The 57,671-nt window shown below is 40.6% G+C and carries 46 protein-coding genes, 1 tRNA gene and 1 pseudogene; 26 read left to right on the top strand and 22 right to left on the bottom strand.

Annotated features, from left to right (window positions below; all coding sequences use genetic code 11):
- The first annotated feature begins 92 nt into the window (after positions 1–92).
- Positions 93–2,549 (top strand): TonB-dependent hemoglobin/transferrin/lactoferrin family receptor, encoded by a 2,457-nt coding sequence (locus A3G3_RS0103380; protein ID WP_040631200.1) that lies wholly within the window; start codon positions 93–95, stop codon positions 2,547–2,549.
- Positions 2,550–2,628: 79 nt separating this feature from the next.
- Here A3G3_RS0103380 and recF read toward each other — a convergent pair whose 3' ends face one another.
- From recF to dnaA, 3 genes are read right to left on the bottom strand one after another with little or no spacing between them, the layout of a single operon-like run.
- Positions 2,629–3,810, bottom strand: coding sequence for a DNA replication/repair protein RecF (gene recF, locus A3G3_RS0103375; protein ID WP_019519138.1), 1,182 nt, complete (start codon positions 3,808–3,810; stop codon positions 2,629–2,631).
- Between the two features lie 15 nt (positions 3,811–3,825).
- On the bottom strand, positions 3,826–4,998 hold the full coding sequence (gene dnaN, locus A3G3_RS0103370) for a DNA polymerase III subunit beta (RefSeq protein ID WP_026212825.1): 1,173 nt from the start codon (positions 4,996–4,998) through the stop codon (positions 3,826–3,828).
- A 35-nt stretch (positions 4,999–5,033) separates the two neighbouring features.
- The gene (gene dnaA, locus A3G3_RS0103365; protein WP_019519136.1) at positions 5,034–6,431 is read right to left on the bottom strand and encodes a chromosomal replication initiator protein DnaA; all 1,398 of its coding nucleotides are present in this window, start codon (positions 6,429–6,431) and stop codon (positions 5,034–5,036) included.
- Between the two features lie 635 nt (positions 6,432–7,066).
- Here dnaA and rpmH point away from each other — a divergent pair.
- The 8 genes from rpmH to A3G3_RS0103315 all read left to right on the top strand — a co-directional run bounded on the left by rpmH (position 7,067) and on the right by A3G3_RS0103315 (position 14,691).
- Positions 7,067–7,201: a 50S ribosomal protein L34 gene (gene rpmH / locus A3G3_RS0103355; protein WP_009767032.1), complete on the top strand. Its 135-nt coding sequence runs from the start codon at positions 7,067–7,069 to the stop codon at positions 7,199–7,201.
- A gap of 204 nt (positions 7,202–7,405) precedes the next feature.
- Positions 7,406–7,843, top strand: a complete 438-nt coding sequence (gene rnpA / locus A3G3_RS0103350) for a ribonuclease P protein component (protein ID WP_156802083.1) — start codon at positions 7,406–7,408, stop codon at positions 7,841–7,843.
- On the top strand, positions 7,824–8,135 hold the full coding sequence (gene yidD, locus A3G3_RS0103345) for a membrane protein insertion efficiency factor YidD (RefSeq protein WP_019519133.1): 312 nt from the start codon (positions 7,824–7,826) through the stop codon (positions 8,133–8,135). The genes rnpA and yidD overlap by 20 nt, the downstream gene beginning before the upstream one ends.
- 242 nt (positions 8,136–8,377) lie before the next feature.
- Positions 8,378–10,081, top strand: a complete 1,704-nt coding sequence (gene yidC / locus A3G3_RS0103340; RefSeq protein ID WP_019519132.1) for a membrane protein insertase YidC — start codon at positions 8,378–8,380, stop codon at positions 10,079–10,081.
- A 98-nt stretch (positions 10,082–10,179) separates the two neighbouring features.
- Positions 10,180–11,559, top strand: coding sequence for a tRNA uridine-5-carboxymethylaminomethyl(34) synthesis GTPase MnmE (gene mnmE, locus A3G3_RS0103335; RefSeq protein ID WP_019519131.1), 1,380 nt, complete (start codon positions 10,180–10,182; stop codon positions 11,557–11,559).
- A gap of 22 nt (positions 11,560–11,581) precedes the next feature.
- Positions 11,582–12,052 (top strand): transcriptional regulator NrdR, encoded by a 471-nt coding sequence (gene nrdR, locus A3G3_RS0103330; RefSeq protein WP_019519130.1) that lies wholly within the window; start codon positions 11,582–11,584, stop codon positions 12,050–12,052.
- Between the two features lie 10 nt (positions 12,053–12,062).
- Positions 12,063–13,142 (top strand): bifunctional diaminohydroxyphosphoribosylaminopyrimidine deaminase/5-amino-6-(5-phosphoribosylamino)uracil reductase RibD, encoded by a 1,080-nt coding sequence (gene ribD / locus A3G3_RS0103325; protein ID WP_019519129.1) that lies wholly within the window; start codon positions 12,063–12,065, stop codon positions 13,140–13,142.
- A gap of 538 nt (positions 13,143–13,680) precedes the next feature.
- Positions 13,681–14,691, top strand: a complete 1,011-nt coding sequence (locus tag A3G3_RS0103315; protein WP_019519127.1) for an adenosine kinase — start codon at positions 13,681–13,683, stop codon at positions 14,689–14,691.
- Between the two features lie 318 nt (positions 14,692–15,009).
- Here A3G3_RS0103315 and mpl read toward each other — a convergent pair whose 3' ends face one another.
- Complete coding sequence (gene mpl, locus A3G3_RS0103310) at positions 15,010–16,434, bottom strand: UDP-N-acetylmuramate:L-alanyl-gamma-D-glutamyl-meso-diaminopimelate ligase (protein ID WP_019519126.1); 1,425 nt, start codon at positions 16,432–16,434, stop codon at positions 15,010–15,012.
- 300 nt (positions 16,435–16,734) lie between these two features.
- Between mpl and A3G3_RS0103305 the strand changes: the two genes are divergently transcribed.
- Positions 16,735–17,361, top strand: coding sequence for a superoxide dismutase (locus A3G3_RS0103305; RefSeq protein ID WP_019519125.1), 627 nt, complete (start codon positions 16,735–16,737; stop codon positions 17,359–17,361).
- Positions 17,362–17,783: 422 nt separating this feature from the next.
- On the opposite strand, the gene A3G3_RS13095 is transcribed toward A3G3_RS0103305, so the two are convergent.
- Together A3G3_RS13095 and A3G3_RS0103295 are read right to left on the bottom strand one after the other, a co-directional pair.
- Positions 17,784–18,854 carry a YtxH domain-containing protein gene (locus tag A3G3_RS13095; RefSeq protein ID WP_019519123.1) on the bottom strand — a complete coding sequence of 357 codons (1,071 nt, stop codon included), beginning with the start codon at positions 18,852–18,854 and terminating at the stop codon, positions 17,784–17,786.
- A 178-nt stretch (positions 18,855–19,032) separates the two neighbouring features.
- On the bottom strand, positions 19,033–19,233 hold the full coding sequence (locus tag A3G3_RS0103295) for a hypothetical protein (protein ID WP_019519122.1): 201 nt from the start codon (positions 19,231–19,233) through the stop codon (positions 19,033–19,035).
- A gap of 283 nt (positions 19,234–19,516) precedes the next feature.
- Between A3G3_RS0103295 and glyQ the strand changes: the two genes are divergently transcribed.
- The 5 genes from glyQ to A3G3_RS0103270 all read left to right on the top strand — a co-directional run bounded on the left by glyQ (position 19,517) and on the right by A3G3_RS0103270 (position 24,307).
- Positions 19,517–20,446, top strand: a complete 930-nt coding sequence (glyQ, locus tag A3G3_RS0103290) for a glycine--tRNA ligase subunit alpha (protein WP_026212823.1) — start codon at positions 19,517–19,519, stop codon at positions 20,444–20,446.
- Positions 20,447–20,452: 6 nt separating this feature from the next.
- Positions 20,453–21,337 (top strand): DUF4145 domain-containing protein, encoded by an 885-nt coding sequence (locus tag A3G3_RS0103285; protein WP_019519120.1) that lies wholly within the window; start codon positions 20,453–20,455, stop codon positions 21,335–21,337.
- 128 nt (positions 21,338–21,465) lie between these two features.
- A complete protein-coding gene (locus A3G3_RS0103280) occupies positions 21,466–21,681 on the top strand; it encodes a hypothetical protein (RefSeq protein ID WP_019519119.1) in 216 nt (71 codons plus the stop codon).
- Positions 21,678–23,771 (top strand): glycine--tRNA ligase subunit beta, encoded by a 2,094-nt coding sequence (gene glyS / locus A3G3_RS0103275; RefSeq protein ID WP_019519118.1) that lies wholly within the window; start codon positions 21,678–21,680, stop codon positions 23,769–23,771. The genes A3G3_RS0103280 and glyS overlap by 4 nt, the downstream gene beginning before the upstream one ends.
- Before the next feature lie 47 nt (positions 23,772–23,818).
- Positions 23,819–24,307 carry a YajQ family cyclic di-GMP-binding protein gene (locus A3G3_RS0103270; RefSeq protein WP_019519117.1) on the top strand — a complete coding sequence of 163 codons (489 nt, stop codon included), beginning with the start codon at positions 23,819–23,821 and terminating at the stop codon, positions 24,305–24,307.
- Between the two features lie 96 nt (positions 24,308–24,403).
- Here the strand turns inward: A3G3_RS0103270 and dapB are convergent, their stop codons facing one another.
- From dapB to grpE, 4 genes are all read right to left on the bottom strand, one after another.
- A complete protein-coding gene (gene dapB / locus A3G3_RS0103265) occupies positions 24,404–25,210 on the bottom strand; it encodes a 4-hydroxy-tetrahydrodipicolinate reductase (RefSeq protein ID WP_019519116.1) in 807 nt (268 codons plus the stop codon).
- A 98-nt stretch (positions 25,211–25,308) separates the two neighbouring features.
- Complete coding sequence (dnaJ, locus tag A3G3_RS0103260) at positions 25,309–26,463, bottom strand: molecular chaperone DnaJ (protein ID WP_019519115.1); 1,155 nt, start codon at positions 26,461–26,463, stop codon at positions 25,309–25,311.
- 187 nt (positions 26,464–26,650) lie between these two features.
- On the bottom strand, positions 26,651–28,606 hold the full coding sequence (dnaK, locus tag A3G3_RS0103255; RefSeq protein ID WP_026212822.1) for a molecular chaperone DnaK: 1,956 nt from the start codon (positions 28,604–28,606) through the stop codon (positions 26,651–26,653).
- A 188-nt stretch (positions 28,607–28,794) separates the two neighbouring features.
- On the bottom strand, positions 28,795–29,361 hold the full coding sequence (gene grpE / locus A3G3_RS0103250) for a nucleotide exchange factor GrpE (protein ID WP_019519113.1): 567 nt from the start codon (positions 29,359–29,361) through the stop codon (positions 28,795–28,797).
- Positions 29,362–29,604: 243 nt separating this feature from the next.
- Here grpE and A3G3_RS0103245 point away from each other — a divergent pair, with 243 nt between their 5' ends.
- From A3G3_RS0103245 to A3G3_RS0103225, 5 genes are all read left to right on the top strand, one after another.
- On the top strand, positions 29,605–30,510 hold the full coding sequence (locus A3G3_RS0103245) for an ABC transporter substrate-binding protein (protein ID WP_019519112.1): 906 nt from the start codon (positions 29,605–29,607) through the stop codon (positions 30,508–30,510).
- Between the two features lie 11 nt (positions 30,511–30,521).
- The gene (locus tag A3G3_RS0103240) at positions 30,522–30,992 is read left to right on the top strand and encodes a YcgN family cysteine cluster protein (RefSeq protein WP_026212821.1); all 471 of its coding nucleotides are present in this window, start codon (positions 30,522–30,524) and stop codon (positions 30,990–30,992) included.
- Between the two features lie 110 nt (positions 30,993–31,102).
- Positions 31,103–32,008, top strand: coding sequence for a transporter associated domain-containing protein (locus A3G3_RS0103235; RefSeq protein ID WP_019519110.1), 906 nt, complete (start codon positions 31,103–31,105; stop codon positions 32,006–32,008).
- A 39-nt stretch (positions 32,009–32,047) separates the two neighbouring features.
- Complete coding sequence (gene lnt, locus A3G3_RS0103230; protein ID WP_019519109.1) at positions 32,048–33,640, top strand: apolipoprotein N-acyltransferase; 1,593 nt, start codon at positions 32,048–32,050, stop codon at positions 33,638–33,640.
- Between the two features lie 137 nt (positions 33,641–33,777).
- The gene (locus A3G3_RS0103225; protein WP_019519108.1) at positions 33,778–34,182 is read left to right on the top strand and encodes a hypothetical protein; all 405 of its coding nucleotides are present in this window, start codon (positions 33,778–33,780) and stop codon (positions 34,180–34,182) included.
- A 249-nt stretch (positions 34,183–34,431) separates the two neighbouring features.
- Here the strand turns inward: A3G3_RS0103225 and A3G3_RS13090 are convergent.
- From A3G3_RS13090 to A3G3_RS0103210, 3 genes and pseudogenes are all read right to left on the bottom strand, one after another.
- Positions 34,432–35,502 (bottom strand): annotated as a pseudogene (locus A3G3_RS13090) (aldehyde dehydrogenase family protein); the annotation flags it as partial.
- A 105-nt stretch (positions 35,503–35,607) separates the two neighbouring features.
- Positions 35,608–36,501 (bottom strand): class II glutamine amidotransferase, encoded by an 894-nt coding sequence (locus A3G3_RS0103215; RefSeq protein WP_019519106.1) that lies wholly within the window; start codon positions 36,499–36,501, stop codon positions 35,608–35,610.
- 59 nt (positions 36,502–36,560) lie between these two features.
- Positions 36,561–37,070 (bottom strand): hypothetical protein, encoded by a 510-nt coding sequence (locus A3G3_RS0103210; protein WP_019519105.1) that lies wholly within the window; start codon positions 37,068–37,070, stop codon positions 36,561–36,563.
- Between the two features lie 146 nt (positions 37,071–37,216).
- On the opposite strand from A3G3_RS0103210, the gene A3G3_RS0103205 reads away from it, so the two are divergent.
- Positions 37,217–37,687 (top strand): GNAT family N-acetyltransferase, encoded by a 471-nt coding sequence (locus tag A3G3_RS0103205; RefSeq protein ID WP_019519104.1) that lies wholly within the window; start codon positions 37,217–37,219, stop codon positions 37,685–37,687.
- Between the two features lie 133 nt (positions 37,688–37,820).
- Positions 37,821–37,896 (top strand) — tRNA-Phe (locus tag A3G3_RS0103200).
- A gap of 97 nt (positions 37,897–37,993) precedes the next feature.
- Here the strand turns inward: A3G3_RS0103200 and A3G3_RS0103195 are convergent.
- From A3G3_RS0103195 to def, 4 genes are all read right to left on the bottom strand, one after another.
- A complete protein-coding gene (locus tag A3G3_RS0103195; protein ID WP_026212819.1) occupies positions 37,994–41,215 on the bottom strand; it encodes an ATP-binding protein in 3,222 nt (1,073 codons plus the stop codon).
- Between the two features lie 63 nt (positions 41,216–41,278).
- Positions 41,279–42,043, bottom strand: a complete 765-nt coding sequence (locus tag A3G3_RS0103190; RefSeq protein ID WP_019519102.1) for a YciK family oxidoreductase — start codon at positions 42,041–42,043, stop codon at positions 41,279–41,281.
- A gap of 72 nt (positions 42,044–42,115) precedes the next feature.
- Positions 42,116–42,727, bottom strand: a complete 612-nt coding sequence (gene hisB, locus A3G3_RS0103185) for an imidazoleglycerol-phosphate dehydratase HisB (protein WP_019519101.1) — start codon at positions 42,725–42,727, stop codon at positions 42,116–42,118.
- A gap of 9 nt (positions 42,728–42,736) precedes the next feature.
- Complete coding sequence (gene def, locus A3G3_RS0103180; RefSeq protein WP_019519100.1) at positions 42,737–43,270, bottom strand: peptide deformylase; 534 nt, start codon at positions 43,268–43,270, stop codon at positions 42,737–42,739.
- 296 nt (positions 43,271–43,566) lie between these two features.
- Here def and A3G3_RS0103170 point away from each other — a divergent pair, with 296 nt between their 5' ends.
- From A3G3_RS0103170 to A3G3_RS0103160, 3 genes are all read left to right on the top strand, one after another.
- Positions 43,567–44,649 carry a LysM peptidoglycan-binding domain-containing protein gene (locus A3G3_RS0103170; protein ID WP_019519098.1) on the top strand — a complete coding sequence of 361 codons (1,083 nt, stop codon included), beginning with the start codon at positions 43,567–43,569 and terminating at the stop codon, positions 44,647–44,649.
- Between the two features lie 437 nt (positions 44,650–45,086).
- Positions 45,087–46,649: a glutamine-hydrolyzing GMP synthase gene (guaA, locus tag A3G3_RS0103165; RefSeq protein ID WP_019519097.1), complete on the top strand. Its 1,563-nt coding sequence runs from the start codon at positions 45,087–45,089 to the stop codon at positions 46,647–46,649.
- A 196-nt stretch (positions 46,650–46,845) separates the two neighbouring features.
- Positions 46,846–47,499 carry a hypothetical protein gene (locus A3G3_RS0103160; protein WP_019519096.1) on the top strand — a complete coding sequence of 218 codons (654 nt, stop codon included), beginning with the start codon at positions 46,846–46,848 and terminating at the stop codon, positions 47,497–47,499.
- A 50-nt stretch (positions 47,500–47,549) separates the two neighbouring features.
- Here A3G3_RS0103160 and A3G3_RS0103155 read toward each other — a convergent pair whose 3' ends face one another.
- The 4 genes from A3G3_RS0103155 to gyrB form a co-directional block, all read right to left on the bottom strand.
- On the bottom strand, positions 47,550–48,038 hold the full coding sequence (locus tag A3G3_RS0103155) for an SH3 domain-containing protein (protein WP_019519095.1): 489 nt from the start codon (positions 48,036–48,038) through the stop codon (positions 47,550–47,552).
- Between the two features lie 44 nt (positions 48,039–48,082).
- Positions 48,083–48,625 carry a manganese efflux pump MntP gene (locus tag A3G3_RS0103150; protein WP_019519094.1) on the bottom strand — a complete coding sequence of 181 codons (543 nt, stop codon included), beginning with the start codon at positions 48,623–48,625 and terminating at the stop codon, positions 48,083–48,085.
- A gap of 117 nt (positions 48,626–48,742) precedes the next feature.
- Positions 48,743–49,000 (bottom strand): DUF2061 domain-containing protein, encoded by a 258-nt coding sequence (locus tag A3G3_RS0103145; protein WP_019519093.1) that lies wholly within the window; start codon positions 48,998–49,000, stop codon positions 48,743–48,745.
- Positions 49,001–49,163: 163 nt separating this feature from the next.
- On the bottom strand, positions 49,164–51,617 hold the full coding sequence (gene gyrB, locus A3G3_RS0103140) for a DNA topoisomerase (ATP-hydrolyzing) subunit B (RefSeq protein WP_019519092.1): 2,454 nt from the start codon (positions 51,615–51,617) through the stop codon (positions 49,164–49,166).
- 487 nt (positions 51,618–52,104) lie between these two features.
- Between gyrB and A3G3_RS0103125 the strand changes: the two genes are divergently transcribed.
- Positions 52,105–54,132: a BCCT family transporter gene (locus A3G3_RS0103125; protein ID WP_019519090.1), complete on the top strand. Its 2,028-nt coding sequence runs from the start codon at positions 52,105–52,107 to the stop codon at positions 54,130–54,132.
- A 156-nt stretch (positions 54,133–54,288) separates the two neighbouring features.
- On the opposite strand, the gene A3G3_RS0103120 is transcribed toward A3G3_RS0103125, so the two are convergent.
- The gene (locus A3G3_RS0103120) at positions 54,289–57,240 is read right to left on the bottom strand and encodes an insulinase family protein (RefSeq protein ID WP_019519089.1); all 2,952 of its coding nucleotides are present in this window, start codon (positions 57,238–57,240) and stop codon (positions 54,289–54,291) included.
- Positions 57,241–57,671: the final 431 nt, after the last annotated feature.

Raw genomic sequence — 57,671 nt, 5'->3', positions numbered from 1 at the left:
CGTCCAGTTTTTTCAAATTTTGTTTGATGACAATTTACCCAAAAAGTTTTAACAGCTAGGCTTAGCCCAGTTTAAATTTTGAGATTGGACGCATGAATAACGATAACATACCCAGATTTTCTTATAAAGCCTTGAGCATGGCGGTTGGTTTTGCCATGCTTGGACAAAGTCAAATTGCCCTTGCCAACGATGAGCCAGAGGCGACCTTAGACACCATTGTGATTGAAGCTACCAGTGGCGACAACGATATCCCCACAATCAGTGCAAAACCATTGACCGATAAAACCACCGCCAAAAAAATCACCGAAGAGCTTATCATGGATAACCGTGATTTGGTGCGTTATAATCCTGAAGTCAGCGTTGGCGAAGTTGGGCGTTACGGTTCAAAAGGGTTTAACATTCAAGGTATGGAAGGCAATCGTGTCGCTATGCTGATTGACGGCGTGCGAGTGCCTGAAGTGGAAACCAATGAATTTTTTACCCCGTATGGGTATATGAACGAATCTCGGTTTATGGCAGATGTGGAAACCTTGCAGTCGGTAACCATTAACAAAGGGGCGGATTCTTTAAACAGCGGTAGCGGTGCGATTGGTGGTGCGGTGATGTTTAAAAGCCGTGAGCCTGATGATTTAATCAAAAATGGACAAAGCGTTGGCGGTTATGTCAAAGGCGGCTATACCAGTAAAAATCAAGAATGGCTAAAAGCCTTTGGCGTGGCTGGACGTAGCGAAAAATGGCGTGCATTGATAAATTATGCTCACCGTGAAGGACATGAACTCAAAAACCATGATATGCGAAATTTTGACAGCAGTCGGTTAAAATTTGACCATGTTTTCCCAGCAGATGAGTTTGGCGAAGTGTATAGCACAGGCGAAGGCAAAGAAAGCAGTTATCTGTACCCAGACCCAACCCATTATACCCAAGATACCACGTTGGCAAAACTGTATTATCAGCCAACTGATGAACATAAGTTTGGTATGCATGGCAGTTTTCAATATATGATTAACCAAAATGTGCCCGTCAGCAAAATCAATCACACAGGCAAAGCCTATGGTTTTGATGAAAATGAACGCAGGGCATATGGGGTCAATTATGAATATATGCCAAGCAGCAGTACTTGGTTAAACAACCTAAAATTTGACTATACCAATCAACGCATTGTAACCGTTGGCGATACCTTTGTACATACCTTTTCTAATAACTGGACGAGACGCTATCGCCCCAACTATTTTGACACCAAACAATTTAGTTTACAAGGCGAAACTGTGAACATCATGCCACCTGATAACAAGACATGGCTTGGTGAACATAGCATCAACTTTGGGGTAGAATATGCCAACCAATATTACGATCCCTATACCATTTATGAAGATAAAAACATACGCTATGAAGACCCTGCTATCATGTCTTTGCCTGTGAAAACCGATATTTATTCGCTCTTTTTAAAAGACAATCTTTATCTAAATGACAAATTTCAGCTCAATGCAGGCGTGCGTTATGATAATTATAAGCGTCAAGTGACAAATATCCGAAAGCCTTATTTAGACGCAATCGGTCGCCCAGAAAAAACATCAGCCATTGCACAGGCATATAAAAATGGCACATTAACCGCCCCACAAACCAATCACGCAGTTACATGGCAAACGGCTTTAAGCTATCAACCAAAAGCGGATTTGCAACTGGATTATCAAATTGGCACAGGATTTTTGATGCCGTTGGCAATGCAAGCTTACGCAGGTTTTGCCCAAAACTCGGTTGAACAAATGCCAAACCCTAACCTAAAACCAGAAAAATCATTAAACCAACAAATCAGCGTACAAAAATCGTGGGACGAAGGTTTTGCTAAGCTCACCGCTTATTATAACAAATACGATAACTTTATTGATTCTGAAGAATATTTCAGGGGTGATAATGTACCCGTCGGCGGTCAATGTGGCATCTCGCCAAATCTGATTTCAAGCAGTCAATGCTTTTTGTACATCAATCGGGACAGTGCCACCAGTAAAGGTGTAGCATTAACAGGTAGCTACCGCCTGCCTTATCAAAGCTATGGTAACTTTGATGTGCTTGGACAGCTTGCCTATCAACAAGGCGAAGCCAGCGATGGCTCAAGTTTGTTTGCCATTCAGCCATTAAACGGACTGATTGGACTGCGTTATCAGCCACACAACGAACGTTTTGAAATCAATGCCGTTGCCAATTACTTTGGCAAAAAGAATGCCAACGAAACCAAACGCTGGCGAATGAATAACGGCATAAACCGAGAGCTAGATGTTTTGCGTATCGGCAACACAGCACGGCTTACCACCGATGACTTTATGAAAAATACCTGGGTATTTGACCTATATGGTAATATCAAGCTCAAAGATGACCTAAGCCTACAGGCAGGCGTGTATAATATTACTGATGAAAAATACCTGCCATGGGATAACGTCAGAACATTGGCATTAACAGGGGTAAATACCATGGTGGACAGCCAAGCCAAAGGCTTAAACCGTTATACCGCACCGGGGCGGAATTTTGCTGTATCGCTCAATTATGCGTTTTAAACAGTTTACTTTAAGATAAATGTTAACAAAAAAAGTAAATCAACGGATTTGCTTTTTTATTTTTACTAGGTTAAAAGACTTAACTTCTAGCCAATTTATCTACATTATCCACGATAATCTTACCTTGTTCCACGTGGAACACTTTGACATTCTTTTGCCAAATTTCTTGTAAAATCGGTACAATAGTTTCATCCAAACTACTGATAAATAACTGCGAATTTACCTGTTTTAAACCCATTAACAAAGTGTGTAACGCCCGTTCATCAAGCTCTGCACCAATATCGTCTAATAGCACCAACGGTACTTTTCCCACGTCTTGCAACAATGGTAATTGTGATAAACGTAACGCCATCATCAACAATTTTTTTTCGCCACGAGATAGTATATCAGTCGCAGGTAAGGTCTGTTTGTGACTTTGTCCGCCATCATCATGCACCAAATCAAGTAGCACCATCATATCAGAACGATGACAACCAAGCCGTGTATAGCCCAACTCTTTGTCAGATTGCCAACGCTGTGCCAACACATCGGCAAAGGACTGATTGACGTCAAACCCTGCTGAATAGCGTAGTCGCAATTTGTCGGCATACATCGGCAAAAACGCTTGGATTTGGGAATCAAAATGCGGTTGCCACGCTTGTAAAATCTGTTCACGATACTGATGAATAACGTGGGCGTGTTCGCTTAATTGCCAATCCCACGCTTGTAATTGCTGTTGATAAAAACCTGCATTTGGCTGTTTTAACAAGCAATTACGTTGTTTTAACAAACGCTGATACGCCAACCAATGCGGATAAAAAGATTGTTCCACGTGGAACACTAGCCAGTCTAACAATTCTCGGCGTGGCTGACTGCCGATTTCCAAACCGTTTAAACTGGCAGGTTCAATGAGTAAGGTGGGTAATAAGGCGGTGATTGGACTTTGGGAAATCACGCTTTGACCGTTGTGGCGAAGCTGGGTACTAGCATCATCAGATTTTTGAATGGCGACAGTTTGCTCGTCAGTTCCATCTGCCGATAGCCATGTATGAAAATTGGCGTGCAGTTTGGCAAAAATGGTGGTAGATTTTTTGCCGTGCGTGATGTAGTGTTTAGGCTGATGATGCCGAAAACTTTTGCCACGCGACAACAAATAGATACTTTCTAATAACGCCGTTTTGCCACTGCCATTTTGCCCCAAAATCACGTTACAGCGACTGGGGGCAAGGTGTAAAGTGTGTAAATTGCGAAAATGGTGAATATGTAATTCGCTGATTTTCATGCATTCAGTTCGCAACTAAATTCGCATTGGCATGACCACAAATTCATGCAAGCTGTCGCCCACTTGGCGGAGCAACACCGAGCCATTCGCCTGCCCCATACGAAACTCAACATCGCCATTCACCGCATTTAACACGTCTAACAAATAGGCTACATTAAACGAAATTTCTAACGGCTCACCTTGATATTTGACGGTTAATTGTTCGCTGGCTTCATCATGTTCACTGTTACTGGTTTTAATGTCCAAATTTTCGCTATCTATAAAATAAAACACCACACCACGGGTTTTTTCATGACTCAGCAACGCCACACGACGCAACACATTGACCAGTTGGTCTTGCTTGATATGGGCAAGTTTGTCAGTATTGTGGGGCATTACTCGGCGATAGTCGGGAAATTTGCCGTCAATCAAACGGGCGGTAAACGACACCAAAACCGGATTTTGCATTTGCCCTGTACTGTCCACGTCACCAAATGGTAAAATCACCTGTAAAAAGTCATGTCCCACATTCAAAGTAATTTGATTATCATGATGTGATAAGAGTTTTTTGAGTTCACCGAGCAAACGTTGCAATTCATGCACCGCTTTTCTTGGTAAAATCGCATTTAATTCCGCACCATCTGCGTGTTCAATGACAGTGCGTGCCAATGCCAAGCGGTGTCCGTCTGTTGCCACTGTTGCTAACTGGTTATCTTTAAGCTCAAATAACATACCTGTTAAGTAATAACGAACATCTTGGATTGCCATCGCAAAATGAGTTTTTTCCATTAAATCACTTAACACATCACGACCGATTTGAACGGGTGTCACTTTTTCAGGTTCGCCAAGCATCGGAAAATCTTCGGCAGGCAACGTGCCAAGTTTAAAAGTACTTTTGCCGCTTTTAATCACGCATTGCAAATCATCACCAACGATCAATGACACATTCTCTTCGGGCAACAACTTAACAATGTCTTTAAATTTATTGGCAGGCACCGTGATTTGCCCTACTTGTCGGCACGCACCTATTGGCAAATTTAGCGTGGCTTGAAGTTCCACTTCCAAATCTGACGCAGTCATTACCAACTGTTGTTCAGTCAATGCCAGTTTTAAATTGCCCAAAATCGCCATGTTGTGACGTTTGTCAGAGGCTTTTGAAATCAGGTTAACAGCGTGTAACAACACGTCTCGGGACATAACTAATTGCATAACACTTCTCAAAAATGGTTAAAGGATAAAATTTTTTAAGTTTGCAACATCAATTTTAACGAACGATAATCTTTTTCAAACATCGCATCGGTCAAACACAATTCTTGCACTTTCTCACAAGCGTGCATCACAGTGGTATGGTCTCGCCCACCAAACGATTGCCCAATATCAATCAAGCTATTGTTAGTCAATTCTCGTGCCAATGCCATGGCAACTTGGCGAGGGCGAGCAATGTTGCGAGAGCGTTTTTTGCCCATGATATCTTTAATGGACACATTGTAAAATTCGGCAACAACTTTGCGAATATTTTCCATACTCACCGCTTGCACACGAATGGCAATGACATCTTTGAGCGCCATTTGTACCAAATCCAATGCCACATCTTGGTTTAACAAACGAGCCATCGCTAAGACTTTGTTTAACGCCCCCTCCAATTCTCGCACATTTGCCACAATGTGTTGAGCCATAAAAATCGCACAATCTTTTGGCAAAATCACGTCTTGGGATTTTGCCTTTTTTTGTAAAATCTGAATACGCGTTTCTAACTCAGGTGGTTCAAGTGCAACCGACATCCCACCCAACAGCCGAGATTTGGTATATTCATCAAAATCCACCAAGGCACTGGGGTGGCGGTCAGATGCCAAAATCACCTGTTTGTTATTCCCAATAAAATCATTGAACAATACCAAAAATTCTTCGCTACTTTTGGGCTTTCCCGCAATCACATGAATATCGTCAATAATCAGCAAATCAACTTTTTTAATTTTTTCTTTAAACTCATCAATCTTACTCGTACGCAAAGCGTGTACCAAATGATTGACAAATTTATCCGAACTAAAATAATAAAAACTTTTGCCTTGCTTGATTACATCATGAGCGACCGCTTGCATTAAATGGGTTTTCCCCAAGCCCGTTGAGCCATACAAAAACAACGGATTGTTTTTGGAGTCGCCCAAATGATTGACCGTCTCTTTACAAAAACTATAGGCAATCTGGTTGGCTTTGCCCGTCACAAACTGCTCAAAAGTAAACATTTTATCTAAGGTTTGAAAGGCTTGTAACTTTTCTGCCTTACCCCCATTAACGTTCGCCTGCTGATTATTTTGCGTGCCAAAATTTGTAGAAGCGGTTGTTGGGCTGGTGCTTTCTTGATTAACAGGCATCAAAAAAACAGGGTCTTTATTCACCTGAATTTTGACCAAAATATTCCGCTCGGGTTCAAGTTGTTTTACCAAATCCTGAATTTGAGATAAATAATTTTTTTCCACATAACTGGCAAAATAATCATTTGGCACAGTCACGACTAACACATCACCAAATTCAATTGATTGGGTTTCATGTGCAGACAACGGACGTATCCACATGGTAAAAATATTATCAGGCAATTGATGTTTTAACTCATCAACACAGCGTTGCCATAAAGTGCTTAACATAGGATATCCTCCAAAATCAGTGTATATTTTAACATAAACTGCGTGAAGAGAGAAGTATTTTATTGTGGAAAAGTATGTGGAAAAATATATGGATAACTTTTTTAAGAGATTTAATCACAAATTATACACGAGTTATATACATATTTTTCAACAATTCAAAATATTGTTTTTGATATTATTTTTTAAGTTTTCCACAAAAAACAAAACTATTAATAATAATAAATTAAAATATATTATATTAATATTAGGGAAAAATATTTTGTGGATAACTTTTTAAATTTCAAAAATTAAATACGACAAAGTTAAACTGAAAAAGTATAAAATTTTGTTTAATTTAAAAAATATATCAATCTTAAAATTTAAAAATGAATTTAAATAACTGTTTAGAAATTTTAGATAAAAATTTGTAGGAGTTTCATTGATTTAATTATATTATTTATTTTTATTTAAATTATAGTTTATAAATTAAAATAATTAAGATTGTTAAATTAGGACAAATTTTAAACCTCAATTAAATTTTATACTTGACTTTAATCCATAAACATAAGATAATAGCAAGTTATCTATTTTTGTAAAGAATTTAACCCCTATCGGTTAAATATTTTTTGGCATTTAACCCCAAAGGTGAAAATATTATGAAACGTACTTTCCAACCAAGCGAAATCAAGCGCAAACGCACTCATGGTTTCCGTGCTCGTATGGCAACAAAAAACGGTCGTCAAGTGTTGGCACGTCGTCGTGCAAAAGGTCGTCATCGTTTAACCGTGTAATTCCTATCTGTTAAACGTTTGATTGTTTTAGTGATAAAGTGTAAAAAGCGATGTAAGTAATTATATCGCTTTTTTTCTATTTGTTGATTATAAAATATAAGTGCATTTTTGGTGGGTTACACTTTGCTAACCCACCCCACTACGTGTTGGGATAAAAAAAATCAATGAAAATAGGCAGTTTGTTGGAAAATTGTGGGTTAAATTGTGAATAATGTGAATAAAAAGTCGGTGTTTGAGTTTGATAAATCACAACGCTTGTTAGCATCGGCTGATTTTAAACCTGTTTTTGATACACCAAGTTTTAAGGTGCATCAGCCAAATATTTTGTTTTTTGTCAAAATGCAGGAACAAAATCCAACTAAACCTTGCCGTTTGGGTTTGGCAATTACCAAGAAAAAATTGAAACGTGCCAATCAACGTAATCGCTTAAAACGCTTGGTGCGTGAGTATTTTCGCTTGAATCAAGCTGATTTTGTAGCAAAAAACATGTGCTTTGATGTGGTGTTGATAGTAAAAATTAGTACGCAAGATTTGCCAAATGAAGTGTTAAATACTCAAATTCAAGCAGGCTTTCAACAAATTATCCACAAAGCCCAACGCTTTTCATCCGTTCAATCTACCGATGAAACAAGTATTGGATAAGTTATTATCTCAACTTTTGTTGGGATTGATAAAGTTTTACCGTTATGTAATCAGTCCATTATTGCCCGCTCGCTGTCGTTTTTATCCGACTTGTTCGGCGTACGGTTTAGAAGCGGTACGCTTGCATGGCGGTGTGCGTGGTGGTTGGTTGGGGGTTCGGCGGATTTGTCGTTGTCATCCGTGGGGCGGTTCTGGGGTGGATTTTGTGCCCTTGCCGTTATACCGTTATCGTTTTGTGTGGGTACCAGCGATGCCAAAGGGTTATTTTGTGCGGTATTGGCGGCGTGGTTAGTGATTGTTTTTGACAGTTTTTTTGTTTTAATTGTTGATAAAAATATCTTTTTTACGGTTTTTTTAGTAAAATAGAGTGTTTTGGTATTTTGCCAAGGTGTTTTGTGCTTGATAGCTGTCTTTTGGATTTAACAATTTTGATAAAGTTTGTCAAAGTTTACCAAAGGGCGGTAGGAATGTTTGATGATAATTGTTTTAATGGTTAAACAATTGTTTAGAGTGTTCTTTGGATAGGATAGCGATATGCAAAAAATTTTACGGACGTTGATTATCATTGCCATGTTGATTACCAGTTATTTGCTGATTTTGGCTTGGCGTGATGATTATGCCAATGTTGGCTCAACGGTGGTCTCAGGTGCATCACCTGTGGCTCAATCAGTGAGTGGCAATGATGTGCCAAATGCCAATCAAACCACGCTTGGTTCAACTGGTAGCGATGTGCCTGTGGTGGCGACTAAAGGCGTGCCTGCGGTGCAGTCGGCTGAGCCAACGGAAGGGTTGATTTCGGTGTTGACGGATAAATATGATATTCGGATTAATCCAGTTGGTGGTGATGTGGTTTACACGGCGTTACGCAATTATAATGCGACGCTTGGCAGTCAACAGCCGTTTGTGCTGTTAGAAAGCGATGCCAATCGGGTGTATGTAGCACAATCTGGGCTGATTGGGCGTGATGGCATTGATACAACAGAAGGTCGTGCTAAATACCACTCGGCAAGTCAACAATATGTGATGAAAGACACCGATAATCAGCTTGTCGTGCCGTTGACCTATGAAAAAGACGGCGTGATTATTACCAAAACTTACACCTTTACCAAAGGGCAATATCCGATTGCGGTGAGTTATAACATTAATAACCCAACGGGTAAAGGTTGGCAAGGTCAACTTTATGCCCAGTTAAAACGCGATGGCAGTACCGACCCAGGGCTGGCTGGTAAAGGCATGATGAGCGTTGCCACTTATTTGGGTGGGGCATGGGGAACGCCTGCTAGCCCTTATAATAAACTAAAGTTTGGTAATTTTAATGATGGTGAATTAAAAGGCAGTAGCGACAAAGGCTGGGTGGGTATGATTCAGCATTACTTTGTCTCGGCGTGGGTGCCACAAGGCTATGTGGCGAATTTTTACAGCCGTGAAAACGCCAATGAGCATATTATCGGCTTTACCAGTAACCCTGTGGAAGTCTCTGATGGCAAGCAATTAACCTTGACAACAACGCTATATGCGGGTCCAAAAGTACAAGATAACCTACGTCCATTGGCAGAAGGGCTTGACCAAACTGTGGATTACGGCATTTTGTGGCCAATTTCAAAATTCTTATTTTGGATTTTGGACAGCGTGCATAAAGTGATTGGTAACTGGGGTTGGGCGATTATCATTTTGACATTAATTGTTAAGATTGCCTTAATGCCGATTGCCAATAAAAGCTATTATTCTATGGCAAAAATGCGTGCAGTTGCCCCACGGTTACAAGCGTTAAAAGACGAATTTGGCGACGACCGGATGCGGATGAGCCAAGAAATGATGAAAATCTACAAAGAAGAAAAGGTCAATCCGATGGCGGGGTGTTTGCCGATTTTCTTGCAAATGCCGATTTTCTTAGCGTTGTACTGGGTGTTAGTGGAAAGCGTGCAGTTACGCCACGCACCGTGGATTTTGTGGATTAAAGACTTATCATCGATGGATCCTTACTTTATTTTGCCATTGTTAATGGGGGCGGCGATGTTCTGCCAACAAGCTTTAAACCCACAACCAACTGACCCAATGCAAGCTAAAGTATTGAAATTTATGCCAATTATTTTTACGGTGTTTATGTTGTTCTTCCCTGCAGGTTTGGTATTGTATTGGACAGTGAATAATGTGTTTAGTATGGCTCAACAATATGTCATCAATAAAAAAGTAGAAAAAGAACAAGCCAAAAAAGAGGCGTTAAAAAATTTGGTTTAATCTAACGTTCAAATTGTAAAATCCCTGCTAAAAAATTAGTGGGGATTTTTTTTTGAAGGAATGTTAAAATAACGCCAATTTAATGGTAAAGAAAAATAATGATGAATAATGCAAAAATAGATCAACAACCCACCATTGTTGCCATCGCAAGTCCTATCGGACGGGGTGGTGTCGGTGTTATTCGCTTATCAGGGAAAACCGCCCATGAGATTGCTAAAAAGCTTACAAATCGTACAAAAGATTTTACGCCACGTTACGCACATTTTTGTCGTTTTTATGATGAAAAACATGTGATTTTAGACGAAGGATTGGTGTTATTTTTTAACGCACCACACTCATTTACAGGTGAAGATGTCGTTGAAATTCAAGGACATGGTGGGATGATTTTACAAGAGCAATTGCTCGCTCGCTGTTATGAACTTGGGGCAAGACAAGCTACCGCAGGCGAATTTTCCATGCGTGCCTTTGATAATGAGAAAATGGATTTGGTGCAAGCCGAGGCCATCGCCGATGCGATTGATGCGACCAGTATCGCTGCAGCAAAAGGTGCGATGCGGTCTTTAACAGGTGAATTTTCTAAAAAAATCAATGCGTTGTTAGAAAAATTAATTCATTTAAGATTGCACGTTGAAGCCACCATTGATTTTCCTGATGAAGAAGATGTGGATTTTTTAGCCGATTCAGCCATTAGCAACCAATTAAACGCCCTAAAATCACAGGTAGCGGACGTGCTTGCCACTGCCGAGCAAGGGCAACTTTTGCGTGACGGCGTGTCGGTGGTGATTGCAGGACGACCGAATGCAGGCAAATCAAGCCTGTTAAATCGTTTGGCAGGTATCGAGCGAGCCATCGTGACCGACATAGCAGGCACGACGCGAGATATTTTACAAGAAACCTTGATTTTAAAAGGTTTGACTGTGAATATAACGGATACTGCAGGTCTGCGTGAAACCGATGATGTGGTTGAAAAAGCAGGTATTGACCGAGCTAGAACAGCGATAACCACCGCTGATTTATTGCTCCTTGTTTATGATGTAACGATAACGGATAACCCTGTTTTGCTTGCCGAGGAACTCTTTGGCGAATTGCCAAATCCTAAAAATATGTTATTCATTGGCAATAAAATTGATAAGTTAAATTCTCAAGAACTATCACAAGAAATTGACGGATTTAATCCTGTGTATGTTTCATGTGAAACCCAAAGCGGGCTAACCGAATTGATTGACAAAATCTGCGAAAAAGTTGGCTTTCACCCACCAGAAAACACGCTGATTGCACGAACTCGCCACCTTGATGCACTAAAACGTGTACAAACGGCGTTAAATGACGCTGATGAACAGTTGCACGTCTATCACGCTGGGGAACTCGTGGCGGAGAGTTTGCGACTTGCCCAAACAAGTTTAAGTGAAATTACAGGCGAATTTACTGCCGATGATTTACTGGGTAAGATTTTTGGCAGTTTTTGTATTGGTAAATAATTGATTTATAAGGATATTTTTTATGTACTGCCCATTTTGTAACGCTATCGACACCAAAGTGCTAGACTCACGCCTAGCTGCCGAAGGGGCTCAAGTTCGCCGTCGTCGCCAATGTATCACCTGTAGCGAACGGTTTACCACCTTTGAGATTATTGAAGCCGTGATGCCACGTATCGCCAAATCTAGCGGACGGGTTGAGCCATACGACAGCCAAAAACTGCGTCGTTCTATCCTGTTGCCCTTGCAAAAACGTCCGATTGCCACCGATAGCATTGAAGCCATGATTAGCCGAATTGAAAAAAAATTGCGTCAATCAGGCGAGCGAGAAGTAACAAGCCACTTTTTAGGCGAGATTGTCATGGCGGAATTAAAAGAGCTTGATGACGTGGCGTACGTACGTTTTGCTAGTGTGTATAAGGATTTTCAGGATATTGAAGCCTTTAAAGAAGCCCTCTCCACGCTCTCTGATGACAATAAACCTGACAACGAGTGACGTAAAACGTATGACAAATTTAATAACAAATACCAATACAAAAACTGTATCAAGCCAAGACCGTTATTTTATGACGTTGGCAATCAATTTGGCAAAAAAAGGGCAATTTACCACTCGCCCCAATCCGTGCGTAGGCTGTGTGATTGTCAAAGATGGTGAAGTTATCGGACAAGGCTATCATTATAAAGCGGGGCAACCGCACGCCGAAGTCTTTGCCTTGCGTCAAGCTGTGCAAAATACTGGCGATGATTTAACAGGGGCTACCGCTTATGTAACGCTTGAACCATGCAGTCATTATGGACGCACGCCACCGTGTGCCGATGCGTTAATCAACGCAAAAATCAGCCGTGTGGTCATTGCCACCACTGACCCCAATCCCAAAGTCGCTGGTGGTGGGATAGCTAAATTGCAAAATGCTGGCATAGAGGTCATCATACCTATATGCCAGAATGATGCGAAAGCCTTAAATAAAGGTTTTTTAAAAACCATGTCGGGCGGTCTGCCTTATGTCCGTTTAAAAATAGCGTGTAGCCTAGACGGTAAAATCGCAATGGTAAACGGTGAATCCAAATGGATAACAGGTGATGATGCACGAGATGATGTACAGCGACTGCGAGCGATGTCAGGGGCAATCATTACAGGCAGTGAAACCATAATGACAGATACGCCACGCCTCGATGTCAGAAGCGGTCAGATTGCTAATTTAGCGGATATTGAACAGCCATTATTAGTTGTCCTAGACCGTCGTAAGCGTTTAAAATTAACCGATGAGTGTTTACAATATCAGCAAAACCGCCCCCTTTGGTTATGTCAAGATGATATGGATTTAAAAGAAGTTTTGCAAACTTTAAAAGACAAATATCAAATTCACGATGTTTTGGTAGAAGCTGGGGCAAGTGTGGCAACAGCGTTTTTACAGGCAGATTTGGTTGACGAGTTGATTGTTTATCAAGCACCATGTTTATTGGGGAATTCTGCTAAATCGATGTTTACAGCAGACTTTAACAGCATTAGCGAGCAGTTGCGATTTAGCTTGGTTTCACGTGAAACCATGGGCAATGATTTAAAGTTAACTTTTACAGCACTGTGAGTAGGATTGATTAGCAAAAATACATGATGTTTAACGATGTAAACCGCTATAATGGGCGTTTTTTTTGTGGATTGAAAAGTTATCCACAGCTTTAATAAAGATTCTGCCTTATTGGAAAAGTGATTTTTAAAATGGTGGATAACTGTTTCACGTGGAACGTTAAAAAAGGGTATTTCAAGTGAAACGTATTTTAAAAGCCTTATCTTTACAATGTTTCACGTGGAACATGATTTGCTTGTGATAAATTTAATCTTACGACGTTAATTGTGGGTAACTTTTTAAAAGGGTCAAAAAATTGTTCATAAATAAAGTTATCCACAATATTGGTAATTTTTGCCAAAACTTTTTAATGAAAATTTAATTTTAAAAGTTTACAATGCTTTTTTTTAGTAAATTTTAACAATATTTTTTTGTTTACGTGCGGAGTAGACAGGTTTTTTGGGATAAAAGCAAGGTGTTTATTTGTGTGGTTTGTGCTAAAATAAGGAGGTTTTTTATTCATTTTTTTAGCAAATTTTATTAAGATAATAGGTGGATTATGGCAAAAATTATCGGTATTGGTAACGCCCTTGTGGACATTGAGTTTTTGTTAAATGATGCACAGTTGACAAATACAGGCTTAGAAAAAGGCAATATGACCTTGGCGAGCCAAGCGGAACAACAGGCGTTGATGCAGTCGCTTGAAGAGCAACAAATCAGCGTGAGCAAACAGGCAAGCGGTGGGTCGTCCGCCAATGCGATTGTGGCAATGGCGAGTTTGGGCAGTGAGACCTTTTATATTTGTCAAGTGGCGGATGATGCGTTGGGGCGGTTTTATTTGCGGGATTTAAACCAAATTGGGGTAAAAACATCGAAAAAATCTTTGTCAAAACAGGGTGTTACTGGGACTTGTCTATCGCTGGTTAGCCCTGATGCGGAACGGACCATGCAGACGCATTTGGGTATTTCAGCAGAAATTGACGAAAATGCCGTGGATTTTGGCCAATTAGCGGATGCCGATTGGTTGTATATTGAAGGTTATTTGGCGATGTCACCGTCCATTCAGTCGGCGATTGTGACATTAAAACAGCAAGCGATGCAACATGGCGTAAAAATTGCCGTGAGTTTTGCCGACCCTGCAGTGGTAAAGTTTGCCAAAGACGGCTTGGATACGATGTTGGCAGGTGGCGTGGATGTGGTGTTTTGCAACTGTGAAGAAGCCAAACTTTACACCAATGCAACCACACATGACACCGCTTGCCAATCCTTGTTAAATGTGGCAAAAATGGCGGTGGTAACCAATGGGGCAAGTGGCACAATGGTGGCGTATCAAGCCGATTATTTGGTGGAAAAACATGATAATAATCAAGTATTTATCCCTGCATTAGCGGTAGAAAATGTGTTGGATACGACAGGGGCAGGCGACAGTTATTCAGGGGCATTTTTGCATGCCTTTGCCAGTGGACAAGATTTGTTAAGCTGTGGTAAATTGGCAAGCGGTGTGGCAAGTCAAGTCATTGCACAATTTGGGGCAAGATTAACTGCTGAGCAATATCAAAGTGTCTTATGATTTTTGGTATTTTTCATTAAATATACTTTTCTGGAAAAACGTTCATGATGTGAGACGCACTGCTTCGCAAGAGATAGCATAGCGAAGTGGTTCTCCTAGACTTCGACCACCTCATTCCGAATGGAAAAACTTAAAATCTATTTAGGGCTTATCTAGTTCAGCCCCATGATTAATACTTTCTTTTAATATAATCAATATTTTGCACGAAAAACGCTGAATAGTGAGAACGCATGAACTGTTCGCTAAGCTTGGCGATTTTCCCTAAAGGTAGCTTTTGACAGCACTCGCCAAAAGGTGCATTCGAACTGCACAGACACATCATTTGTCTGTTAATGCCTTCACGAGTTTACCATGAATACCCTCAAATCCACCGTTAGACATGATAATCACTGCATCCTCTTGACCAATATGTTGGACAACGTAATTGATAATGTCATCAACTGAATTTAACACGATTTGATTTTTCGCTTGCCCAATCGCATTTTTCACCGACCAATCAAGATTTTTCGGCTCATACCAAATGACATGGTCAGCAAGGCTAGCAGATGGTGCAAGTAATCCTTGATGTGTGCCAAGTTTCATAGTATTGGAACGTGGCTCAATGATTGCCCAAATTTTACGATTGAAGTTGTTGGCGAAGCGTTTTTTTGCTCCGTCTAGCGTGGTTTCAATCGCCGTTGGGTGGTGGGCAAAGTCGTCATAGACTTCTATACTGCCACTGTTTTTGGCAACGTGTCCGACTAACTCCATACGGCGTTTAATCCCTGCAAAATTTGACAAGGCTTCGCACGCCTTTTCTACCGACACACCGACATGGTAAGCGGCGGCAATCGCCACAAGCCCGTTGTTTACGCTGTGTAAACCGCTCATGGACCAATTTACTTCGCCTTTGTCATTGCCAAATTGTATGCCAAATGATGAGCCATCGTCTTTTAATAACTTTCCTTGCCAATCAGATTGATTGTCAAAACCCGCTCGCCAAATCGGTGTCCAATAACCTTTCTTAATGGTTTCCTCCAAACTTTCGGTATTATTTGGCATGATGATTTTGCCATCACTTGGAATCATGCGTATCATGTGGTGAAATTGGGTTTGAATGGCGTTTAAATCGGCAAAAATATCCGCGTGGTCGTATTCAAGATTATTTAAAATCGCTGTGGCTGGGCGATAATGCACGAACTTTGACCGCTTATCAAAAAAAGCCGAATCATACTCATCCGCTTCAATCACAAAATAGCCATCTTTGTCAGACGTTTTGTCCGTACCCAAATGCGAGCTGTGTTTAAAAGCTTTTCTTAGACGCTCATCGTCAGTGCTAACGAGTGGCACACCGCCAATCAAAAAGCCTGTATCAATGCCCGCATATTGCAAAATCCACGCCAGCATTGTGGTAGTGGTGGTTTTGCCGTGCGTGCCTGCCACCGCTAGAACATGGCGGTTTTGTAAGACGTGTTCAGATAAAAACTGTGGTCCTGATGTGTACCGCAAGCGATTGTTTAACATATATTCCACCGCTTCCATACCACGTTTGCAGACGTTGCCAACCACAACCAAATCGGGAGCAGGCTGTAAGTGTTCAGCCTTGTAGCCTTCCATAATATCCACGCCAGCGGTCTGTAATTGGGTGGACATGGGCGGATAAATGGCAGTATCCGAGCCTGTGACCGTGTGTCCAAGTTCACGAGCGAGCAAAGCAAGCGACCCCATAAATGTGCCACAAATGCCTAAAAAATGAATGTGCATGGTATTGCCTTTTTATTAAATTTATTCAAAAAATTGACTGGAAAACTGACCGAACATTTTAACACAAATTAAAAAATTTGACATATCGTAAAATTTCTATACCAAAAAATAACACACTTTTATCAATTTTCTGCTAAAATAAACGCAACTCTTAATAATTGTTTAAAAGTTTTAATTAATTATTAGGTCTTGTTTTGTAGAAATTTTATACAAAAAATTAACCTAACCGAGCTGTTTTTATTTTAAAAATTTAATAAGTTTAACTAAAAATTAGCAAGGCAAACATCAAGGAACTTCACAATGTCAACGATTACTTTACCAGAATTACCTTACGCCAAAAATGCCCTTGAGCCCCATATCAGTGCTGAAACCCTAGAGTTTCACCATGATAAGCACCACAATGCCTACGTGGTAAAATTAAATGAATTGTTGCCAAATTCTGGACTTGAAGGCAAAGAGCTTGACGAAATCATTCAAGCGACTGCCAAAGACGACAGCAAAGCAGGGATATTTAACCAAGCGGCACAAGTATGGAACCATACATTTTACTGGAACTGCATGACGCCAAACGGTGGTGGTGAGCCAACTGGCGACTTAAAAGCCAAAATTGAAGAGGCGTTCGGTTCATATGCCAAATTCCGTGAAGAATTTAAAAACGCCGCCGTTAGCCAATTTGGTTCGGGTTGGGCGTGGTTGGTCGCCGACGAAGTTGGTGGTAAACTGTCAATCATGAAAACCGCCAACGCAGACACACCAATGGCTCACGGTAAAGTTGCTGTATTGACTTGTGATGTGTGGGAACACGCCTATTACATCGATTACCGCAACCGTCGTCCAGATTACGTGGATACTTTCCTTGATAACTTAGTAAACTGGGACTATGCCAATGCTAAATACCAAGGCAAAGATGCAGGCGTCGAAAAATAATTAAATTATTTAAACGGTTCAAATCCGTGTTTATATAACCCACTTGAAGCCTATTGTTTTAAGTGGGTTTTTTGTTAACTTAAATCTATTAAAATATTCCAAGTATTTATAATGATATCACATGAAATTCTTGATGGTTGGTTTTATGATTTTGCTGTTACTTAGTACGGCGTTTTTGTAAACCATTTTATTCGGTCGTCAGCCGACTGCCTAGTGATTTGCCCGTATTCAAATATCACCCCATTATAAAAACGGGCAATTTGAAAACCTTGAGTCAATCCAAACCTTAACCAATCCTTTCTTATCGCTGATGTGGGAAAGTTGGACACAAGAAAGCCCATAAATCACTTGGATAAAAAAAGACCTTGTTAAAAAACAAGGTCTTTTTTTGTTCTATTTTTTAAAATGCCAGATTTAGCGGATTATTTTGATGTTTTTACATCATAATCTTCGCTGTATTTTTCGGCTAATTTTTCATCTAGTTGCAAGTCAGGATTAACATCGCCGTGAGGGGCAGGTTTGGTATCAAATTCTTCATCAACGTGCTGTGAAAAATCCACAAAATTGCCTATTTCGTCGGTTTTTTTCTCATCTGCTTTTAAATCAGCGATTTTTTCTTTGGTTTCACCACTCACTGCATCAATTGTTGCGTTGACATCAGCAACTTTTTCTTGAGCGGTATTTTTTAATTCGTCAAGTTTTTCTTTGCCTTCCTCAAGTTTGATTTCGGCTTCTAGTTTGACTTCGTCAAGCTTGTTTTCGGCGGTATTTTTTATCTCGTCAAGTTTTTCTTTGCCTTCCTCTAGTTTGATTTCAGCTTCTAATTTGACTTCCTCTAACTTATTTTCGGCGGTTTCTTTTAGCTCGTGGGCTTTTTCCTTTAAATTGTCCACAAGCGTTGATTCAGATTTTTCCTGTGTTTGGCTGTCGTCTGCTTTAAAGTATTTGCTTTCACCCTGCACGCCTTTTTCGTCAGCTTTTGCAGTATCTGATTTGGTTTTGTTGTCAAAAAATGCGGTCGCCTTACCAAATAAATCTTGGGCAAATGGGGCGACTTTTGCCAATAATGGTTTGGCTTGCTCAACGATTGGTTGCAGTGGTTCAGGGATTTTTGGCACGATAAATTTGGCAACTTGGTTAAACCACATCAATAACGAATAATCGCCCGACATGGTCAAATCGCCATTTTGAATCCCCACCATAAATGCGGTCGCATCGCCTTTGGTGAGAAGTTTTGCCCCTGTCATAGAGTCTTTAAAGGTAATGCTCAACGCAGGATTGTCCACTTTACCAGACATTTGGGTAAAATAACCATTGTTGACAGTGAAGGTGCGGAAGATTTGCTCGGTTTCGCTTCCTAATTGGATGCTAAAATTGCGGTTTTCTAGTAAGCTTTTAAACTTGCTATCGCCTGTTTTGGCAAGCTGTGCTAAACGCAAACCAATGCTAAAAAGTAGGACGTCTAAAGGGTCAGATTTGACATTACTAAACATGATTTTTCCTTAAAAATTTTTAAAGGGTTAAAAATTAAAATTTCACAAAAATTTAGCCTTATTATAGAGAATTTTTTGGTAAATTATCGTAAATTTTCACGCTGGCGTATGGGTTTTTTGTAACAAGTTACACAACTTTGTCAAAACTGGCTCAATTTTTTTGTAAAAATACTAAAAACTATCTGGTATTATCAAATACCGAGCGATGTTGTACCCAATGCTGATAAAAATTGGTATCACGCTGTAAATCAAATCGGCGTTGCCCTGCTTGATAGGTTTGTTGGTGTTGACCAAGTTGTTCAACCAACCATTTTTTTATTAGTTTTTTTACCACCATTAAGCTAAAAATTAAAATACCAGTCAAAACAAGCAGATACATTATTTATCTCCAAAAAATTAATCAAAATCAAATACATATAGAATATTTTCACAAATTTATTTGTAACTATTATGACGATTGTTTGTCAAAATTAAAAGCCGAAATTAAAACTAGACGACAATGATTGTCGTGTTGTTTTTTTAATTAATTTGATAAAAATTTTTGCAAAAATTTAGCAAATAATTGTAGAAAAACCGTGTAATCGTTTGGCGTTTCGACGGATTAATGGGTATAATAGGCAAATTTTGATGATTTTTAACATTTTAAAAACGGTGATGACATGATGACTTTTCAACAAATTATCCTAACTCTACAAAACTACTGGGCAGAGCGTGGCTGTGTGGTTTTGCAACCTTATGACATGGAAATGGGGGCAGGGACGTTTCATACCGCCACATTTTTGCGTGCTTTAACGCCCGAAAAATGGAATGCCGCCTACGTTCAGCCGTCCCGCCGTCCCACAGACGGGCGTTATGGCGACAACCCCAACCGCTTGCAACATTATTACCAGTTCCAAGTCGTCTTAAAGCCAAACCCTGCCAATATCCAAGAGTTGTATTTGGGCTCTTTGCAGGCGTTGGGTATTGATATACTAACCCATGACGTGCGTTTTGTGGAAGATAACTGGGAGTCCCCAACGCTTGGAGCGTGGGGGCTTGGTTGGGAAGTGTGGCTAAACGGCATGGAGGTTACCCAGTTTACCTATTTTCAGCAGGTGGGTGGGATTGAGTGTTTCCCTGTAACGGGTGAGATTACTTATGGCTTGGAACGCCTTGCTATGTACATTCAGGGTGTGGACAGCGTCTATGACCTTGTGTGGACGGACGGCGAGTTTGGGCGTGTTACCTATGGCGATGTATTTCATCAAAACGAAGTGGAGCAATCTACCTATAATTTTGAATATGCAGACGTTGCCAAACTCTTTGAATTATTTGACTTTTATGAGCATGAAGCTGACCGTCTGGTGGGCGTAAATCTGCCCCTGCCTGCCTATGAAATGGTGCTAAAAGCAAGCCACACCTTTAACCTATTGGACGCTCGTGGGGCGATTTCGGTTACCGAACGTCAAAGATTTATTTTGCGAGTGCGGACTTTGGCAAGAAAAGTGGCGGTCAGCTATGTGCAAGCTCGTGCTAAACTGGGCTTTCCGCTTGCCGATGAAGCACATAAGAAGGACGCTTTGGAGAAGTGGTTGCTCAAAGAGGGGGAGTGATTGGCTATGTCTGGGCAAACCAAGGTTGGAAATTATTGCTATAGCTGTATTGCTTACACAAATCATTTAGTATTACATGAAGTAAGGCGGGGTGTTGACCTGTATGATTATCCAGAAGAAATATTGTATCAAATTGTTCGTTGTTGTGGTTGCGACAATATTTCTTTTAGAAAAGTTGCAATAGATTTAAATACAGAACATGAAAATGAATTTGGGGAAATAGAGTATCAAGAAACTATTGAGGTTTTTCCTAAGTTTCTAAAAAATCATAAGCCTTTTAGTTTTCCTGAATTTTATGAATTACCAAAAAATGTTCGGAAAATCTACCAAGATACCTTAAAAAGCTATGCTAATGATTCAAAAATATTAACTGGTGCAGGTTTGAGAGCTTGCATTGAATCTGTATGTAATGATTTGAAAATTACAGGTAAGAATCTAGAAAATAGAATTAATAAATTGAATAAAGATGGTTTTATTTCAAAATCTAGTGTTCATTTATTGCATGGCATTCGTTTTATGGGTAATGACTCCATTCATGAAATAAAAGAGCCCAGTAATGATGAGTTGGATGTTGCTCTAAAAATAATAGAACATTTATTTGAAAATGTTTATATTTTACCCAAGATTGCAAATGGTACATTAAAAACAACAGTTGAAGATTACACTGACTTTTTAAATGTTTTAAAGCAAAATTTGCAAAATTTTAATAGTGGCGATGAATTTGACCTATACAAATTACTAGGTAAGGATTTTAGGCGTTGTCAGTCTGAAATTGGCAATTTTCAACAGCGGTTAGATAGTGATATTGATTTGGGTGTTTTTACATTGCTCAAAAAAGGCAAAGTGGATACTTATGGTGGAAAGCCTGTTCAGCATTATATATTAACTTGACTTTGAACTACCGAGAATTTCTAAGTAGTTGGCAACTGTTGCAAAAAATGCAACTGTTTTCTATCGACTTGGAAATAAAAGCAGTATGTAAAAAATGCATATTCCATTTAATATAAAGAAATTAAAAAATGGCAACTTCATCATTTTTTAAAAGTTTTGTGGTAACGGACGAAAAAGCAATAGAGCAATTTTTATATGATTTGGAAAACGCCAAGCCAAAACCCATGCCACCCAAACAAGAACAACCAAGTGTTGATAAAATGTTAAAAATTTTAGAAAAACGCTTGGCAAACCAATCCCAAAAACTTAATTTGTCAGATACAATGAAAAAGGTCAAACAATGAGCACAATCCTATTTGAACTTGGCACCGAAGAGTTGCCCCCAAAATCCCTAAAAACCCTACAAAATGCCCTATACGACCACGTCAAAACGGCATTGGGCGAGCAAAACATTGCTTTTGATGACATCAAGGCATTCTCTGCCCCACGCCGTTTGGCACTACTCATCAAAGGCGTGGGCGACTATCAGCCCGACCGCACCGAAACCAAAAAAGGCCCAAACATCAAGGCAAGTTTTGATGCTGACGGTAATTTGTCTCGTGCAGGGCAGGGCTTTTTGCAGGGGCTTAACGCAAACGGTCTAAATCTCACCAAAGACGATTTAATCACAATCAGCGACAAAAAAGGCGAATACATCGCCTACGAGCTGACTATTAAAGGCGAGAAAGTTACCAACCTGATGCCAAGCCTTATCCAAAAGGCATTGGACGACTTGCCGATTGCCAAACGTATGCGCTCTGGGGCGAGCAAGGACGAGTTTGTCCGTCCTGTACAATGGGTGGTACTCATGGCAGACGATACTGTCATTCCTGCACGCATTTTAGGGCATGACACAGGCAGGCAGTCTCGTGGTCATCGCTATCACGCCCCTGATTTTTTTGTGATTGACCATGCCGAGCATTATGAAAGCCTGCTTGCCGAGCGGTTTGTGGTGGCGGATTTTGCCAAACGCCAAGCGAACATTGTCGCCCAAGTCCAAAAACTCTCCGATGAAATCGGTGCGACCGCCATTGTCCCTGATGAGTTGCTGGATGAAGTTACCGCCCTTGTGGATTATCCTGTTGCCTTGCGAGCAAGTTTTGAAGAGCGTTTCTTAGCCGTTCCCCAAGAAGCCCTTATCAGCACCATGCAAGCCGACCAAAAATATTTTTGTCTCACGGATGATAACGGCAAGCTAAAACCCAACTTTATCTTTATCAGCAACATTGACAGCCTTGATAAATCTGCGGTGATTTTGGGCAATGAAAAAGTGGTACGCCCACGCCTGTCGGACGCTGAATTTTTCTTTTTGCAAGACCAAAAACGTCCGCTTGCCGACTTTGCCGAAACCCTAAAAACACGAGTGTTCCAAGACAAACTTGGCACGATTTGGGAAAAGGGCGAGCGTATTGCCAAACTGTCCGCTTTTATTAGCGAAAACTTGCGTCCGCACGGCTGGGACGTGCCAACCGATGATGTGGTGCGAGCGGGTATTTTGGCGAAGGCGGATTTGGCGACCACATTGGTGGGCGAATTCCCCGAATTGCAAGGCATTGCAGGGACGTATTACGCCCACAAATCAGGCGAAAAAGCGGACGTGGCGAACGCCATTAGCGAGCAATACCTGCCCAAATTTAGTGGCGATGAATTGCCAAAAACACCAATCGGTATCGCCCTTGCCTTGTCCGACCGCCTAGACACTTTGGTGGGGATTTTTGGGATTAACGAAGCTCCAACAGGTTCAAAAGACCCATTTAGCCTAAGACGGGCAAGCATTGGCGTTTTGCGTATTTTGATTGAAAATAAATTGCCATTAAACCTAGCAAGCCTTGTCTACGAAGCCATTAAAAATTATGGCAATAAAATCAATAACATGAGCGAGACTTTTAATGCCGTCATGGAATTTGTCAGCTCACGCTATCGTGCCATGTACACCGAGCAGGGCGTAGCGGTGGACACCATTCAAGCGGTGCAAGCGATAAATCCGCACATGCCCCTTGATTTTGATGAGCGTATCCGTGCGGTGCAGGCGTTTCGTGCGTTGCCACAGGCACAGGTGCTGGCAGAGAACAACAAACGTGTTGCCAACATCCTTGCCAAAGCCGACAATGTGGGCGAGAATGTAGATGAGAGCCTATTGACCGAGACGGCAGAAAAGGCGTTGTATCAGGCGATTTTGAGTGCCAAAGAGACGGTAAAACCCTTGCAGGATAAGGCAGATTATCAAGGGGTATTGACCGCCTTGACCGCTTTGGCAAGCCCATTGACCGACTTTTTTGATAATGTCATGGTAAATGCCGATGATGAAAATCTCAAAAACAATCGCCTAGCCCTGCTTGGGCAGGTGCGTACGCTGTTTTTGAGTGTGGCGGATATCGGACTGTTGCAACTATAATTAGTTATTTTTATTATTAAATATTTTTAACAATAAGGAAAAAAATTATGCCTTCATTTGATGTTGTTTCTGAATTACAAACCTTTGAAGTCAAGCACGCCGTGCAAAATACTGAAAAAGAAATCGCCACTCGCTTTGATTTTAAAGGCAGTGATATTAAAGTTGAGCTAAACGAAAAAGCCAAAACTATCACGATTAGCTGTGATAATGATTTGCAAATGGAAAATGTGTACGCTATGTTGGAAAAAAATCTGATTAAGCGTGGCGTGGATTTACAATCGCTTGACCCTAAGGAAAATCAAGGCTCGGGTAAGCAAATCAAAAAAGTCATTGATTTAAAAGATGGTTTGGACGGCGATACAGCCAAAAAAATTAGCAAGGCGTTAAAAGAGTCGGATTTGAAAGTGTCGGCAAGCATTCAAGGCGACAAAATCCGTGTTAATGACAAGAAAAAAGACAATTTGCAACTTGCCATGGCGTTCTTAAAAGAAAAACAATTTGGCGTACCATTGCAGTTTAATAATTTTAAAGATTAATTTGGTTGATTAAAAATACCAAAAAACTGCCCAATTACTATAACTAAATGACGGTAATTGAGCGGTTTTTTGGTAAAGTAGCTAACAAAATTTAAACTAACCTTTTAATTCCAATACATCTTGCATATCAAACAAACCTGATGGTTGCTCGGCAACCCACACCGATGCACGCACTGCACCTGTGGCAAACGTCATACGGTCTCGGGCTTTATGGGTGATTTCCACAATTTCGCCATCGGCAATAAACATCACCGTGTGGTCGCCAACAATCTCGCCACCACGAATGGCATGAATACCGATGCTACCTGTTTGGCGTTCGCCTGTTTGACCTTCACGTCCGTAAACAGCGACATCTTTTAGGTTTTGCCCACGAGCATCGGCAACCGCTTGAGCCATCATGTAAGCCGTGCCTGATGGTGCGTCAATTTTGTGTTTGTGATGGGCTTCTATCACTTCCACATCTGCCGTATCGCCAAAGGCTCGCCCTGCGATTTCTAGCAGTTTTAGGCTTAAATTCACCCCTGTAGAATAGTTGCCCGCATACACAATCGCAATTTTTTCGCTCATCTGTTTTACAAGCTCATTTTGGGCATCGCTTAAACCTGTCGTACCAATCACCATGTTAACACCCTGTTTGGCACAGATTTCTAGGTTTTTTTCGGTAGATTGTGGCAGGCTAAAATCAATCAATACATCAATTTTATCAATCACTTGGCTTAGATCATCCACCAACTGCACGCCAATGTTGCCAATATTGACTAATTCACCTGCATCCACGCCGATAAGGGTAGAGCCTGTGCGTTCAATCGCCCCTGTTAACGTGGTTTGTGGGTTTTGCTGTACGGCTTGAATAAGCATTTTGCCCATTCTGCCATTTGCCCCAATGATACCGATATTTGTCATAATTTTTTACCTAAAAATGGATTTTAAAATGCCAAAAATTTGGCTAAATTGTTCCACGTGGAACAGTTTTTTCGTTTTATTTACCAAAATTATTAAAATCAGTCAAACATATCTTTGACTTCGTCTTTTAGCTTGTCAAAAAACGATTTTTTCTTGTCCGATTGCTGATGTTCACCCATAGATGCTTGTAATTGGCGTAACAAATCTTTTTGTTCGTTGGTTAAATTCATTGGCGTTTCAACAATCACTCGGCATAGCAAATCACCTTTCATACTGGTACGCACGGGGGTAACACCTTTGCCTTTGATGCGAAATACTTTGTGGCTTTGCGTGCCTTCTGGAATGCGTAGGCTGATGCGTCCGTCAAGGGTCGGTACTTCAACTTCACGTCCAAGGGCGGCATCGGCAAAGCTAATCGGCACGTCAAGGTGCAAATCTGCCCCATTTCGCACAAATTTGTCATGATTTTTGACACGAATTTCTACGAATAAATCGCCACTTTCACCGTTTTGAATGGCTTCACCTTCGCCTGATAAACGAATACGGTCGCCATTATCCACCCCTGCAGGAATGGTAACGTCTAGGGTGCGAGATTTTTCTTGTATACCTGAGCCGTGGCAGTCGCCACATGGATTTTTGATTTGTTTACCAGAACCGCCACAATGTGGGCAAGTTTGTTGTACGGCAAAAAAGCCTTGTTGAATGCGTACTGCACCATGACCGCCACAGGTGGTACAAGTTACCACGTCGTCAGGATTTTTTGTGCCTTTGCCATCACAGCTATTACAAGGCGCAGGAGCGGTAAAGGTAATTTCTTTGTTAACGCCTGACACCGCTTCTTCAAGGGTCAATTCTAGTACATAGCGTAAGTCCGAGCCACGGCGTTGTCGGCTTTGCCCACGTCCGCCACCACCAAAAAAACTGTTAAAAATATCATCCGCACTAAAACTTGCACCACCGCCACGACCACCAAATAAGTCGCCAAAGATATCACCAAAACCACTAAAGCCACCGCCACCCATGCCTTGTTCAAAGGCGGCATGACCCATTTTGTCATAAGCCCCCCGTTTTTTGTTATCACTTAATACTTCGTATGCCAATGACGCTTCTTTAAATTTTTCTTCGGCTTGTGGGTCATCTGGGTTACGGTCTGGGTGATATTTCATCGCAAGTTTGCGGTAGGCTTTTTTGATTTCTTGTTCATTGGCAGTTTTGTCAACGCCCAACACTTCATAAAAATCTCGTTTTGACATGGTTTTCCTCTGGCAATTTTTATATTTTTTGCTAAATTTATGCTAAATTTTTTATCAATATGGTGCTAAATCCGATTTTTTCAATCTATTTTTGCTAAACTTGCTAAAATTTCTCCTGTAAAAGGTTAATGTTAAACAAAAAAAATCACCGCCCTAAAGCGATGATTTTTTGCTAAACTTGTTAAGATTATTTATCGTTAACTTCGGTATACTCGGCATCTACCACGTCATCATCTTGTTTGGTTTGTTGATGTGATTGTTTAGCTTGGTTAAATGGACTGTTTTCACCACCAAATGCTTGCTCTGGGGTTGGACCACCTTGCTCTGCGTAGATTTTTTGGCTAACTGGCAAGAATGCGTTATCTAATGCTTCTAGTTTGGCTTTGATGTCGTCTAGGTTGTCTTCTTTGACTGCCAATTCTAGTGCAGAAATCGCTTCATTCACCGATTTTTTGTCATCTTCGGTGATTTTGCTTTCGGCATCTTTCATGGCTTTTTGTACGCCATGAATGCGTCCGTCTGCTTCGTTACGCACATTGGCTAGTTCAGCAAATTTTGCATCTTCAGCAGCATTGGCTTCGGCATCACGAATCATTTGTTCAATTTCGCTATCAGATAGACCACTATCCGCTTTGATTTGGATAGATTGGGCTTTGCCTGTGCCTTTGTCTTTGGCTGAAATGTTCATAATACCGTCAGCGTTGATGTCAAAGGTTACTTCAATTTGTGGGATACCACGTGGAGCAGGTGGAATATCCGTCAAGTCAAATTGTCCTAACAGTTTGTTTTGATTGGCAATTTTACGCTCACCTTGATAAACTTGAATGGTTACCGCAGGTTGGTTATCGGCAGCCGTTGAGAACACTTGTGATTTTTTGGTTGGAATCATGGTGTTCTTTTCAATGATTGGCGTTAATACACCGCCCATTGTTTCAATCCCTAAGGTTAATGGCGTTACATCAAGCAATAATACATCTTTGGTATCACCTGCCAATACTGAACCTTGAATAGCAGCACCCATTGCCACCGCTTCGTCAGGGTTTACGTCTTTTCTTGGCTCTTTACCAAAAAAGTCTTGTACACGTTGTTGCACCAGTGGCATACGGCTTTGACCACCGACCAAAATCACGTCATCAATGTCGCTCGCTGATAAACCTGCATCGCCTAACGCAATTTTACAAGGCTCAATGGTACGGTTTACCAAATCTTCAGTCAAACTTTCCAATTTAGCACGGGTGATGTTTAATACCAAATGTTTTGGACCTGTGGCATCAGCCGTGATGTATGGCAAGTTGATTTCAGTAGATTGACTGCTTGATAATTCAATTTTGGCTTTTTCGGCAGCTTCTTTTAAACGTTGCATTGCCAATGGGTCGCCTTTTAGGTTAACATCATTTTCTTTTTTGAATTCTTCTACTAAAAAGTCAATTAACGCCAAGTCAAAGTCTTCACCGCCTAAGAAAGTATCGCCATTGGTTGATAATACTTCAAATTGTTGTTCGCCGTCCACATCTGCAATTTCAATGATAGACACGTCAAATGTACCACCCCCTAGGTCATACACAGCGATTTTGCGGTCTGTGCCACCTTTTTTGTCCATACCATAGGCTAGGGCAGCAGCGGTTGGCTCATTGATGATGCGTTTTACGTCCAAACCTGCGATTTTGCCTGCGTCTTTGGTTGCTTGGCGTTGGCTGTCGTTAAAGTAAGCAGGTACAGTAACAACCGCTTCAGTAATGGTTTCACCAAGATAATCTTCGGCGGTTTTTTTCATTTTTTTCAACACTTCTGCTGAAATTTGTGGTGGTGCAAGTTTTTTGCCATTGACTTCTACCCACGCATCGCCGTTGTCGGCTTTGGTGATTTTGTAAGGCACCATGCCAATGTCTTTTTGTACCACTTTGTCTTCAAAACGACGACCAATTAAACGTTTGATTGCAAATAAGGTGTTTTTTGGGTTGGTTACTGCTTGGCGTTTGGCAGATTGACCGACCAAAATTTCGCCGTCTTCTTTATAAGCCACGATTGATGGGGTCGTTCTTACACCTTCTGCATTTTCAATCACTTTAATAACTTTGTCGCCTTCCATAACAGAGACGCAAGAGTTGGTTGTACCTAAATCAATACCGATAATTTTAGCCATCTTAATAACTCCAAATTTTAAAAATTTTTGATAAATCATCATCAGATATAGCCCATAAATTTTAACTTATGTTAAAAATTTTGTGTTGCAAATCTAATAATATCTTGTTTGTTTATATAGGTTTTATGGTGAGTTTTTTCAAGGGATTTTTTTAAATTTTTGCAAAATTCACCAATTTTTTTGAAAAATTACTGTCCTACTCGCACCATGGCAGGGCGTAATAAGCGTTCGTGCAAGGTATAGCCCTTTTGCAACACTTGACCGACTTTTCCGCTTTGGGCATTTGGGTCAATACCGACCGCTTCATGTAAATCAGCATTAAAATCTTCACTTTCTGGATTGACTACTTGCACACCGTATTTTTCTAAAACACTTAACAACGATTTATGGGTTAATTTTACACCTTCCAAAACAGGGTCATTTTCTGCTTGTGAATTGTCAATCGCCCGCTCCAAATTGTCCACCGTATCCAGCAAATCTTTGACAAAACGCTCAAGGGCAAATTTTTTGGCTTTTTCGGTCTCTTGCTCCATACGGTTGCGAGCATTGTAGGCATCGGCATTGGCACGAGCATGGGCTTCTTTGGCTTCTTTGACTTGCCCTTCAAGTTCGGCAATACGATTTTGAAAGGTGGTTAAATCCACTTGGCTCTCAACAGTTGTTTGCTCATCAGTTGGGGCAAACTCATTGATAGCATCACCTAAAATGGTTGAGGTAGCTTCGGTTTGGTTCGCTTGTTCGTTGTTGTCGCTCATGGCTTTTCCTTAAAAATAAATGGATAAAATAAGATTAATTAACTAAATTTAATCCATTGATAATGCCAAATCTTAAAAATTTCAAGCACATTACCCCAAAAAATTGACAAAAAAAGACCATGGAAAACTTATTTTGCCAATTCTTGAACATAATTTGATTGAAATTTTATGAAAATTGTTTGATAATAGATTGGTAATATATTTTTTATTTTTATTGAACAAACGTTTAACTTTAGAGGTTTTATGAAAAAACTATCTACCCTTACATTAAGCCTGTCAATTGGCGTTTTGTCTGCTTGTTCTAACAATACTGCTGAAACCTCAACAACACCTGAAATAAAGGCTGATACATCTGCAACGGCAACTAAATCAACCACCACCGAAGCAACAACCGATATGTTTGGAAACATGCCCAGTAAAGAAAAGGCAAAAGCAAGCTATGTGGTTATCAGCCAATCATCTTATCCACCCTTTGCCTTCCGTGATGAAAAGGGCAATGCAACGGGATTGGATATTGATATGTTAAGTGTCATTGGTGAAAAAGAGAATATCCATTTTGAATTTATTGCCAATGACATGACAGGATTATTAGAATCTGTCAATACAGGGAAAGCCGATATTGTGGCAACAGGGGTGAATATCACACCAGAGCGTCAAGCACTATACGATTTTTCTAAACCTTATATGCAAGCAAACTGGGTCGTCCTGTTAAATGGTGCAAAAGGTGAAAAAATCACCGATTTTAACCAATTAAAAGATAAAGTAATTGCGGTACAAAAAGCTAGTCTGTCGGAAACACAACTGCAATCTACCCAAATAACGAATAATGCCATGCCTGTCAAAACCGTATTTTTGGGGATTAGTGCGATAGCTCAAGATAAGGCCGTTGGGGTTTACGATGTGGATAGTGTGCTTGATACTTACATAAAGCCAGATAATCAATTTTATACCGTAGTAGATAAAAAATCAGGGACGATACCGTTTGGTTTTGTCGTAAAAAAAGGCAACACCGCGTTAAAAGATATCTTGGATAAAGGCATTGATGATATCAAAGCGGATGGCACTTATGATAAAATTTATCAAAAATGGTATCCAAATGTAGCACCTACGCAGGTAAATATGGCAACAATTGCTAGTTCAGCTCAATAAAAATGGTTGATATGATTCAATTAAACATACGCCCTTTATTTTGGCAAAAATACCGATTAGCTGAATTAACTACCGCCGAGTGGGAAGCTTTGTGCGATGGTTGTGGGGCGTGTTGTTTGATAAAATTGCAAGACGAAGACAGTGACACGGTAGAATATACCGATGTGGCGTGTCGTCTGCTAGACTGCGCGACAGGTGCGTGCAAAAATTACGCCAATCGGCGAGCATATGTGCCTGATTGCATCGGTTTAACTGTCCAATTATTGGCGGATTTGCCGTGGTTGCCTGCCAGCTGTGCTTATAAACGCCTATATCAAGGGCAAGATTTACCAAGTTGGCATTATCTCATTACCAAGGATAAAGCCAAAACCACTGAAGCCATGTACCGCAACAATATCAGCGTAGCAGGACGCTGTGTCTCCGAGAATGATGTCAATGAAATAGAGCAAGAAGAGCGGATAATTCAGTGGGTGGAGCAGTGAGTTTAGCTAAAAAACACAAAAAAATTGATTGTTAACAAAAAAATATTGCAACAAAGGTTAATTTTAGTTAAAGTGTGGCTAATATTAGCAACAAGAGGCTTTTTTGCGTCATGTCAGACGACCATTCACATCCCCAATCAAGCTTAGTTACATCAACCAGTAGCTGGTCAAAAGGATTGCGACGTTGGCTATCAACTGCCCCAGAAACTCGGGACGAACTCATTAAACTTATTCACAATTCTCGTCAATTATTAGAGCCTGACACGGTTGCGATGTTAGAAGGCGTGCTGGATTTGCCCGCAACCCAAGTGTATGAAATTATGACACCGATTAGTCAAGTCGCTCGTATTCAAATCCACGACAGCCCAAGTGATATCATGCACGCTTATATGGCGACGACCCATTCTCGCTATCCTGTATTTGGGGGAAATCCTGAAGAAGTGATTGGTATTTTATTGGCAAAAGATTTAATTCCGTTTTTGGTGGATAAAGCTCAAGGTGGTTCGCAAGTCTTTGATTTAATAAGTGTGTTACGCCAACCAATTTTTATCAGTGAAACCGCACGTTCCGATAATTTATTGCGGTTATTCCAAAAAAATCAAATGCACATGGCGATTGTGATTGATGAATTTGGCAATACGGCAGGCGTGGTTACGCTAGAAGATTTGTTAGAAGAAATCGTGGGTGACATTGAAGATGAGCATGATGAGATTGACCATGCCAATGAAATTAACCCAATTGCCCCTGTGATTGGCAAAAATGACACCTGGATAATCCAGTCTAGCACGCCCATTGAGCTATGTAATCAACAGCTTGGCACACAGTTTAACCACGAAGAAGTAAACAGTATGGGCGGTTTGGTGATGCAACATTTGGGGCAAGTTAATGAAGTATTGGGGCAAATGGTGCAAATTGATGATTGTCAATTAACAGTTTTGTCGGTAGATGAGCGATTTATCCAAGAAATTGAATTAAAAAAAGATTATAATGGGCTGTCAAATTCGTTAAACCCTTAATAATCAAAAATCTGTCACCACATTATTTATAACTCTATTATGCGTCTAACTACCCAATCGCTCAAAAAACAACTACAATTTCAACAAGTTAACCCCAATAAGTCGGGTGCAATTAATCAGTTTGCTTTGTTGCCACGTTTAGCCATGGCGTGGTTGGCTGGAGCGGTATTTTTATTTTCCCTTGCCCCATATTATATTTGGGGGATTGCTCTGATTTCTCCTGCGATTTTGTATGCGTTGCTGATTGCACCGATGAGTCATGCTCGGGCGTTTTGGATTGGTGAAATATATGGCATGGGACTTTGGTGCGTGGGGGCATTTTGGCTATACACCTCCATTCACACTTATGGCAATACGCCGATGCCGATAGCGATTGGCATGATTGCGATAATGGGCTTGATTATGGGGTTGTTTCATGGCTTATTGGCGGTGGGATTTAACCATTTTTTTGCCAAACAACCGTTTAGTTTTACGGCGTTATGGGTGGTGCAAGAATGGCTCAAAACGTGGCTTTTTACAGGATTTCCGTGGCTATTTGTTGGTTATGCTTTTACCGAACAAGTGTGGCTAAACAGTCTAGCTCCGTTATTTGGCGTGTTGGCGATGAGTTTTGTGGCAGTGTTTTTATCATCAAGCGTGGTGGAAATTGCCAAAAAACAGTATCATTTTAGCGTATTAGCAAGCGTGATGCTAGTGGCAAGTAGTGTGCTTTGGTTGCTAAATCCTGCGTGGACAACACCAAAAAATACGCCAAATTTAAGCGTTTCGCTCATTCAGGGCAACATTCCACAAGATTTAAAGTGGTTATTAGAGTTTCAAGAAAAAACCCTAGAAATTTATGCCGAACTGTCACAAAGCGAGTGGGGACAAGACATCGTGGTGTGGCCAGAGTCGTCCATTCCGATGCTTCAAACCGAAGCATGGCCGTTTATCAGCCAAGTGGCAGAAGTTGCCAAACGCCATAATACCACATGGATTACAGGTATTCCCTATGCTGACATCGCCGAATACGACCCAAAAGTGGACGATTATGAGCCATTTTATAACAGCGTTATGGCACTGGGAGCGGAAGCCAAAGGCTTGTACAAAAAACAAAATCTCGTCCCCGTCGGTGAGTACACGCCTTTTGAAGGCTTGCTAAATTGGGCATTGCCAGAGCTGATGAGTGGTTCAGTGAGTTTTCGCTCGGGCAAACCTTATCAAGACCCACTACTTGTCAAAAATAACCAAGTCGGCGTGGCAATCTGCTATGAAGTTGCCTATCCTGACACCACCAGACGCAACGCACGCAACACCGATTTTTTATTAACGGTATCAAATGATGCGTGGTTTGGCACATCCGCAGGTCCATTACAACATTTACAAATGGTACAAATGCGTTCGCTAGAAACAGGACGATGGTTCGTGCGAGCTACCAACACAGGTGTTACCGCCATTATCAACCACAAAGGCGAAATCGTCCGCCAAGCCCCACAGTTTGAGCGAACTGTCCTGCGTGGCGAAGTCCAAGCTAGACAAGGCACGACCCCATTTATGCAATGGGGTAGTTATCCGATTTTGATGTTAAGTGGTGTATTATTGCTGATAAGCTGGCTGTCAAACTTGGCAAAACGCTCAAAAAATCAGCGATAAACCAAATTTTTTCACAAAAAACCATAAAAACAGTAAGGTTTTATACAAAGCCTTGAAAATTTAGTATATAATGGCAAATATTTTTTGTATAATTAGCAGTCTTTTTGTTAACAGTTTAGCATTTAGCGAGGTTTAGCATGGCACACCATGAAATTGTGGAAAACAATGTCAAAAAAGAATTGAGCATGGCATTGGTCGGTATCGTGTTGTTTTTGGTCATGGTTGCGTTTATTGCAGTTATGGCATTTTTACGTCCTGCAGGTCAACATCACTCTGTAGAGTCTCTAAATGCCCAAGCATCGGCAACGGCATCAACCTCAAGCGTTACAAGCACCGCAACCGCCACTGCCACCAATGATGCATCCACCGTCGCATCAACAGCGACAGGAACCACCGCAACGGCAATCGCCAGTACAACCGATGCCAAACCTGCGGTTGTGAGCGAAGCCAAAGCCCAAGTTGCATTGGCATCGGCTGAAATTGAAGCCAAAACAGGCGAAAATGTGGACGTAAAAGCCCCAATCGCATCTGCGACCAACTAATTTAAAGTTTTATTTAAAAAATATTTTAATTAAAATCTAATAGAAAAATTCATGATTTAATCCCACGCTTGACCTAAAATATGAGGGCTTTAGGGGTGGATTGGTATGAATTACGCCTATTATACCTAATGTTATGGTAAATTATAGTTGAAATTTAGGTAAAATTAAGACAGATAACCCTTATCCAAAACAGTCTGTCTTGGTAAGGGTTGTCTGTTTTTAACCTGAAAAATGTCTATTAAGCTTAATTTAGAAAAATCCCATAGGTTTTGGTGAATAGCTGACTAGCAAGCACTTGGTTTGCTGATAATGTTCAAGCATCATCTTATGTGTCTCACGCCCAATACCTGACTTTTTGTAACCACCAAAAGCAGCGTGTGCAGGATAGATGTGATAACAGTTTGTCCAAACACGACCTGACTCGATGGCTCGTCCTGCTCTATAAGCGGTTGTACCATCTCTTGACCACACGCCTGCACCCAAGCCATACATGGTGTCATTAGCAATGGCAATTGCTTCATCAAAATCTTTAAAGGTGGTGACCGACAATACAGGTCCAAAAATCTCTTCTTGAAAAATCTGCATATCATTCGTGCCTTTAAAGATGGTTGGCTCAATATAAAAGCCATCGCCCACTTCTTTGCGTTCACCACCACCTATCAAAACTTCGGCACCTTCTTCACGACCTTTGGCGATACAGCTCAAGATTTTGTCTTGCTGTTCTTGTGACGCTTGTGCACCAATCATGGTTTCGGTATCAAGTGGGTGACCTGTTTTGATTTTTTTGACACGTTCGACCGCCTTTTTCAAAAATTCATCAGCAATCGACTCATGCACCAATGCACGCGATGGACAAGTACACACTTCGCCTTGATTTAGGGCAAACATGGTAAAGCCTTCTAACGTTTTTTCTAAAAATTCATCATCTTTATCCATCACGTCCGCAAAGAAAATGTTGGGAGATTTTCCGCCCAATTCTAAAGTAACAGGAATGATATTTTTGGTAGCGTACTCCATGATAAGCTGACCGACTTCGGTAGAGCCTGTAAAGGCAATCTTGCTAATGCGTGGGTTGGTGGCTAGGTGCTTGCCAACTTCAGTACCGTAGCCATTGGCGATATTCACCACACCTTTTGGTACGATGTCCGCAATCAATTCCATGAAGACCAGAATACTCGCAGGCGTTTGTTCAGCAGGCTTCAATACCACACAGTTGCCAGTAGCTAGGGCTGGAGCAATTTTCCACACTGCCATCAAAATTGGGAAATTCCACGGAATAATTTGTCCAACCACGCCATGTGGTTCATGAAAATGAATAGCAAAGCAAAATTATGTGTACAAGTGTTTTTACAAAAGTTTAACACTTATGCATTTGATAAAACTTTATCAAGAATTTTTAATTTAAAATCAGAAACTTATACTCTATTACACACTCGCCCCAACTTGCCGTGCAATGGCAATGCCTTGTTCAATGGTTAAAAATTGTTTGTCAATCGGCGTATCTTGGAACACCATTGCCCCATTTTCAAACACCAAACATTCATTCACCGCCATCTGTTGCCATGTTTCGTTACTGGTTAACGGAATAGTCGCCAAAATCGTTACTCGGTCGTGGTCGCTCGTGACTTGACTAAAATCAATGCTCAGCTCATCATCAGACAGCATCGCTTGCCCAAAGGGTGCTTGGCGGGTCAAATAAAACAGCAAACTACCCGCATATGCCAACTGCCAACACCCGTTGGACAACAGACAATTAAATAAACCCTGCTTGCTTAACGCACGGCATTTTTCGGTTAAAAACGCAAATAGCGTGGCATCATCAGGCTTTTGATTAAAGGCAGTTTTTAACGCATTTAATAAATAACAAAACGCCATTTCTGAGTCAGTTGAGCCTATCGGTGCGTAATGGTCGGTTGTATTTGGTTTATTTACTAAAAATTGTTGGCAAAAATCCTGCCGTAACTGTCCATTATGGGCAAAAACCCACGGCTCACCCCATACTTCACGCACGAAGGGATGGGTATTTGCCAAACAATTGTTGCCCTGTGTGGCTTTACGAATATGGGCAATCACGTTCATCGCCTTGATTGGATAATGGTTTATCAAGTCGGCAATGGGTGACGAATGGCTGGGTTTGTCATCGTGAAATAGGCGTAAACCCACGCCGTTACTGGCTTTTGCACAGCTACTTTTTTCAAAAAAAGCAATGCCAAAACCATCTTCATGGTGGTCGGTTAATCCGCCACGCTTGCGAAAACCTGCAAAACTAAATCCGATATCGGTTGGCACATTACAATTCATGCCTAATAATTGACACATAATTTTTCCAAGTATTGTTAATTTATTTTAATTAATTTTGATAAGGTTTTGGTAAAAATTTAGCTTAAAAAAGGAATGCACGACCGCCACGCTTCGCAATTTTCGGCACGTTCGCGCCGAATATAAAAGTCTTCCACCATGCGGGCTTGTTGCTCCACACCATACGCCAAAAACGGCTTGCCAAATTCCAAAATATAGTCATATTTTCGGTTAAATAACGCTTTAAAAAACACCGAAATCCCTTGTTGTACTTGCCAAACATGGGTAAGTTCATGTACGAGCCACGCCCGAGAGGACAGGCTTTGCGTGGAAAAATCCGTTTGCCAATCTGCAGGGTGATAATAAATATTGCCGTTGGGGCTGACCGCATAGCCTTTTAGCACCCACCAAGCGGTTTTTAGCTGAATATTTTCCAATTGCAAGGTATCGCCAAACACACTTTTTGCTAAATTTTGTTCACCAATGGTTAAAGAGCGAGACTTGACAGGGGTAAAGCAATATTGCCAAAATCTACGCCAATAACTTGCCAAATGCGTTGGGCTAAAGTTGGATTTATTTTTTAGTAACATTTAACAATTTCCAAAATAATTTAACTTTTTGATGAATTTTGTTAAAATAACAAAATCTTTGGCATTTAGCAAGCCAATTTCATATAAAAGCCACCTATAATCTTATTCATTTTTTGCCAAAACAAACTCAAAAAACAGGAATGCTTATGCCCCTAGAAGCCCTTGCCATTCGCCAATTTGATGCCCTGCAACACAACCAAACCTACAAAATTGACATCAGCGAAAATGAGCTACAACAACGCTTAATCGCTCTTTACCAAGATTATCCAACCGAAAATGGGTCACATAATGCCCAAAATAACAAGGAAAATAACGCCGAAAACGGCGAAGCAATTTTTGCAATTTTACAAAAAAGTGTGCAAAAAAATCCAAATAACCTGCTGTTTTTGGGGCTTTTTAACGGCAAACCGATTGCGTGTATCGGCTGTTTTGATGATGGCTTAACGGACAATCGCCGTTTGCAATATTTGACAGTGCATCCTGCCAATCGTGGGCGTGGTATTGCCAAAAAGTTTTTAAAGCAAGTGATTAGCCAGCTAAAAAAACAAGGCATTCACCAATTTAGCCCAAGCGATACTGCCACGCATCATATTTTGCAACAGTATGAGTGGATTTAACTTAAGGGTGAAATTTGGCAAAATAATGCAAATTGTACAAAAAACAACCAATTAAGCAGTTTTTTTGGCTTTTTTGCAAAAATAATTTGACAAGATAGGCAAAAAATGGTTTAATAACGGCTCAAATGATTACGGCGCGATAGCTCAGTCGGTAGAGCAACGGATTGAAAATCCGTGTGTCGGCAGTTCGATCCTGCCTCACGCCACCATCATTTCGTTTTCATAGACGCTCCTATATATGACCCTAAATCACTTATTTTGATTTAGGGTTTTTTTTGGCTTTTTATCAAGTTATCAAAATTTTTGTTAAATCATTTTCCACGCCATGTCATTGGCATCGCTTGGGTTGATTTCATCGGTTTTTAGCATCGGATAATCATCAGTGTCCACGCCAATCAAGTTATCCAACGCTTGTACCAGTGCGTCGTAATATGGCGAGAGCATGGCAAATTGGGTGGGCGACGTGTTTTGCACATTGAGTAGGCATTTGTCTTCTAGGTGTTGACTGGCGTGGCGTAGCTGTGGCACGCCCGTGTAACGGCTCGCTCCCAAAATCCGATGGGCGATATTTGCCAACATTTCACGGTCGTGGGCTTGCCATGCCTGCATGAGTTCGACTTTGTCTTTGCCACTGGTTTCAATCATCAGCATTAATAAATTGCTCGCCAAATCTGCTTTGCCAGCCACCCGATTTAACGCATCTTGCCAATCAATCACCGCCAGATCTGTGATTTTTTCAAGATTTTCTGTGGTTTCTCGTTTTTCATTTTTTTCTACCCTTTTTTCTACGCTTGGGCTTTTTAGCTTGTCGCTTAATCGGGGGCGTTGTTGATTGTTGGTTAGCCAATGTTGTAACACTTGAATAAGCTGTGTTTGGTTAATTGGTTTGCCAACATAGTCGTCAATACCTGCGGAGAGTAATTTCGCCCGCTCATCAGATAAGCTGTGAGCAGTCAAGGCAACAATCGGTGTGTGTGATTGACGGTGATGTTGTTCGTTCGTTAGTTTTTCAAGATGGCGGATTTGTAGCGATGCTTGTTTGCCTGACATTTTGGGCATTTGAATATCCATAAAAATCAAATCAATTTTTTGCCAATCGTTGTTATTTTCACCTGATAACTGCAGGCTATTTCGCATATATTCCACCGCTTCAAAACCACTATTCGCCGTTACTACTGCCACGCCAAGCTCATTTAACAAGGCTTCTATCACCAATAAATTTGGTAAATGGTCGTCAACCGCCAACACGCACGCCCCTTGCCATTGCGGTAAATTTGGCTCGGTGTGTGAATTTGGGTTGTCGTCTAACAGTTGGTACAACTGACGGCGGTCAAGCGGTTGATACAAGCTTTGTACTTGGAATTGTTGTAATAACGCAGGGTCAAGGTTGACATGATAGGCGAATAATGCCAATTTTCCCGAATAATGTCGGCGAATTTGACTTAACAACGATGCGGTATCTTCGGCAACACCTTTATCCACCAACACCCAATCCCAAGAGTTCGGTTCATTTAACATTTCTAACAAATGACTTAATGAATTGGTAAAATTCAATACCACTGCTAAATTTTGCAAACTACCACGAAGTACTTGTAAACTGGCATGATGTTCTATCCAAACTAAAATTTGCAATGGTTTTGTTTTAACAGAATTATTTGTTAAATCCATCGGTTGCAGATGTTTTGGTACTTCCCAAATGTCAAAAAATGACGTTTCATCAATCGTTCGCTGTTGCTCGCTAATCGCAATCGGCAAAGTAAACCAAAACGTTGAGCCTATCGAATGGCTATCGTGATTATCGTAACTGTTGCTGTTATGGCTATCAGTATTGTCAAAAAAGCCGATTTCACCACCCATCAGGTAGCTTAACTGCTTTGAAATCACCAAGCCAAGCCCCGTACCACCGTATTGACGGGTGATAGACGGATCGCCCTGTGAAAAACTTTGAAATAGCAGTTTTTGGTGTTGCGGGTCAATACCACGCCCTGTATCTTGAACGCTGATGTGCAAGGTGTTATCTTGAATATCATCAAGGCTGACACGTACCAGCACTTCCCCTTCATCGGTGAATTTAATGGCGTTATTTACCAAATTTGTCAACACTTGTTTAATGCGTAACGCATCGCCCAACAAATAACGTGGCACATCATCGTAAAAAAAAACCGCCAATCGTAAGCCTTTTTCCGCCGACACAGGCGATAGCATATCTACCACGTCATAAATTGTCGCATACAAATCCAATTCATGATTGTCTAAAATTAATTTTCCTGCCTCAATTTTAGAAAAATCCAATACATCATTTACCAATGCTAATAAATGTGCTGATGATTTGCGAATAGTTTGTACATATAAATCTTGCTCATGGGTTAGCCCGCCATGCCTTGATAATAGGTTGATAAAGCCATCAATACTGTTTAACGGCGTGCGTAATTCGTGGCTGATATTTGCCAAAAAAGCTGATTTGGTTTGGCTAGCAGACACGGCAGCATCACGAGCATTGCGAATAGAAATATTTTGCATTTCCATTTCATCAAAGGCAAGGCGTAAATCATCTTCGGTCTGTTCCGCATGATTTTTTAAATCTTGAAAACTGGTGTGCAATCGGCGTAAGGTTTTGACCAGATCTTGCTGTAACTGGTTGATTTCACCGCTAGAATTGACCGTCATGGGCTTATATAAATTATTGGCATTGGTGCGTTGCAAATGCAGTCGCATTTCATAAATCGGTGTAATCCAACGTCTAGCGTACACATGAATGGAGAGCAACAATAACAAAATTGTCAACAGCCCTGTAATCGCAAGGGCAAGCAGCACCTGATAACGGGCGATTTTGAGCGGTTCATTATCCACATTGACAACAATCCATAAATTCTCAGTTTTTTCGTGATTTTCACTCAATATCAAGGACTTAGCATACAACGTACTGTCACCTGTATCAAGTAAATAATCGTCTTGCTTGCTAAAATGGCTTAAAAACTGCATCACCGCATTTTCTGCTGGCGTTGGATGGTTGCTTAAACTGCCTTTTAGATAAAAATCACTGGTTGGCGTGTGGTTATTGGCATTTTTTAACAAATCACGGGTTTTGGCAATGTTATCATCTATCTGAACATCAAGCGGATAAATATTACCAAAACTTAACAATATCTGTGCATTGTCATTGACAATTAAAAACCCTTGTAAATGGGGGTCTTGAATGGTGTTTTGTAAAGGGGTTAATAAAGACTGTTGTAGTTCGGCAAGCTGTTTTTTGCTTAAATTTTTATCAATATTTTCTGAAGAATTTGGCAGATTTTGACTTAAATTTTGGTTAATTTGTTGTAAATCTTTGGCATAGTCATAAGCAAATGTTTGGTATTGATTTAACAAGGTATCAGCATTGGCTTTTTGGATAATTCGCCCTGCACGGCTGGTATCGTACAATACCAGCACGCCACCGACCATTGCAAGCACGCTAATTGGCAAAAATACCAATAAAATCAATTGCCCATAGGCAGTTGAAAAATCTAAGCGAAAGCGTCTTGCCACGGTTTTCCCCAAATTTTAGCCACTTCTTTAATTGGATTTAATCAGATTTAATCAAGTTACAAATTAACTTTTTGGTTGTAAATCAATCACTTGCCCTTTGATATCTATGGTTTCATCACTCATTAAAGCGATGTAGGCGTTGAGCAAGTCTTCAGGAGCCTTGAGCGTGTTCGGGTTTTCGCTCGGATAGGCGGTGGCACGCATTTGGGTGCGAGTTGCCCCTGGATTGATACAGTTAAAACGTAGGCAGGTGGTTTTTTGAGTTTCTTGAGTGAAAATATCGCTCATACCTTCTAAACCCTGTTTGGATAAGGCATACGCTCCCCAAAACGCCCGTGGTTTGGCAACGCCACTGGACGTAAAAATAATCGATGCCGTTTTGGCACTGGTTAACAGCGGAAATAAGGCTTGGGTCAGCATAAATGGGGCGGTAAAGTTGATTTTCATCACCTGTTCAAACGTAATTGGGTCGTACATTTCAAGGGGTGTAAGCGTCCCCAAAACCCCTGCATTGTGCAATAATCCGTCCAAATGTCCAAATTCTCGCTCAATCATAATCGCCAATTCTTGCATCTGTGAAAAAGGGGCTTTTTCTAAATTAAGCGGTAAAATCGCAGGTTTTGCACCACCGTTTTGCTCAATTTCGTCATACACGCTTTCTAGTTTGGATTGGTTTTTACCGAGTAATAACACGGTCGCACCGTAGCGAGCATACGCCAACGCCACGGCTTTGCCAATGCCGTCGCCTGCCCCTGTTACCAAAATATTTTTGCCCGCAAGGCAGTTGTCAGGGGCTTGAAAATGACGGAGTTGTTCGTGGCTGAGCATTGACTTTCCTATGTTTTAAATTTTGATAAATATTTGGTAAAATGATTTAAACTTTAACCGTTTTAGATGATTTTACAAACTCTCTTTGGTGCTTGGCAATCTATCTAACGCACGCTTATCATATTCCACCGCCATGCGTAACGCACGAGCGAACGCCTTAAAGGTGCTTTCAATCTGATGATGACTGTTTTTGCCTTTGAGATTATCAAGATGCACGGTAATCATCGCGTGGTTGACAAAACCATAAAAAAACTCGCTAAACAAATCCACATCAAACCTGCCAATCATCGCTCGTGTAAACGGAATATCCATGTGCAAACCAGGGCGACCTGAAATATCTACTACCGCACGGCTTAGGCTCTCATCAAGCGGTGCATAAAAATGCCCATAACGTACGATGCCTTTTTTGTCGCCAATCGCCTGTTTAAAGGCTTGCCCAAGGGTAATGCCCACGTCTTCCACACTATGGTGGTCGTCAATATGGGTGTCGCCGTTACATTTAATGTCAAGGTCAATCAATCCGTGGCGTTTGATTTGGTCAAGCATATGGTCAAGAAATGGCACGCCAGTGTCAATCGTACCAACCCCTGTACCATCAAGGTTAATAGACACCGTAATTTGGGTTTCGGCGGTGTTGCGTTCTACCGTAGCGGTGCGGGGAGGGTGTAATGGACGCGTTTTCATCGTTATTCCTTATCGCACTTTTTTGTGTTCAGCATCTTTTTCACGTTGTTTGATGACTTTTCGTACTTTGTCACGAGCTCGGTCTTGCTTTAGTTTTGACAAATAATCCACGAACAATTTACCGTTTAGATGGTCCATTTCATGCTGAATACATACTGCAAGCAAACCTTCAGCTTCCAGCTCAAAATCTTCGCCATTACGGTCTTTGGCATTGATTTTTACCTTTTTTGGTCTATCCACTTTATCATAATAATCAGGGATAGACAAACAACCTTCTTCGTAAGTGAATAATTCCTCTACAAGGGGCGTAACCACAGGATTAATGAACACTTGTGGCTGATTGCCGTCTTCGGATAAGTCCATGACGATAAGCTGAACATGCTCGTCAATCTGCGATGCCGCAAGACCAATACCCTTAGCGGTATACATGGTCTGAAACATATCATCAATTAATATTTGTAAATTGGCATCAAAATTTTCTACAGGCTTGGCAATGGTACGTAAGCGTGGGTCAGGGTAATTTAAAATGGTACGAATGGTCATAGCTTCCAACTTTTGTTTAATAATTTATGAAATTCTAACAGAAATTCTGTGCTTATTTTACATCATAAGGGGTATTTTGTCGCTTAACAAGGCGATTTTTTTAAAAATTTTGTTAAATTTTACCAATTAATCCAAAAAAATACGATATTTATAGACAAAGAGTGCCACTTTTGCTAAAAATTATGCTATGCTAAGCCAAATCTTTTACAAAACAAAACGCTTGATGCAAATCCCTGTAACTTTTTTAAAAATTTTTGTAATTTTTGTGAAATTGGGATTAATTTTAGGAACATACCATGAAGCATAGCTTAAAAAAATTAACCACAGGTATCCTTGCGGTTGCCAGTTTAACTTTTGGCTCTCAAGTCTTGGCAAACAACCCTGCACCGACCATCAAAGCCGATGCCCCAAACCGTTATATCGTGAAAAAAGGCGATACGCTTTGGGATATTTCTGGCAAATATTTAAATAAACCTTGGCGTTGGAAAGAGATTTGGGCAACCAATCAACAAATTAAAAATCCGCATTTGATTTATCCAAATGACGTGATTATTTTGTGCGTGATTAAAGGTCAACAACTAATCGGTGTGGATACAGGCGAAGGCTGTGCAGGCTTGGAAAAAGCGATGTCTGCCCCTGCTCCTGCTGAACCACAAAATATCGCAGGGAGCATTCCTGCCATTCCGTTGACAGCGATTGAAGCGTGGCTTGACCGTACCGTGATTGTTAATCCAGAGCATTTTAACACCACACCTTATGTGATTGCCTCAAAAAACAAAAATATCATCACAGGGGCAGGTAATAAAATCTACACCAATGGCGTACCGCTTATCGTGGGACAGCGTTATGGCGTGTATCGTGAAGGCGAGCCGTACATTGATCCGATCAGCAAAAAAGTTATCGGGCTAGAAGTTACCCAAGTGGCATCAGGTGTGGTTACCGATGTGGCAAGCAGTGGCGTATCTAGCATTGAAATCCAAAAATCATTTGGACAAGAAGTGCGTGAAGGCGACCGTGTGTTTGTTGAAGTTGGCAACTACCTACCACCTGCGTTTTACCCAAAACCTGCCCAAGCCAGCCGTGGTGGACGTGTTATCCGTGTGCTAAACTCAATCAGTAGTACAGGACGTGATGGCGTGGTAGCGATTAACCTAGGTTCACGTCAAAATGTGAGTGCAGGTGATGTGTTGACTGTGTTCCAAAAAGGTGCGTTAGTGCAGGATAATTTTGCCCAAGTCAAAGGCGGTGGCGTACGTTTGCCAAGCGAAGAAATCGGTCATGTTATGGTATTTAAAACCTTTGACGATATTAGCTATGCTTATGTGCTAAACGCAGAATTGCCAATTAGCGAAACAGATTATTTAGCAAATCCAAACTAATTGCTAATTGCTAGTTGCTGATTATTAGTAGCAATCGATTGGGTATAAAAAACCTTTTAACAATTCGTTAAAAGGTTTTTATTTTTGATAAATAATTTGCCAAAAATTGAGCCATTAACCAAAAGTTTTTTTCGCTAATTTTGCCACTTCTTGACCTTGGAGTTTTGCTATAGTAAAAGAAATTAATTTTTGTTACGTAAGCCGTTCTCCCTGAGCTTAACGAAGGGCCGGTTTCCCACTTCGCTACGCTTCAATAAATCGCTCAAAAGTCAATCATTGTTAGTAAAAATATAAGAACTTGCCGAATTTTTTACATTTTTTTCTCAAAATTTAGCATGATACCCTATGATGTTTTCATCAACAAAACCACATTTGCTAATAGGATTTATCCTTTAGAAATGTTACAATAACCCAAATTTTTGATAAATGGTAACAGCATGACGACAAATATTACTCAAGACCGCATTTTAATCCTAGATTTTGGCAGCCAGTACAGCCAGCTGATTGCCCGCCGTGTCCGTGAGGCAGGTGTTTATTCTGAAATGTACGCCTACGATATGTCAGCGGACGACATTCGTGCATTCAACCCAAAAGGCATTATCCTATCGGGCGGGCCTGAAAGTGTCCATGAAGAAGGTTCGCCACGTGCTCCACAAATCGTCTTTGAACTTGGTGTGCCTGTTTTGGGCATTTGCTACGGCTTTCAAACAATGTCCGAACAGTTAGGTGGAAAAGTAGAAGCAGGCGAAGTCCACGAATTTGGTTATGCCAAAATTGATGTGGTACAAGCCGACAAACTTTTACAAAACACCCAAGACCAACACAACCAATCACAAGTATGGATGAGTCATGGCGACAAAGTTACTCAACTGGCGGACGGATTTACCGTAACATCTAGCACGCCAAGCTGTGCTTTTGCGTCAGCGAGTGATGAAAAGCGTCAATTTTATGGCGTACAATTTCACCCAGAAGTGACCCACACCGACAAGAGCGAAACCTTAATCTCAAATTTCGTGCATGCCATTTGTGGCTGTGGCAATGCGTGGAATAGTGAGAATATCATTGAGCTTCGTATTAAACAACTTCAAGAACAAATCGGCGACAATCAAGTGCTTTTGGGCTTATCAGGCGGTGTGGATTCATCGGTGGTGGCAGCGTTACTGCATAAAGCGATTGGCGACAAATTGACCTGCGTATTTGTGGACAACGGTTTGCTTCGCTTAAATGAAGGCGATGCAGTGATGCAAATGTTTGCCGACAACATGGGCATTAAAGTGATTCGTGCAGATGCTGAGAGTCGCTTTTTGACCGCTTTGGCAGGGATTACCGACCCTGAGTCCAAACGCAAAATCATCGGACGAGAGTTTATTGAAGTATTTTCCGAAGAAGCTCGTAAGTTAGACAGTATCAAGTTTTTGGCACAAGGCACGATTTACCCTGATGTCATTGAATCCGCCAAAACCAAAAACGGCAAGGCGCATGTCATCAAATCGCACCACAATGTCGGCGGGTTGCCCGATGATCTGGCGTTTGAGCTGGTGGAGCCTTTGCGTGATTTATTTAAAGATGAAGTGCGAAAACTGGGCGTGGTACTAGGCATTCCTGCCCATATGATTTATCGCCACCCATTCCCAGGCCCGGGGCTTGGCGTGCGGATTTTGGGTGAAGTGAAAAAAGAATATGCCGATATTTTGCGTCTTGCCGATGATATTTTTATACAAGAATTGCGTGCATCTGGCTGGTATGACAAGACCGCCCAAGCCTTTGCCGTGTTTCAGCCTGTCAAATCGGTGGGCGTGGTTGGCGATGGCAGACGTTATGCGTGGGTGATTGCGTTGAGAGCAGTGGAGACAGTGGATTTTATGACCGCTCGTTTTGCCCACTTGCCATATGATTTGGTGGATAAAATCTCCACGCGTATTATGAATGAAATCCGTGATGTCTCTCGTGTGGTCTATGATGTGTCCAGCAAACCGCCTGCGACGATTGAGTGGGAATGATTTAAGTTATTGATTTTTAATAATAAACAGTCAAGAAATCGGTGGTTTTTTAATATTTATTATTTAATTATATAATAAAAATTATTTTTTTTATAATAAAAAATATGTTTACTTGTAATTTTTAATATTGTATAATGACCATATCTTTCACCGTAAGATATATTTTTAAATATCCCAATAGCCACAGGAGCTTGTTATGAGTTTTATTGAACGTCAGCTTAAAGAACAAAACCAACGCAATCAAGATAAAATAACCCTAAGTATCCGTATTTCTGTGAAACAAGATTTGATTTTACAAGAACTTGCAGATAGCTTGGAAATTACTCGTCAAGAAATTATCACTCGTTTGATTCAAGATTATATTGTGAATGAATGGGAAGAAGTTTATTCAAAAGATGCAGATAATCCAACTGATGAGAATGTAGCAGAAGACACTCAAAAAGTTCGCTATTATTTGTTAAATACAAATAGTGTCAATGATATTGATGACCATAATTTTATGTTAAAAAATCAATATGCAGCAGCATTTGAGGACGGTTATAAAGAAAAAATTTGTCGCTTTAAAAAGGGCGATTTCGTCTTTTTATATGCTTCAGGGCAAGGGATTGTTGGTTACGGTACGGCGACTGGAGAGGTTGAAAAAACCCACCATTATGGTATTGAGGATAAAACCTATTTCCAAAAATTAGATAATTTTGTGGATTTGACACACAGTCCGATTAATGCTCGTAACATTAAATCAATTCTAGGGCGTTCATTTCCGTTTGCTTCAACGCTGTCCAAAATTTTTGATGGTCACAAGATTATTGAATTTATTGAACAACATCAATTAGCCAATCAACAAAAATAAACAGATAAAACAAAAACCACTTGCAACCTAACAAGTGGTTTTCGTGTTTATCAATCAATCATCTTAACTTGGCTTTTATGGATATAACCTTCCACCACATGATTATCCTGCTTGCTGTCGCCTTGGTTAGTATAAAGTAACCAATTACCTTCAGTCATTTGTGGATTGACAAAAAACGTCTTGCCCGTCGGTAATGTTGTCTCAACGCTACGTTCTGTCATTGGTAAGATTTGAGAACTCGTACGCACATTAGCATAACCATCTGGGCTGATAACCTGATATTTTTTGGCAATGTAACCTTGTGAGTTATGCACATAGCCTGTCATTCCGTTCATGTCTAACTTATACCAGTTACCACTTTTCCCTGTGATTTTGTAAATTTGGCTGTCAAAATCAAGCTTTGTTAAAACTTGGCTATCAGTTGTTGGTTTTGCTCGCACATTTACATGATTATCACATTCCACATCTGCCATAAAATAATCGGTAGCATGCGTAAATTGGGCTAAAAATAGGCTGATAATAAGGGATAATTTGTTCATAAAACATCCTTTTGACAAAATATTTTAGCAGATTTAAGCTTCAATTAAAACACCATCTTAATCCCAATGCCGATTAACACCAATCCGCCAAAAATTTCTGCTTTGCTTTCTAAAACTGTGCCTGATTTTTGCCCTAAAAACACGCCAAACCCACTCAACACACCCGTTACCAACACAATCACTGCACACGCTACATATGCATTGATGTCAATTAGATTTAAAGTGAAACCTGCCACCACCGCATCAATACTGGTTGCAATCGCCAATATCATCATGGTTTTATGCGAAATGATTACCACCTTATCGTCAGCCTCATCGTCATGCTTCACCCCTTCGTAAAGCATTTTTGTCCCAAGTCCGCATAAAATCAGGCACGAAATTATCGGAGCAAGCCAAAAAATCTTATCCAACACCGAGCGTCCTGCCAAATAGCCAATGAGTGGCATCATGCCTTGAAACATCCCAAAATACAGTCCTGCTAATAACGCCACTTTGCCGATATGTCGATGCGGTTTTGCCCCAAGCCCGATCTCCACCGCAAACGCATCCATTGACAATGCAACCGCCAATAATAAAAGTTCAAGCATAATCCACCTGTGGCTACAAAAACCGCTGACAAAAGCAGTTCCTTGGCTAAAATTAGGTGAATTTTAACACATTTGATAAAAAATTACTTTTTTAAATCCTAGATTGTAAATGAGTGCTTATTCGGTGCTAATCACAGATTTGTGTTGGATTTTTTGCCAAAATTTTTCATGAAAGAAAAATGCAACTGTGTTAATCGCAGGTTCAACCAATGCCATTAAACTACCAATCAATACACTACCAGTTAACATATACGCCACACTAAACGCCACACAAAAATGTAATACTGCAAATGACACCGTTTTTGTCATGGCTTGACGGTTATGAGTTTTCGTGACAAATTGTAAGGTTTTTTGAATAGGAATATTTGGCGACATGGTTTTTCTCTTTTAATTGATAACATTTATCATTATTCTATAGTTTTTGATAAAGATCCAGTCTTTATTGTCAATTTTTACTATTTGTTTTTTAAATTAATTTTTATTTTTTAATAAAAAAACCAAAACATAAAGGTTTTGGTTTCGTTTGATAAAACAATGCTTAAATATCCAAATTGGTTACCGTCAAGGCATTTTCTTCAATAAAGGCACGGCGTGGCTCAACGTCATCACCCATCAAACACGAAAATAAATGGTCGGCGGCAATCGCATCTTCTATGGTGACTTTTAGCATATGGCGATTTTCTGGGTCCATTGTGGTTTCCCAAAGTTGGTCGGCATTCATCTCGCCCAAGCCTTTATAACGCTGAATGGACAAGCCACGGCGTGCATCATTCATGATAAATTGCCACAGATACGCCATGTCTACAATTGGCAGTTTTTTGTCGGCTTTGGCGATGTAGGCGGTGTCTGATAACACGTCTTTCCACTGTGATGTCAAACGGTGCAAACGGCTATATTCGCCAGAACCGATAAAGCTGGTATCTAGCAAATATTGCTGTGGTAACTGATGCACATAAATCGTCAAACGTGGCAAATAATACGCCACTTGGTTGTCGCCGTCTTGTTTGTGGAAAGTTTCTAATGCCACTTGTGGGTTAAAGTTGGGCGACGTTTTTAACAATTCTGCTTTGATTTGCTCTGTCCAATCTCGCATTTCTTGTTCATTTTCAATACTTTGTAAACTGATTTTTGGTACAACCGCCAATGCGTCCAAAATACTGGCTGGATATTTTAATTGCAAACGATTTTTTACTGCTTGGGTTTGGTTATAATCGTTTAGTAACGTTTCTAAGGCTTGACCTGTGATGGCAGGTGTGCCGTCGCTTAAATGTAACTGGGTTTCGTCAATCGTTGACGACAACAGATAGGCTTTTAACGCTTCATCGTCTTTTAAATATAGTTCTTGGCGGTTCTTTTTCACCTTGTACAAAGGCGGTTGGGCGATATAAATATGCCCACGCTCCAACAATTCAGGGGTTTGGCGGAAAAAGAAAGTCAACAGCAAGGTACGAATGTGCGAGCCGTCCACGTCTGCATCGGTCATGATAATGATTTTGTGATAACGCAATTTATCAGGATTGTACTCATCTTTGCCAATGCCTGTGCCAAGTGCAGTAATCAGCGTGCCAACTTCGGCTGACGACAGCATTTTGTCAAATCTGGCACGTTCCACGTTTAAGATTTTACCTTTTAATGGCAAAATCGCTTGGGTTTTACGGCTTCTGCCTTGTTTGGCAGAACCACCTGCCGAGTCCCCTTCCACAATGTAAAGTTCAGATAAGGCAGGGTCCTTTTCTTGACAATCCGCCAATTTTCCGGGTAAGCCTGCGATGTCCAAACTGGTTTTACGGCGAGTCATTTCACGGGCTTTGCGGGCGGCTTCACGAGCTCGAGCAGCGTCAATGATTTTACTGGCAATTGCCTTACCTGCGTTGGGGTTTTCTAGCAAATATTCGCTAAATTTGGCGTGCATGGCAGATTCTACCGCCGATTTAACTTCGCTAGAAACAAGCTTGTCTTTGGTTTGGCTGGAAAATTTTGGGTCAGGTACCTTGACCGACACAATGGCGGTCAAGCCTTCTCGTGCATCATCACCCGAGATTTGCACTTTTTCTTTTTTTATCAGATTTTCGCTTTCCATGTAGCTGTTTAAGCCACGTGTCAAAGCCGAACGAAAGCCTGATAAATGCGTGCCACCGTCTTTTTGTGGAATATTATTGGTAAAACATAAGACTTTTTCATTATAGCTATCTGTCCATTGTAATGCCACTTCCACGCTGATGCCATCATCTTGCTCGCTAGTAAAATGGAACACGTCGTTTAAGCCTGTTTTACCTGCATTGATAAACTGGATAAACTCAGACAAACCACCTGCGTGTTCAAATTCATGGTGTTTATCCGTGCGTTCATCCACCAACACAATGCGTACGCCAGAATTTAAAAATGACAATTCACGCAAACGTTTTGCCAAAATTTCATAGTCAAAAATCGTGCCTGAAAAGGTTTTACTACTTGGATAAAAACGGATTTGCGTACCTGTTTTATCAGTAGTTTCTAGCTGTTGGATTTCTTCTAACGGAGCACCATTGCTATAAGTTTGGCGATAATGATAGCCTTGTCGCCAAATTTCCAAAATCAACTTTTCTGATAACGCATTGACCACAGACACGCCCACACCGTGCAAACCGCCTGATACTTTATAAGAGTTATCGTCAAACTTACCACCTGCGTGCAAAATCGTCAAAATCACCTGAGCCGCCGATACGCCTTCTTCTGGGTGAATGTCCACAGGAATGCCACGTCCATTGTCCTTGACCGACACTGACTCATCTTCATGGATAGTAATGGTAATCTCATCGCAATGCCCAGCTAAGGCTTCATCGATGGCGTTGTCCACCACTTCAAACACCATATGGTGCAAGCCTGTGCCGTCATCGGTATCACCGATGTACATACCGGGGCGGACTTGCACGGCTTCTAGCCCACGCAACACACGGATACTATCCGAGCCGTAATCGTCTTGTTTGTTGGGAATTTGGGTGTTGTCAGTCATAGTGACTCCATTTTTTATTCATTTAAAATCAATGATTTAAATAAAAAGAATTTAGAAAAATTTGGTTGTTTTTTTATGCAAAAAATATCTTTCTATTTTAGCAAAAAATGGGCTAAAAGTCATGTATTATCGGATTTTCGGTGGATTTTTTATCACAATTTTTTTGCCAATAGTGGATATCAAATTTAGAAAAATAATTAATCTTGGTGCAAATTTAACGCTCAAGATATTTGTATAAAAAATGTAGAAATAAAACTAAATTAATAACAAACACTTAGCTAATTTTTTTAGCAAAATGATGCTATTTTTCACCGCAAAAACCTTGCTAAAATTTGAATAATTGTCAATGATTTGTTAAGGTTAATCCTTCATAAAATTTTTTTATGGATTTTTTTAAATATTTGACCATAAAAAAATTTTTGGTTTTTTGGCAAATGTCTAACTTTTAGAAAAGTTTTATTTAAATAATTTAAAAAAAGGAGTGATGATGTCTTTGACAAGATTTTTAACCGAAAAATCATCATTCAATATGCTAGTAACCAGCGTGACGCTACTTATGGTATTAAGCCTTGTGGCGGTGACGCTACTGTTGCCCCAGCAGATGAATGATGTGTTAAATATAGCTAAGGCGGGGATTTTTAAAAATTTTGCATGGTTTTATATCCTTGTTTTTTCAGTATTTTTATTTTTTATGCTCTTTACGGCGTTAAGTCAGTTTGGTGATGTCAAGCTCGGTGCGGATGAAGAAGTACCCGAATTTAGCTTTATGTCGTGGCTTGCCATGTTGTTTGCTGCGGGTATGGGTGTGGGTCTGATGTTCTTTGGGGTTGCAGAACCATTGTCACATTTTACAGGCAGTATTTCTACAGGCAGTGCTGAAAACCAAGCCAAAGAAGCGTTATTACACACCACATTTCATTGGGGCTTGCACGCTTGGGCGATGTATGGTGTAATTTCGCTTGCTCTGGCGTATTTTGGTTTTCGTTACAAATTACCACTGGCGTTGCGGTCGTGTTTTTATCCGTTGTTAAAAGATAAAATTCATGGCAAATTGGGCGATGCCATTGATATTTTGGCACTGATTGCGACCTTATTTGGGATTATTACCACGCTTGGCTACGGTTCGGCTCAAATGGGGTCTGGACTCGTGGAGATGGGCTGGGTGCCGGAAAACGGTTTTGGCTTGCAGATTGTGGTGATTGCGGTTGTGATGATACTGGCGGTCGGTTCGGCGATTAGCGGTGTTGGTAAAGGCGTAAAAATCTTATCAGAAACTAACTTAGTTTTGGCGATTTGCCTATTATTATTTGTACTAGGGACAGGTCCGACATTATATTTATTGGGTGCGTTTAGTGATAATTTAGGTGCATATTTTGGCAATGTGTTAGAATTAAGTTTTAAAACTTATACCTATGAGCCTGATAATGTTAAATGGTTTAATGATTGGACGGTAATTTATTGGGCGTGGTGGTGTTCGTGGGCACCGTTTGTTGGTTTGTTTATCGCTCGTATTTCTCGTGGACGTACTATCCGTGAGTTTGTCTTCGGAATTTTGACCATTCCGACGATTTTTAGTATTTTATGGTTTACTGTGTTTGGTAATGGGGCGATTTGGCTCGATACCCACGTAGCAAATGGGGCATTATCCGCCCTCACAGGCTCGCCTGATGTGTTGTTATTTCGATTTTTGGATTATTTGCCGTTGTCAGGTTTGACCAGTATTGTGGCACTAATCAGTATTGGGTTGTTTTTTATCACATCAGCGGACTCAGGTATTTATGTGTTAAATAATATCGCTTCTCGTGATAAAAGTTTGACAAGTCCTGCTTGGCAAGCGATTTTGTGGGGTGTGCTGATGTCGGTGGTCGCCATTGTTCTGATGAAATCAGGCGGATTAGGAGCACTCCAAAGCGTAACCATGATTGCTGCATTGCCATTTGCCCTGCTGATGTTGGTGATGTGCATTAGTTTATGGTATGCCTTAATTGCCGACCATAAATATTTTAACAGTGGCTTTACAGCAAGTTCAGCGACTTGGACGGGCGATAAATGGAAACATCGTCTAAATGCCATGCTAAACCAAACCGCCGAAAAAGATATTTTAGCCTTTTTAAAAACCACCGCCTTGCCTGCCATGCGTGAGCTAAGTGATGAGTTAAACAATAAATACGGCTTAAATGTCTCGGTAAATGCCTTATTTGACCAAACAGAACCTGCGGTAGAGTTGGTCATTCATCAATCTTCGGTGCGTGATTTTATGTACGGTATTCGATCGGTAAGTAGTGAAGTGGCGGAGAGTTTGTTAAAAGATGAGCATTTGCCCCATTTACAAAATGCTGAAATTTATCGTCCGATTACTTACTTTTTTGATGGACGTTTAGGTTATGAAGTGCATTATATGACCAAAAACGAAGTCATTAGCGACATTTTAAAACATTATGAGCGTTATCTGTCGCTTATGGGCGATGTCGGTCAACAAATTATGGCACATGAACAGACGGAGCTTGCAGAATAATTTTCTTGCTAAACATAAAAAAAGACGGCTTTGGTCGTCTTTTTTTTTAATCATACAAAAGCAAAGCTTTATTGATTTTTTGCAAAAAAAATTAGTCAAAGCCCATTATTGTTAATGAGCTTTATTCATTGGGTTAAAAGTTTAAATTGTGAAAAATTAAATCACTTTCTCTACGCTAAATCCCAATTTTTCTAGCATTTCGCCTTTATCATTTGGGGCAAGGGTCGCTTTGACAAAGGATTTATCTTTGAGATAAGCTTTTGCCACACGTTGCAAATCGTCCAGTTTTACCGCCAAAATTTTGGCTCGCATGGCTTGTTGCCAAGCTTTGTTGCGTCCGTGTAGTTCGGCAAAAAGGGCTTTTACCGCCTCACCTGCAGGACTTGCAGGTTTATCCATGCCCGCCATAATACCCAAAATCGCCTCTTCAATCCACAAATCAGTATTTTTATCAACTTTTTGTTCAAATAACCAGTCAATACTTGCCAAAAAGTCAGCAAAAGTCGCCTCACAACGTGGGTCTCGGTAACTGTAAAATTTAAACGCACAGGCATTGCTATCGTAGCTCGCTCCACCGCCATATGCTCCGCCTGTTTCACGAATAGCACGGTGCAAATAGTTGTTTCGCAGAACTGCTGATAATACCATAAAAGCAGGTGCATCGTCATGCTCGGCAGGTACGGCAGAAAATACCATCGCATTATGAAATACATTGGTCTGTGCAAGCCAAGCAATATGACGATTGTCAGTATTTATATCTTGATTTTGCAACAGATGTTCGCTTGATACGATAGAATCTTGCCAACTTTGTTCAATATTTTGTTTTAACATCGGTAAATGTTCTTTTTCGGCAACGATTAACACTTGTTTTGGCAAGGTTTTGATAACAGCGTGCAACTTGGTTAATCGTGTTTGTAAATCTTGCCAAAGCTCTGGTTTTTCTTCTGCCTCTTGCAAAAAATTGGTCAAACGATTTAACGCAGGTAAACCACCATTCATATATTCTAAACGGCTGATTTTACTCATGTTTCTGCTTGCTGTTTGCAGGGCATAGGCGTGTCCAGAATTGGCAAGACGAGATTGCCAGCTCATTTGTTTTTGGGTTAGAAGTTCGCTAATACGCTCGGTTTCGCTAAAAATCGTATCATTTAACACCATTTTTAACAGCTCAATTGCATCGGTTTTTCGGCTTAACGAACGAGTGGCAAATACCAAAAAACTGTCCATTTTTTCAGGGTCAGTCGGTGAAGTGCGTTGGCTGACTCGCACGGTTACACCGCTAGAGTGGCGAGCTTGCAGGGCTTGAAAACTGCGTGCATCATAGTCTTTTGTACCAACTTCGCTGATTAAAGTCAGATAACTTGGCAAATCTGGGTGATTGATAATCGCCTCATGTTTATCTAGTGGTAAAATGACCTGATAATAATACAAACCATTCGTTCCTGCTTCATACTCATACAACGTACTATCTTGACCACTTAAACGGATTGGCAACGCTTTACCCTCTTTAAAGCTGATGTGGGTTGGTATATCCTGTAAATCCACTTTTGGTAACAAATTCACATCGTCTATCATCGCCTGACGTTCGGCTAAATCTTTGGCAAATTGTTGTAATTGTTCACGTTTTTTATCGTCCAAACTTTCAGCAATTTTTGCCAATTTATCTTGTTCGTCTTTGGCAAGTTGGGCGTTTTTTGTGTCATCAGGCACAAGGGTCAAAAGCACTCGGTGCGGGTTGTCAAGCAAATGTTCTTTGATTAAGTTGCTGATAAATTTAGGATTTTTGGCTTGTTCGGCAAGCCATGTTAAATTGTCATCAATATCCCATACGTCAATTGGATTGCCATCATGAATGGCTGTGCTAAATCCTTCTAGAATCAGATTTAAGCCATACGGCATACTATCGCCACCGATGTGACGTTGGTCAATTTCAATTTGATGTAAAATTGTTTCAATTTCATCTTCAGAAACAGGATTATCGGCGAGCTGTTGCAACAACGCTAAAATACCTTGTTCAATCGCTTGTGCGTGCTGGGGTTCAGAGCCTCGCACTCCTGCATAAAATACCATTTGATAATGGCTGTCGTCCAATCCCAAAATCGGCGTGGGAGCAGAAGCAAGCTCATGACTTTCCAAATACGCACGCAATGGCGAGCCAGAATGCTCCACCAAAATCCCCTCAAGCAAGCGTAACGCAAGGCGTTGTTTTGCATCCAAAATAGTTGGAAGTAGCCATGCCATCAGGTGATGGGTTTGTTTTGGTTTAATGCTATCCACACTATAGCTTTCTTGCACGGCAATCGGTTTGCTTAATGTTTGTTCAAGTACCGAATGATGTTTATGCCCTTTGCCAAAGGTTTTTTCGCCTACTGCCAGTGCATCATTATGTAATTTTTCCTGAATATCTTTTACATCAATATTACCAAAACTCATCACAACCGCATTGCTTGGGTGATAGTGGCTTTGGTGAAATGCAACCAAATCTTCATGGGTTAAATCGGTAATCGCAGACGGTTCACCGCCAGAATTATAGTGATAAGTAGTGGTTGGAAACAGATGACGAGCCATGGTATGATAAAGTTGGTCAATCTCGCCACTCATCGCCCCTTTCATCTCATTAAATACAATGCCTTTAAATTCAGGATTGCCATTGTCATCAAGTTCCACACGAATGCCCTCTTGAGCAAAATCTAGTGGATTTAAATTTGGGAAAAAAGTTGCGTCCAAATAAACAGATAATAAATTAAAATAATCTTTACGATTTTGACTGGCAAATGGATAAGCCGTCCAATCAGAAGCGGTAAACGCATTCATAAAAGTATTAAGAGAACGTTTAATCATGCTAAAAAATGGGTCTCGTACAGGATATTTTTGCGAACCGCACAAACTGGTATGTTCCAAAATATGTGCCTCACCCTTATCCGTCATCGGTTGCGTGCGAAAACCAATCAAAAACGCATTTTCATCACTGGGGTATGCCAAATGATAATGGATTAGCCCTGTGTTAATATGTTCACTGACAATGATATTTAAAGACAAAGCGTCGATACGATGATGACTAACTTGGGTAAAATTGGGGTTTAACGTAAGATTGGGCTGAAAAGACATTATTTATCCTATATTATTGGTAAAAATCTAAAAAAGTTAACTTATAATGGGGCAAATAAAGCATTTTATCAAACTTTTTCACAAAAAAATCCAAAAATAACACCAATATCAAAATCAAACCTAAAACAACTAAAAAAATAAAAATTATAATTCTTTAAAAACAATAATTTAGAAACCAACCCAACAAAAAACCCGATTTTTTTCACAAAAACTGCTTGACTGGAATTAAAAAGACTATATAATACGCACCCACGATAGGGGCAAAGCGAAAGTATAAGGTATAGCGAGCTTTCTTTCAAAGAGAAATCTTTTTTATATTAAATATTTATTTTTTTTTAAAAAAGAAAATAAAAAAAAGCATAAAAAAGAAAACAAAAAAAGCGAAAAAAGTTCTTGACAGCTTAAAAAACTGTGATAGAATATGCGACCTA

The sequence above is a fragment of the Moraxella boevrei DSM 14165 genome (assembly GCF_000379845.1).
Lineage (GTDB): Bacteria > Pseudomonadota > Gammaproteobacteria > Pseudomonadales > Moraxellaceae > Faucicola > Faucicola boevrei.
Note: the sequence above shows the minus strand (reverse complement) of the source record. Positions and strands in the feature narration are given on the sequence as shown.

Excerpts from the sequence above, each read along its gene's own strand:
- A3G3_RS0103380 (WP_040631200.1), top strand. The coding sequence starts at position 93 with ATGAATAACGATAACATACCCAGATTTTCTTATAAAGCCTTGAGCATG.
- recF (WP_019519138.1), bottom strand. The coding sequence starts at position 3,810 with ATGAAAATCAGCGAATTACATATTCACCATTTTCGCAATTTACACACT.
- dnaN (WP_026212825.1), bottom strand. The coding sequence starts at position 4,998 with ATGCAATTAGTTATGTCCCGAGACGTGTTGTTACACGCTGTTAACCTG.
- dnaA (WP_019519136.1), bottom strand. The coding sequence starts at position 6,431 with ATGTTAAGCACTTTATGGCAACGCTGTGTTGATGAGTTAAAACATCAA.
- rpmH (WP_009767032.1), top strand. The coding sequence starts at position 7,067 with ATGAAACGTACTTTCCAACCAAGCGAAATCAAGCGCAAACGCACTCAT.
- yidD (WP_019519133.1), top strand. The coding sequence starts at position 7,824 with ATGAAACAAGTATTGGATAAGTTATTATCTCAACTTTTGTTGGGATTG.
- yidC (WP_019519132.1), top strand. The coding sequence starts at position 8,378 with ATGCAAAAAATTTTACGGACGTTGATTATCATTGCCATGTTGATTACC.
- mnmE (WP_019519131.1), top strand. The coding sequence starts at position 10,180 with ATGATGAATAATGCAAAAATAGATCAACAACCCACCATTGTTGCCATC.
- nrdR (WP_019519130.1), top strand. The coding sequence starts at position 11,582 with ATGTACTGCCCATTTTGTAACGCTATCGACACCAAAGTGCTAGACTCA.
- ribD (WP_019519129.1), top strand. The coding sequence starts at position 12,063 with ATGACAAATTTAATAACAAATACCAATACAAAAACTGTATCAAGCCAA.
- A3G3_RS0103315 (WP_019519127.1), top strand. The coding sequence starts at position 13,681 with ATGGCAAAAATTATCGGTATTGGTAACGCCCTTGTGGACATTGAGTTT.
- mpl (WP_019519126.1), bottom strand. The coding sequence starts at position 16,434 with ATGCACATTCATTTTTTAGGCATTTGTGGCACATTTATGGGGTCGCTT.
- A3G3_RS0103305 (WP_019519125.1), top strand. The coding sequence starts at position 16,735 with ATGTCAACGATTACTTTACCAGAATTACCTTACGCCAAAAATGCCCTT.
- A3G3_RS13095 (WP_019519123.1), bottom strand. The coding sequence starts at position 18,854 with ATGTTTAGTAATGTCAAATCTGACCCTTTAGACGTCCTACTTTTTAGC.
- A3G3_RS0103295 (WP_019519122.1), bottom strand. The coding sequence starts at position 19,233 with ATGTATCTGCTTGTTTTGACTGGTATTTTAATTTTTAGCTTAATGGTG.
- glyQ (WP_026212823.1), top strand. The coding sequence starts at position 19,517 with ATGACTTTTCAACAAATTATCCTAACTCTACAAAACTACTGGGCAGAG.
- A3G3_RS0103285 (WP_019519120.1), top strand. The coding sequence starts at position 20,453 with ATGTCTGGGCAAACCAAGGTTGGAAATTATTGCTATAGCTGTATTGCT.
- A3G3_RS0103280 (WP_019519119.1), top strand. The coding sequence starts at position 21,466 with ATGGCAACTTCATCATTTTTTAAAAGTTTTGTGGTAACGGACGAAAAA.
- glyS (WP_019519118.1), top strand. The coding sequence starts at position 21,678 with ATGAGCACAATCCTATTTGAACTTGGCACCGAAGAGTTGCCCCCAAAA.
- A3G3_RS0103270 (WP_019519117.1), top strand. The coding sequence starts at position 23,819 with ATGCCTTCATTTGATGTTGTTTCTGAATTACAAACCTTTGAAGTCAAG.
- dapB (WP_019519116.1), bottom strand. The coding sequence starts at position 25,210 with ATGACAAATATCGGTATCATTGGGGCAAATGGCAGAATGGGCAAAATG.
- dnaJ (WP_019519115.1), bottom strand. The coding sequence starts at position 26,463 with ATGTCAAAACGAGATTTTTATGAAGTGTTGGGCGTTGACAAAACTGCC.
- dnaK (WP_026212822.1), bottom strand. The coding sequence starts at position 28,606 with ATGGCTAAAATTATCGGTATTGATTTAGGTACAACCAACTCTTGCGTC.
- grpE (WP_019519113.1), bottom strand. The coding sequence starts at position 29,361 with ATGAGCGACAACAACGAACAAGCGAACCAAACCGAAGCTACCTCAACC.
- A3G3_RS0103245 (WP_019519112.1), top strand. The coding sequence starts at position 29,605 with ATGAAAAAACTATCTACCCTTACATTAAGCCTGTCAATTGGCGTTTTG.
- A3G3_RS0103240 (WP_026212821.1), top strand. The coding sequence starts at position 30,522 with ATGATTCAATTAAACATACGCCCTTTATTTTGGCAAAAATACCGATTA.
- A3G3_RS0103235 (WP_019519110.1), top strand. The coding sequence starts at position 31,103 with ATGTCAGACGACCATTCACATCCCCAATCAAGCTTAGTTACATCAACC.
- lnt (WP_019519109.1), top strand. The coding sequence starts at position 32,048 with ATGCGTCTAACTACCCAATCGCTCAAAAAACAACTACAATTTCAACAA.
- A3G3_RS0103225 (WP_019519108.1), top strand. The coding sequence starts at position 33,778 with ATGGCACACCATGAAATTGTGGAAAACAATGTCAAAAAAGAATTGAGC.
- A3G3_RS0103215 (WP_019519106.1), bottom strand. The coding sequence starts at position 36,501 with ATGTGTCAATTATTAGGCATGAATTGTAATGTGCCAACCGATATCGGA.
- A3G3_RS0103210 (WP_019519105.1), bottom strand. The coding sequence starts at position 37,070 with ATGTTACTAAAAAATAAATCCAACTTTAGCCCAACGCATTTGGCAAGT.
- A3G3_RS0103205 (WP_019519104.1), top strand. The coding sequence starts at position 37,217 with ATGCCCCTAGAAGCCCTTGCCATTCGCCAATTTGATGCCCTGCAACAC.
- A3G3_RS0103190 (WP_019519102.1), bottom strand. The coding sequence starts at position 42,043 with ATGCTCAGCCACGAACAACTCCGTCATTTTCAAGCCCCTGACAACTGC.
- hisB (WP_019519101.1), bottom strand. The coding sequence starts at position 42,727 with ATGAAAACGCGTCCATTACACCCTCCCCGCACCGCTACGGTAGAACGC.
- def (WP_019519100.1), bottom strand. The coding sequence starts at position 43,270 with ATGACCATTCGTACCATTTTAAATTACCCTGACCCACGCTTACGTACC.
- A3G3_RS0103170 (WP_019519098.1), top strand. The coding sequence starts at position 43,567 with ATGAAGCATAGCTTAAAAAAATTAACCACAGGTATCCTTGCGGTTGCC.
- guaA (WP_019519097.1), top strand. The coding sequence starts at position 45,087 with ATGACGACAAATATTACTCAAGACCGCATTTTAATCCTAGATTTTGGC.
- A3G3_RS0103160 (WP_019519096.1), top strand. The coding sequence starts at position 46,846 with ATGAGTTTTATTGAACGTCAGCTTAAAGAACAAAACCAACGCAATCAA.
- A3G3_RS0103155 (WP_019519095.1), bottom strand. The coding sequence starts at position 48,038 with ATGAACAAATTATCCCTTATTATCAGCCTATTTTTAGCCCAATTTACG.
- A3G3_RS0103150 (WP_019519094.1), bottom strand. The coding sequence starts at position 48,625 with ATGCTTGAACTTTTATTATTGGCGGTTGCATTGTCAATGGATGCGTTT.
- A3G3_RS0103145 (WP_019519093.1), bottom strand. The coding sequence starts at position 49,000 with ATGTCGCCAAATATTCCTATTCAAAAAACCTTACAATTTGTCACGAAA.
- gyrB (WP_019519092.1), bottom strand. The coding sequence starts at position 51,617 with ATGACTGACAACACCCAAATTCCCAACAAACAAGACGATTACGGCTCG.
- A3G3_RS0103125 (WP_019519090.1), top strand. The coding sequence starts at position 52,105 with ATGTCTTTGACAAGATTTTTAACCGAAAAATCATCATTCAATATGCTA.
- A3G3_RS0103120 (WP_019519089.1), bottom strand. The coding sequence starts at position 57,240 with ATGTCTTTTCAGCCCAATCTTACGTTAAACCCCAATTTTACCCAAGTT.